This is a genomic window from Aestuariivirga sp. (assembly GCF_041738905.1).
Lineage (GTDB): Bacteria > Pseudomonadota > Alphaproteobacteria > Rhizobiales > Aestuariivirgaceae > Aestuariivirga.
Genome location: NZ_JBGSOZ010000157.1, coordinates 1 through 54,100 on the forward strand (window position 1 = coordinate 1; position 54,100 = coordinate 54,100).

The following is a 54,100-nucleotide window of genomic DNA, read 5'->3' on the forward strand; positions in this document are numbered from 1 at the left end:
GGCGCCGCCGATCAGCGTGTCCTCGCCGTTGCCGCCCTTGAGGGTGTCGGCCTGTGAGCCGCCGTCCAGAAAGTCATCGCCGATGCCGCCGTCCAGCAAATCGTTGCCGGTGCCGCCGATGAGCCGGTCGTTACCATCTTCCCCTTCCAGTGTGTCATTGCCACTGCCGCCGAAGAGGCGGTCGCTGTGGTCGCCGCCGCCATTTGCGCCCACGCCTTCCTCGCCCTGCAGCAGGTCGTCGCCGTCGTTGCCGAACAGTGTGTCCTGGCCATCGCCACCCTGAACGTTATCGTCGCCGCCCGCGCCCGACAGCCTGTCGCGGCCGCGGAGGCCATTGATCAGGTCAACGAAGTCGTCGCCAACGAAAACATCATTGCCATTGCCGCCGAAGCTGTCGCGGAAGCCCGAAAAGTGCTCGCCCAACAGCGCGTTCTGCGTGCCATCGAAATGGTATGCGGCGATCTGGCCTGTGCCGAAGAAGGTGACGAGCGGCTGGCCCTGAGGATTGTCAGATTGGGCAAAGCCGAGGTTCTGTGCCCCCTGGTTCGAGCCCAGAACGAGCAGCATCGGGTTGGTATCGATGCCGTCGTTGCTTGTCCAGGTGATAGCAATGTTGCCGTCGGGTCCAATGGCGATTTCGGGCGCGGTGTCGTCGGCGCCGTCATCGTCGCCAGTGCTGCCGAAGGTGCTGTTGGTGATCAACTGGTCGCCTGTCTGCACTCCGTTCAGGTCAAACGTCCGCATCCTTATGTCAAGTTCGAGGAAGCTGAACACGCGGGACTCATAGACGATGGAAAAACCGTCTGCGGTGGCCACGACGCGGGCGTGGCGGTTTTCGCCGGGGTCGCTGTTATCGGGGATATCGGTGGGAGCGACCACCTCGTTGCCAAATGCATCAAGGATCGAGAAGACAACCTTGGTGCCGCCCGTGACAAGGTCATGTTCCGTGCGGGTGAACACGACGTTGCCGTTTGCCAGAACGGCCACGTCCGGGTCGCGGCTGTCAATTCCTCCCGTGCTTTCGATTCCAGTAATTGCCGTTGTGACGCCCGCTTTATCGAGGAAGTGCAGCGTCACATCGCTGTCGGATCCGAAGTCATCCTGCGTGGCCATGACGAATGTTCCATTCGAGGCGGCGGCCAGGCTCACCGCGACATGGGTCGGCGGAATTTCACTGATCGAGGGTGCGGACACCGTCTGGAAGTTCTTTGAAACAACCTGTGTCACGATGTTGCCATCGCTGTCGATCGTTGCCACGCCGATGCCGCCGTTGGTCAACCCCGTGATGGCGGGTGCGGTGCCTTGGAACCCGATGCTGCGCACCTCCTCACCGTTCGCGTCGAAAATGCGCAGGACCGAAACGCCCAGCCCCGCCGCTTCGGCGATCACGGCATAGCCGCCGTCCTTCAGGCGGGTGATGTCGCCATTCTGGCCAAGGGGGATGTCGGACAGTTCGCCTTCGAAATCGATTATCATACCAGATGTGATGGCCATGGCAGGGTGCTTCCTTGATTGGGGCAGTCAATGATCGCAGAGATTGCGAAACCCTAGTCTTCTTGTTGCGGCAAAGTCCAATGGAGTCTTGGATTGGCGGTCCGCGCTCATTTCCGCAATCCTGTCCAAGCACGGCGGGGCACGTGTGATAGAGAAGGCCCATGCGACTGCTTGCCCCCGACGATACGCTTGACGAGATTTCCGCCGCCGATGCCACGTCGTTCTGGCGCTCGGACCGTCATCAATCGCTCGAGTGCCTCACCGCCACGTTCCGCACCCATGTGTTTCCGCCGCACACGCATGAGAGCTATGTCATCGGAACAGTGGTGGGAGGGCAGAACGTCTATCGCATCAGCGGCACGCTGGTGCGAGCGGGACCAGGCGACATGTGCTTCGTCAATCCGGGCGAGGTGCATGACGCGATCCCCGAGGAGAACGGCTACAGCTACCGCATGATCTATCCGAAGCCGTCGCTGCTACAATCGATCGTCGAGGGGCAGACCGGGCGGCGCGCGTCGGCTCCATTCTTCCGCACACCCGTGACGCCCGATCCCGATCTCGCCAACCGCTACATGCGGGCACATGAAGGGCTGGAGCGCGGGGCGGAAGCCCTGGGCGTGGACGAGGCGCTGACGTCCGTTCTCCTCAACATGATCGATCGCTATGCCGGCGGCCTTGGTGCCATGACCATTGCGGGGCATGAGCCTGCGGCGGTACGCCGGGCCAAGGCCTTTCTCATCGCCCATATGGAAGGTCAGGTCGAGCTTGAAACGCTGGCCCGCGCCTCGGGCCTCAGCCCCTTCCACCTGATCCGCGTGTTCCGCAAGGCAACGGGCCTCACGCCTCACAACTGGCTGATTGACCGCCGTGTGCACCGCGCCTGCGACCTGCTTCGCGGCGGATCGAGCGCCACGGAGGTGGCGGCATCCTGCGGCTTCTCCGACCAGAGTCACCTGACGCGGGTTTTCAAGCAGCGGCTTGGCGTCACACCGGGGCGGTTCAGGCTGGCTGACTCATAATGTCCCGCCGCCGTGCCTTTGCCTCGGGTGCCGCCGAGATTGCGCCCATCCTCGTCGCCGCATCGCCCATCGGGTTGCTGTGGGGCACACTCGCCACTGGCAAGGGACTGAGCTTGTTCGAAGCAGTGTTGATGAGCGCGCTGGTGTTTGCCGGTGCCGCGCAATTCGTGGCGATCGAGATGTGGCATGATCCGGTGCCGGTGCTTCTGGTCACGTTCACGGTCTTCATCGTCAACGCCCGGCATATCCTGATGTCGGCTTCACTGTCGCGTCACATCGAGGCGATCCCACGTGCACTGCACCCGCTTGTCGCCTTCCTGATGGTGGACGAGAGTTGGGCACTCTCGGAGAAACGCGCACTCAGCGAACCGGTGACGCTGCCCTACTACCTCGGCCTGTCGCTGCCGATGGTCGCGTGCTGGACGGTTTCGACCGGCGTCGGCGCAATGCTTGGCCGATCACTCGGCGACCCCGCGGCCATAGGCCTCGACTTTGCCTTCTCGGCGCTTTTTGTCTCGATCCTCATGGGGTTCTGGAAGGGTCGGAGCACGGCGCTGATCCTTACAGCGAGCGGTGCTGCTGCCGTGCTCGCCAAGTTCATGTTGCCGGGAGCGTGGTACATCGTAGCGGGCGGGCTCGCCGGCGCACTTTGCGCGGCGCTGCTGCACAGGGATGAGGCATGACAGACTCCGCCACTCTGCTCGCAATCCTCGGGATGGCCCTCGCGACCTATGCGACGCGTGTCTCGGGCTTCTACCTCCTCAACGGCCTGAACGTCACCGGTCGCCTGAAGGCAGGGCTCGACGCTCTGCCGCCCGCGATCCTGATGGCGGTCATCGCGCCGACAATTCTGGCCACCGGCCCCGCCGAGACGATGGCCGCCGGCATCACGGCGATTGCTGCCTATCTCAAGGTGCCGCTGGCGCTGACGATCATCATCGGAGTGGTGAGCGTGGTGGTGTTGCGGATGGTGATGACCTAAATCGGCGCGCAGGCCTTCTTCAGCCAATCCAGTTCGCCGCCCTCGAGAAAGTCGCCGATCTCCTTCAGCACGCGGGCGTGATAGTCGTTTAGCCACTTCACCTCGTCGGGCAGCATGAGGGACGTGTCGATCAGGCGGCGGTCGATGGGGCAGAGGGTGAGGGTTTCGAAGCCCAGCATCTTGCGTTCACCGCCGGGGATCTCTTTTGCTTCATGCACCATAAACAGGTTCTCGATGCGGATGCCGTATTCGCCCTGCTTGTAGAAGCCGGGCTCGTTCGAGAGGACCATGCCCGGTTCCAGGGGCGTGCGGTCAGCCTTGTTGATGCGGGCGGGGCCCTCGTGCACCGAGAGATAGGAGCCGACGCCGTGGCCGGTGCCATGGTCGAAATCGAGGCCAGCGTTCCACAGGGCGGCGCGGGCCAGCACATCGAGTTGCGAGCCGCAGGTGCCTTTCGGGAAACGGATGCGCGAGAGGTTGATCATGCCCTTCAGCACGCGGGTGAAGCGGTCGCGCATTTCAGACGTGGGTTCGCCCACGATCACCGTGCGGGTGATGTCGGTGGTGCCGTCGATATATTGCGCGCCTGAATCGACGAGGAATATCTGGTTCATCTTCAGGGGCGCGTTCGATTGCGCGTCGGCATGGTAATGCGGGCTTGCGGCATGGGCCCCAGCGGCGGGGATCGTCTCGAAGGACAGGTCCTTCAACTCCCCCGTTGCCTCTCGAAACTCTCTCAGCATCGCGGCGGCGTCGAGTTCGGTGAGGCTGCCTTTCGGGGCTTCCGCTTCAAGCCAGCGGATGAAGCGGGTGATCGCCACACCGTCGCGGCGCTGGGCGGTGCGGGCGCCTTCCTGTTCGACCGCGTTCTTGCGCGCCTTGGGGAAGGTGGCGGGATCGGTTCCCGTCGCCACCGTGGCCTTTGACTTCGCCAGGACCTCGCGGATGCGCTCGGGCGTCCATGCGCCGTCGATCAGCACCCTGGCCTTCGCCTTGCCAAGCGCCTTGAGCGAGGCTTCGATATCCGACGGCTTCCGCGTGAAGGCGATCTTCTTCAGGTGTGTCTTCACCTCTTCGGTGAGTTTTTCCGGAGAAACAAAAAGCTCGGCCTTGCCCTTGGCATGTAGGATCGCATAGGCGGGAACGACCGGAGTGAATGGCACGTCGAAGCCACGCAAGTTGAAGAGCCATGCGACAGAGTCCGGCTGCGTCAGCACGACAGCGTCATGACCGGCGATCGCCTTCTGCATGTCCTTGATCTTGTCTGCCGCCGTGCGCCCGGCGAATTGCGTGGGCTGGGTCGAGAGCGTTGCGGCGGGACGCGCCGGCTGGTCTTTCCAGATGACGTCTATCGGATTGGAATCGACAGGAACGAAGGCGGCGCCCACGCCCTCGCAAGCCTCGCGGAAGCGCTTGGCCTGGTCCGCCGTGACGAGCCATGGGTCGAAACCCAGATGATCGCCCTTCTTGAGGTTCTTGGCGATCCAGGCAGTAGGCGGCTCGTCGATCAGGTGTTGCGGCGTGATGAGCTTCGTGTCCACCTGGCCCCGCACCTGGATGGTGTAGCGGCCATCGACGAAGATTGCGGCTTTCTTCAACGTGACGATGGCGAGCCCCCAGCTGCCGCCGAAGCCCGTCAGCCATTTGAGGCGCTCGGCGTAAGCGGCGACGTATTCGCCCTGGAACTCGTCCTGGCGGGGCACGAGAAGGCCGGTGAGCTTGCGCGCTTTCAGTTCGGCACGGAGGAGGGCGAGGCGGGTGCGAGTCGATGATGATGTGTCGGTCATGAGTGAGATGTAGCGCGGCTGGCCATGCGTTGAAAAGGGCGCTGGTACGGCATCTTTCGCAAGGCGGTTCACTCACGCTCCATCACGAAGGATTGCCCGTGCCGCCTGCATCCCGGAGCAGGGAAAGGGGCGTTGACCATTCATCCCAACAGGGGATCACAGCAACAGGAGACTGTCACATGAACCTTCGCACAACACTTCTTTCCGCCGCCGCTGCCTTTGCAATCGGTGTTTCGGCCATGGCCGCCCCGGTTCTTGCCGAGGACACCGTCATGGTGGGTGGCGCTGAAATGTACCCGTCCAAGACCATCGTCGAGAACGCGGTGAACTCCAAGGACCACACCACGCTGGTGGCAGCCGTCAAGGCCGCCGGCCTCGTTGAGACTTTGTCGGGTGCTGGCCCCTTCACGGTCTTCGCGCCGACGAACGAGGCCTTCGCCAAGCTGCCCGCAGGCACGGTCGACAACCTGCTGAAGCCGGAGAACAAGGAGATGCTCACCAAGGTCCTCACCTATCACGTGGTGGCCGCCAATGCGATGAGCGATGCCATCAACAAGATGATCATGGATGATGGCGGCAAGCATCCGGTGAAGACGGTGAGCGGCAACATGCTGTCGCTGTCGGCCAAGGACGGCAAGATCATGATCATGGATGAAAGCGGCCAGACCGCAACAGTGACCATCGCCGACGTCAAGCAGTCGAACGGCGTCATCCACGTGATCGACACCGTGCTGCTGCCGAAGTAACCCTGACAACCAACGCAAGTCCGGATCGCTTGCTCCCTCCCTCGTGATCCGATCCGGACAACGGGCCTCGGCGTGATGTGCCACGCCGGGGCCCGATTTCAATCGAGGGCGAGGTCCTGCGGGCGGGGAAGGCCGGCGATTTCCAGCACCAGCTTGCGCTTCACGGCCGTGGAGAATTGCTGCATGTCGTCTGCCGTCACCACGAACGCATCCGGTCCGCCGATGATCGTTCGTTCGAAAGCGGCTTCGAGGTCGTAAGACACAGGCCTGCCGCTGCAGAAGCGGCAGAGGATGGGAAGCCCATTGATGGTGATGCCGGCGGCGACAACTATTTCGCGGGCCTCGGCCAAGGGGATGCCGTTCCAGCTGTTTGCGCTGTCGGCCGAGAGGTCGATCACCTTGCGATAGCCCTCGTAGGCATTTGACTCGATCATAGCCTTGCCGAACATCAGTGCCTGGCCGATGGCATTGCGCCCGCGCGCCAGACGGGGAGGGGACAGCAGGGCGGTGGCGAAGACTTGCGCCGAGGCTTCGTCATCGATCACGGTCCAGCCGACCACGATTTCCTGCGATGTGGATGCGCCCCACTCGACATAAGTAACGGCGATCTTCTGGTGCGCGCCACTGCGGATTGCGTCGAGCACGTCGGCACTCACCAGCGCCTCGGCATAGCCCTTGCGCTGGAACGCGATCTCGCTGTCATCGATCGATCCCGTGGCATCCGCCAGAAGCACGAGTTCGAGGTCGACATCCTCCGCATGCGCCGCCGCGCCGGCCCACAACAGGGCCGACACGGCGATCAGCATACGGAGGAACGTGCCCATTACATCTTCAGCTTGATGCGGCCCTCGACCTTGGGCGACACCGTCTTCTTCGCGGCGATGTAGGCCATCACGTCATTTGCCATTAGCTTGGCGTCACGCACGCCGAAAAGCGGCTTGGCATCCTTCAGCACCGTGTAGCCGTCGCCACCGGAATACATGTAGTCATTGGTGGAGAGCGTGTATGTCGCGGCCTTGTCGATGGGCTTGTCTCCCACCATGACGGCGGTCACGCGCTCGCCCTTGGGCTTGGTGAGATCGGCCTCGAAGGTGAGGCCCGAGACTTGCGGGAATCGGCCCGCCGAATTCTCGACATCGCTCACGCCATTTTCGAGAGCTGCCCAGATGGTCTCACCGGTGACTTCGAGTTTCACCGTGCGGTTGCCGAACGGAAGCTCGCTCAGAACGTCGCGGCGGGTGAGCTGCACGCCTGCCGCATATTCCTTGTTGCCACGTATGCCGCCGCCATTGGTGATGGCGACATCGGCGCCTACAGCCTCGCGCGTCGCATCCGCGATCAGATTGCCGATTGCGGTTTCAGCAGTGCGAACCGAAGCCTTGCGGCTGTCGAGCGGCTCGGTCGTCGTGCCAACCGCGACATCAAGCTCCTTCGAGAGCTCGGCGTTGTAGGCATCGATCTGGGCCTGGGTCTCGGGGTCGGGCGTCACGGTCGCGGTGTCGATCAGGCGGAAGTTCGGATACCACTTCACGTTGCGCTTGCCGTCCGTCTCGGTGACGTCGATTCTGACATCGACGGCGGTGACGAATTCGGCTTCCTCCTTCGACTCGACCATCACGGTGCGGCCATCGAAGAACAGCGCGAGGTCGTGGTCGTCGCCGGTGAGGATGATGTCGAAGGCGTGGCTGTCGAAGAGCTTGCGGTCGACCTCGCGGTTGGCATGGACGACGGCGACCACAAGATCAGCGCCTTGCTCCCGGAGTTCGGACGCCTTGGCGACCGTCGTGTCGAATGTCGGAAGGAACTGCAGCGAGCCGCCCGGGCTGGATTTCACCGGGCTGTCCTCGGCGGTGGCGCCGACGATGCCGATTTTCACGCCGCCCACGTCGCGGATTTCCATGTCCTTGAACCCATCGAGAGGCTTGCCCTCGGACGTGCGGAGGTTGGCCGCGAACAAGGGGAATTTCGCCTCCTTCATGCGCTTCAGGAAAACCTCGGCGCCGAAGTCGTATTCGTGGTTGCCGGGTGTGAAGATGTCGGGCGGTGCCATGTTGGTGAGTGCAATGGTGTGCTCACCCTGGTCGAAGCCCGACAGCAGGGACGGCGAGATCAGATCGCCCGCGTGGGCATAGATCACATTGCCGCCCTTGGCGCGCTCCGTCTTCACCACGGCGTTCAGCCGCGCGAAGCCGCCGCGTTCCGCGGTGTTGTCGATCTTGTAGATGTCGTTGGTGAGCAGAAACGTGAGATTGACCGTGTCGGCGAGGGCTGGCGAAATCCAGGTTGCACCTGAAAGCAGCGCCGCAATCAGTGTGTGGCGAATCATGTTCATGGAGGCCTCCATTCGGTTCATCAAGACCGCATAATGAAGGCCATTGTGGGGTTTCTTGCAACTGTTCGATGACGTTGCGTCGGCAATTCAGCTTGCAAAAACAATGCAACTGCGACATATAGTATCCATCGATACTTGGGCCGGACGATTGGCCGCTTCGCTACCCGTTGGGCCGCGCACGCAAGACTCCTCCAATTTTCGACCACGGTCTTGGCGTGTTTCGAAGGAAGTGCGGCAGGGCAGACGACCCAACCAAACCTAAGGAAATCCCATGAATACGGGTACTGTGAAGTGGTTCAACGAGCAGAAGGGCTACGGCTTCATTCAGCCAGACAATGGCCAGAAGGACATTTTCGTCCATATCTCGGCTGTTGAGCGCGCTGGTCTGCGCACGCTCAAGGAGGGCCAGAAGGTCCAGTTCGAGATCGTGACGGATAAGCGGACGGGCCGCAGCTCGGCTGGCAACCTGGCCGCCGCCTGATCGTTTCAGAGCCTATTTCGCGTTTTATGCCCGGCCGAGAGGCCGGGCATTTTGCTTTTTGAGCCGTCAGTCTGTTATTGTTGCAGTGCAAAATTCAAGCATTGCTAAACCATGCAAATTCAACATGCAGATTTGGCAAATCAGGGTATTGAGCCATTTTCCTAATTGGTTAACGAGTATTAATTTCTAAGGCTGAAATAAGGCTATTCAGGTTATAAAACTGTCGTAATCAGGCGATAATTCCTGTCCGTATGGAGACGGTTTCGGGGGTTTCCTGCACAACCACAAGACATGCGTTTTTCGAATGACTGAATCGCATGCATCCTGCTGGTTTCTGTTGCAAGTGCGTACTATGTAACGTTCTCAACAGTGCGGTGCACAAATATGACCCTTGAGAGATCGCCATGAGCCCTGAGCCGGGCCGGGATTTCGAGAGATGAACAGGAGAATGAACATGACCACGATCACCTACGGCCGCGAAGCCGTCCGCAACCAGGGTTTCAGCATGGGCGCAGGCCTTCTGGGCCGCGTGAAGACCTATCTGGCCCGCAGCCGCGCCGAGCGTCAGCTTGCACAGCTCGATGACCGCCTGCTTGCCGACATCGGCATGAAGCGGTCGGAAATCTCGAAGATGGTCTGGGGCAACTAAGCCTCGGCCCTCAAGCATCGACCTCCCAGCCGGCTCCGCGTGAGCCGGCCACGTGAAAGCGCCCGGGTGTCCTCCCTCCCGGGTGCTTTTTTGTTTGCGGCCTGGAGAACACCAGCGTTGCCCAGTTGCCGCGCGTGATGCGGCGCGAAAAGGTGAGGCCGCGCGCAAGGTATGTGGCCTCGATCCAGCGCATCTGGTCGCGGGTGAGCCCAGAAAGAATGAGATCGCCCCCCGCCGCCAGCACCCGCGACAAGCCGGTGGAAAGCGCGACCAGGGGACGGGCCAGGATATTGGCGAAGATCAGGTCGTAGGGGCCACCCGCGGCAATCCGGGGATGGTTGAGGCCTGCTGCCACGAAGCTTTCGATCTGCGGGCGAACGCCATTGAGCCTCGCATTGTCAATGGTGACACGCACGGCCTCCGGGTCGATGTCGCTGGCCAGTGCCTTGCGGCCCGCAGCCTTGGCCGCAGCGATGGCCAGAACGCCTGTGCCACAGCCCACATCAAAAATGCGGGCTGGCGTGCGGTGCTTCAGGATCGTGTCGAGCGCCAGAAGGCAGCCTTCCGTGGTGCCGTGATGGCCTGTGCCAAAAGCCAGGCCTGCATCGATTTCGAGCGAGATGCCACCCGGCCGCCTGCGATGCCGGTCATGCGAGCCATAGAGAAAGAAACGGCCGGCGGTGACGGGGGCGAGCCCTTCCAGCGACTGGCGCACCCAGTCGTGCTGCGGCATGGGGGCGATGCAGGGATCATTCAGACCAAGAATTTCCGCTGCTTCACGCGCCTCGTCTTCGTCGGAGAAATAGAGAGCTATTTCCCACAGGCCCTTGGCTTCGTCTGTCTCGTTGATGGTGACGGCCAGCGGGTCGAGGAGAAAGTTCTCCTCAAGGCCGGAAGCAAGCGCAGCGGCGTCATCGTGGGAGAGGGCGGGGATGGTCAGCGTGAAACGGGCTTCGGTCATGGGCGCCGTTTAGGACAGGTACCGCCCGTTTCACAATCCTTGTTCTCGAAGCGTCCGGCTATTCCGCCGCTTCGAGGTCGGCATCCTCCACCAGGAAGCCGCCGGACTGGCGCTGCCATAGCGAGGCATAAAGCCCGCCCTTGTTGAGCAGTTCGCGGTGGGTGCCTTCCTCGACGATGCGGCCCTTCTCCATGATGACGAGCCGATCCATCGCGGCGATGGTGGAGAGGCGATGCGCGACCGCGATGACGGTCTTGCCCTCCATCAACGCATAGAGGTTTTCCTGGATCGCCTGCTCGACTTCCGAGTCGAGCGCGCTAGTCGCTTCGTCCAGCACCAGGATCGGCGCGTTCTTCAGCAGCACGCGGGCGATGGCGATGCGCTGGCGCTGGCCGCCCGAAAGCTTCACGCCACGCTCGCCGACATGAGCCTCGTAGCCCTTGCGCCCCTTGGGGTCGACAAGACCTGCAATGAATTCGGCGGCATGGGCCTTCCGCGCCGCAGCCTCGACGTCGGCCATCGGCGCGTCGGGGTTGCCGTAGCGAATGTTGTCGATCACCGAGCGATGGAGCAGGGATGTGTCCTGCGTGACGACACCGATCGCCGCGCGGAGCGAGTCCTGCGTCATCGTGGAAATGTCCTGTCCGTCGATGAGGATGCGGCCGCCCTCGATATCGTAGAAGCGCAAGAGCAGGTTGGCGAGAGTGGACTTGCCCGCACCCGATCGCCCGACGAGGCCAACCTTCTCGCCTGGTGCGATTTTCAGCGTGAGATCGTCCAGCACGGCGCGGCCCGTGGCGGGCTTTGCCTTGCCGTAATTGAACGAGACGTTCTCGAAGGTGATGGCACCTGCCGATACAGCGAGTGGCTTGGCACCCTCGCGGTCCATGATGGCGCGCTCGCGTGCGATGGTCTCGATACCGTCCTGGATGACGCCGATGTTCTCGAACAGGCCTGCCACTTCCCAGATGATCCACTGCGACATGGCCTTGAGGCGAAGCGTGAGGCCGATGGCGAAGGCGATGGCGCCCGTGGTGATCGCATCGGTGTACCAGAGCCAGATCGACATGGCCGACATGGTGAAGATCAGCACGCCTGACAAGACCTGCAGGGCGGTCGTCATCAGCGTCGACATCCGCATCGACTTGTTCACCGTGTCGAGCATCCACTCCATGCCCTCGCGGGCGAACTGGTCCTCGCGGTCGGCATGGGCGAAGAGCTTCACGGTGGGGATGTTGGTGTAACTGTCCACCACGCGGCCCGTCACCAGAGAGCGCATGTCGGCCTGCGCCTTGGAGAGTTCGCCCAAGCGCGGCACGAAGTACCAGCACGCTGCCGCATAGCCCGCAAGCCAGATCAGCATGGGCACCATCAGCCACCAGTCGGCGGTGGCCACCAAAATCAAGGCGCCGAGGAAATAGACCGCCACATAGACGATCACCTCGGTGAGTTTCATCACCGCGTCGCGAATGGCGAGTGCGGTCTGCATCACCTTGGTGGCGACGCGGCCCGCGAAGTCGTTGGAGAAGAACTCCATGCTCTGGCGGAGCACATAGCGGTGCGCCTCCCAGCGGATGCGCATGGCGTAGTTGCCGCGCAGGCCCTGGTGCGAGATCGCCTCGGAGAGGAAGTTGAGAACCGGTAGAACCACCAGCACGGTGAGGCCCATGACGGTCAGGATCTGCCAGTGCGTGTCCAAGAACGTCGCGCGGTCTGCCTTGGTGAGAAGGTCAACCAGGTTGCCGAGGAAGGAGAAAAGATAGACCTCAAGAAATGCGATGACCGCCGCGAACAGCATCGAGGCCACGAGCAGCCCGCGGAAAGGCTTCGTGTAGTGCCACGAAAACGCAAAGAAGCCGGCAGGGGGCTTTCCGGGCCGCTCAGGCGGAAATGGGTCAACGCGGCCCTCAAGCCACGTAAAAAGACGGTCAATCACAAAAAGCACTCCAGCCGCTGGCTTTGCCCATTTGGGCTGCACACGCGGCGATTTCATCCTGTACGGTATCGAGGGCCTTATAGACCTGTAAAATCTGGCCGGAAAGGGGCTGCGCTCATGCCGCCTCGGCGGCTTCCGCGCGAGCCAATGCGGCTTGCAATGCGGCAAAGCAAGCAGGATCGATGGCTGTGCCGAGATCCTTCGTCATGATGGCGTAGGCCCGTGAAACGGGCATGGCTGCCCTGTAGGGACGGTCTGCTGTCAGCGCGTCAAAGATGTCGGCGGTGGTGACGATGCGGGTTTCGAGGTTGATCTGGTCGCCCTTCAGGCCGCGTGGGTAGCCCTTGCCGTCCAGCCTCTCGTGATGGCCACCCGCCACGGGTGCCAGGTCCGCGAAGACTGAGATCGAAGCGAGAATGTTCTCCGAATGAACCGGGTGACTCTTGATGACCGCGAACTCCTGATCGGTGAGCTTGCCGTTCTTGTCGAGGATGGAACTGCTGATCGCCAGCTTGCCGATGTCGTGGAGGAGGGCGCCACGGCCAAGCCAGCGGCGGCGCGCGGGGCTGAAGCCCATTTCCTCGGCGATCATGTCGGTGAAGATGGCAACACGTTCGGAGTGGCCGCGCGTGAAGCTGCTCTTCGCGTCAATCACCTGCGCGAAGGCGGTGGCGATCTCGTCGAGATAGTCCTCGTCCACCCAGCGCTTGGCCTTGGCGGGCTCAAGATGCAGCACCACGGCTGGAAGGTCTTCCTCCTGCAATATCTCCCAAAAGTCAGGCTCGGATTGAAGTTCGGAGAAAGCCTCCACGATGAGCGGGTCGAACCAGGTGCCCTCACGGTTGCGGATTTCGCGGACGGCCGCGGCGGGCCCGTTCGACACGTTGAAGACGTCGACCACCTGCGCGAGGAGGGCAATCTGGGAGAACAGCGGGATCGTCTTTCCGGCTAACCCCTCGGGTTTCCCGGACCCGTCCCAATGCTCGTCGAGGTTCTGGATGGCATCGCACACCGTCTTGGAGAAGCGCATGCGGGCGGCGATCTCGGCGCCCCGGTGGCAGCGGGCCTCGATCAGTTCGCGGGAAATCTGGCCGCCGTTCTTCAGGATGCCGATGATGGCGCGGAAGCGCTCGGCAAGGCCAGCCTCCAGCCCGGTGTGGCCCAGCACGAAGCGCAAGGCTTGCGGCAGGCTGCCGTCGATCAGCTTGAAGTCGCGCTTGAAGCCGATGTCGTCCGCCAGATAGAGCTGGCAGATGCGGGCGGCATTGCTGGAGCAGCCAAGGTCCTTCAGCAGCAGCGTGTAGTAAAGTTCGGACAGATCGTCAGGCCATAGCTTGAGTTTCAGCCCCACCTGAGTCCCGATCCAGCAGCAGCGGATGCAATGGCCGCGCGGCTGGCCCTCGGTGAGGTCCAGCGCGTGGCTCAAGGCGCCGAGGAGTTCGGCCAGTCTGATCTGCGGCAGTGGCTTGTGCATCGTGCGATTGAAGACGCAGGCGCTTAAGGTGAGGTGAACGCCCGCGCACTTTGGCCTGTCACATCTGCGTTATCTGCATGAAGCCGCCCGGATTGCCGTGCTAATCAGCGGCTTCCATGCCGTCTTCCAGCCGTCTCATTCCCCTCATCATCGCGTCGGCGCTGTTCATGGAAAACATGGACTCCACCGTGATCGCCACGTCCTTGCCGGCGATTGCGAAGGACCTCGGCACCGATGCCATCGTGTTGAAGCTGGCATTTACCACCTATCTTTTGAGCCTCACCGTATTCATCCCTATCAGCGGCTGGCTGGCGGACAGGCTGGGCGCGCGGCATGTGTTCCGCGCGGCCATCGCCATCTTCACGATAGGGTCAGTTGCCTGCGGCTTTGCGACCTCGCTGGGCGAACTCGTGGCGGCGCGCGGTCTTCAGGGTGTGGGCGGCGCCATGATGGTGCCTGTCGGGCGCATCATCCTGCTGCGCGCCATCCCCAAGTCCGAGCTTGTCGACGCACTCGCCTGGCTCACCATCCCGGCGCTCATTGGCCCTTTGGTGGGGCCTCCTGTCGGCGGTTTCATCACCGACACGTTTGGCTGGCGCTGGATCTTCTGGATGAACGTGCCCTTCGGTATAGCGGCCATCGGTCTTGCGACGGCACTGATGCCGGAGACCGGTGTGGACGAGGTGCCGCCGCTCGACTTCAAGGGGTTCCTGCTATCGGGCCTCGGCCTTTCGTCGCTGATCTTCGGGCTCACCGTGATGGGCCGCGACCTGCTGCCGGGTTGGAGTCCCACGGCGCTGGTCATCGCCGGGATTGCCCTTACAGCGCTCTACGTGCGGCACGCGCAGCGCACGCCCAACCCCATACTGGATCTGAAGCTTCTCTCCATCGAGACGTTCCGGGCGGGTGTGGTCGGCGGCAGCCTGTTCCGCATCGGGGTCGGGGCTGTGCCGTTCCTGCTGCCGCTGATGTTCCAGCTCGCCTATGGCATGAGCGCGTTCCAGTCGGGCCTCATCACCTTCATGGCGGCGGCGGGCGCCATCTCCATGAAGTTCGGCGCGGCCTGGACCATCCGCCGCTTCGGCTTCAAGCGGCTGCTTCTGGCGAATGGCCTGCTCGCCAGCCTTTCGATCTCGATCATGGGGTTGCTGACCGATACGACACCCTATGTCATCGCGCTCACCTTGCTGTTTGTTGGCGGCTTCCTGCGCTCGCTGCAATTCACGGCCTTGAACGCCATGTCGTATTCCGACATCGACAGCGCCCAGGCGAGCTATGCGACCAGCCTCTATACCGTGTCCCAGCAACTTTCCCTTTCCATGGGCGTGGTGCTGGCTGCCTTCGTGCTCGAAGCCGCGCAGTGGTTCCGGGTTGAACAGGCGCTGACGCCGATGGACTTCACCATCGCGTTCGCAGTCGTTGCCGCGTGTTCGGTCAGTGCCATGAGCCAGTTCATCTGGCTTTCGCCGGGAGCAGGCGCGAGTGTCTCGGGCAGGGGTGCCAGCCCCGGCCAACCATCCTGACCCGCATCACGGAATCCCTTTGCGCCTCTCACACAGAAGTGAGGGTCCTCGCAAGACTGCCGTGCCACTTTTGTCCCAATGTCCGCGTATCTCCGGAACAACACGGGAGATGACCATGAACCGCCGCCACGTTCTGAAGACCACCGCACTGTCCGCCCTTCTGCTGGGCTTCGGCCTGAGAGGGCTCCGCGCCGAGACCTTCGAGATCACGAAGTCGGAAGAAGAATGGAAGGCGTTGCTCACCCCCGAGCAGTTCGCCGTGCTGCGCCATGAAGATACCGAGCGGCCCTTCACCAGCGCCTTGCTGGAGGAGCACCGCAAGGGCACCTTCACCTGTGCCGGCTGCGACCTGCCGCTCTATGCATCCGACACCAAGTACGAGAGCGGCACCGGCTGGCCGAGCTTCTTCGACGTGCTGCCGGATGCGGTGGGGAAGAAGGAAGACAACACGCTCTTCACCACACGCACCGAAGTGCACTGCCGCCGCTGCGGCGGGCACCTGGGCCACGTCTTTGACGATGGCCCGAAGCCCACCGGACTGCGCTATTGCATGAATGGCGTGGCGATGAAATTCGTGCCTGCGGCCACTACTTAGATCAAGCCCGGCAGACGAAGCTGTCGATCACCCGCTTTTCGCCGGCCTTCTCGAAGTCGATCGTCAGCTTGTTGCCATCAACGCCGCGGACTTCGCCGTAGCCGAACTTCTCGTGAAAGACGCGTTCGCCTTTTGCATATTTCACGGTGTCGGATTCGCGCGCCACCATCTCGCCTTCGATGAAGTGCGGCGTGGAGCGGGCGGATTTTCCTTCCGACCATCTTTGCTGGGCGCGCTGCCAGCCGGGCGTCGCATAGGTGTTGCCGAAGGGCGCCGTCTGGTCGTCGAAGCGGCTCTTGCCGTAGCTGCCGAGGCCGAAGCCGCCGTAGCTCGTCGCCATGGGGGCGACTTCCACATGCATCTCGGGCAACTCGTCGATGAAGCGCGAGGGGAGCGCGTTCTGCCAGAGATTATGCACGCGGCGGTTCTGCGCGAATGAAATGAAGGCGCGGCGCTTGGCCCTCGTGATGCCGACGTAGGCGAGGCGGCGTTCCTCTTCCAGTCCCGCGCGGCCCTTCTCATCGAGCGAGCGCTGGCTGGGGAACAGGCCTTCTTCCCAGCCGGGCAGGAACACAGTTCCAAACTCCAGTCCCTTGGCGGAGTGCATGGTCATGATGTTGACCTTGTCCTCTTCGCCTGACTCGGCTGCGTCCATCACCAGCGAGATATGTTCGAGGAAGCCGGCCAGGTTCTCGAACTCACCCATGGAGCGCACGAGTTCCTTCAGGTTGTCGAGACGGCCCTGGGCTTCCGGGCTCTTGTCGTTCTGCCACATCTCGGTGTAGCCCGACTCATCGAGCACGATTTCGGCAAGCTCCGTGTGCGGAAGGCCAGCCACCATCTGGCGCCAGCGGCCGAAGCTCTCGATCAGCTTCCTGAGCGCGGTGCGGGTCTTGGCGGCAAGCTCGTCGGTCAACGAAATCGCTTCCGCCGCGCGATAGAGTGAAATTCCTTGCGCGCGGGCGATGCCATGCATCCGCTTCACCGAGGTATCGCCGATGCCGCGCTTCGGCGTGTTGATGATGCGCTCGAAGGCAAGGTCGTTGTCGGGCGAGGCGACGATCTTCAGGTAGGCCAGCGCATCGCGGATTTCGGCGCGCTCGTAGAAGCGCGGGCCGCCGACCACACGGTAGGGAATCCCCAGCGTGATGAAGCGGTCCTCAAAGGCACGCATCTGGAATGAGGCGCGCACCAGGATCGCCATGTCGTTGAGGCTCTCTTTCTTGCGCTGCAGGTTCTCGATGTCGTCACCGATGACGCGGGCTTCCTCGTCACCATCCCAATGCGAGCGCACCGTGACCGTCTCGCCGTCGTCCTTGTCGGTGCGGAGCGTCTTGCCAAGGCGGCTCTCGTTCTTGGCGATGAGGCCCGAGGCAGCGCCCAGAATTTGTGGCGTCGAGCGGTAGTTGCGTTCGAGCTTGATGATCTTCGCGCCCGGAAAATCTTTCTCGAAGCGGAGGATGTTGTCGACCTCGGCACCGCGCCAACCATAGATCGACTGATCGTCGTCACCGACGCAGCAGATGTTCTTGTGGCCCTGCGCCAGAAGCCTGAGCCACAGATACTGGGCGACGTTGGTATCCTGATACTCGTCCACCAGCATGTACTTGAATCGGCGCTGGTACTCCTTCAGCACGTCCGGGTGTTCCTGGAAGATGCGCAGGGGCTCCAGCAGCAGGTCGCCGAAGTCGCAGGCGTTCACCACCTTCAGGCGCTGCTGGTATTCCGCGTAAAGCTGGCCGCCGAGATTGTTGGCGAAGGACGCGGCCTCGCCCGCCGGAACGCGGTCGGGCAGCAGGCCGCGATTCTTCCAGCCGTCGATGAGGGACGCCAGCTGGCGCGCGGGCCAGCGCTTCTCGTCGATGTCGTGGGCTTCCAGCAACTGCTTCAACAGACGGATCTGGTCGTCCGTGTCGAGGATGGCGAAACCGGACCTGAGGCCTGCAAGCTCCACGTGGTTCCGCAGGATCTTCACGCCGATCGAATGGAAGGTGCCGAGCCACGTCATGCCCTCGACCATGCCGCCGATGAGCGAACCGATGCGGTCCCGCATTTCGCGTGCCGCCTTGTTGGTGAAGGTGACGGCCAAAAGCTGGCCAGGCCAGGCCTTGCCGGTGGCGAGGATGTGGGCGAGCCTGGTGGTCAGCACGCGCGTCTTGCCGGTGCCCGCACCCGCCAGCACGAGAAGGGGGCCATCGGTCGTCTCGACGGCGGCGCGTTGCTCGGGGTTCAGGCCCTTGAGGTAGGGGGGCTCACCCTGTGCCAAGGCGCGCGAGGCCAGTCCGCCCGGCTTGATCGCCGGGGCGGGCTCCTCGTCTCCGAAATCGTTCAGGTCGAAAGGCTTGCTGCTCATCAGGGTCCGAATCCTCGACCCCTATATAGCAACCATGAGAACGAAATGCGAAACATGGGAGGTGAGTTTTGAGAACTCACCTTCACCCTAGGGCCGGTCAGGCGGCCCGGCGGTTGGCGCAGACGGTGGATTTGCGGAGATCGGTAACCGCAATCTGAAGCTTACGCCACGTCTCGGCAGTTTCCATGTCGCCCATCTTTTCGCACAGGGCGGCATGCAGGCCCGCTTCCGATTCGGCGCGTGCTCCGTGAACGAAAACAAGCGCTTCCGCGAACAGGTTGTAACCGTGGTTCATGTTTCGCCTCCTTCGTTTCTGATTGTCGTCAGGGTATGGCGACGGAATGCGCCCAGAATGTTGCGCGAATATGACGATCTGGGTCACACAGGCGTTCCAAGAACAAACTTATAGTTTTTTGGGAGTCAATTGCGGCACTTTGATTCACGGATTGCGCAAAAGCTTCAGATTGAACGCATGCTTCTCGGCACACGGGCGAGCCATGGCCGTTGAATGACCCGCGGCCTGTCTTGAAAAGCTAGGCACCGCTTTGCGGAAGGCGGGTCAGCCCGACTAGCTCTTGCGGGGAATTCCGATCTTGTGGCCCACCTGCGGAGGCACGGGCAAATGCTTGTGGGCGGCGCGCATGGCTTCGATCTTTTCCATCACGTCCGCAGGGAAGGGGGCGGATTTCTTGAGGCCCATGTCAATATGCATGACGATCAGTTCGGTCACGCAGGAGAGCCAGCCCTCGGTGGCGTGGAACATCTGCTGGCAATAGTGCACGCGCTTGGCGTCGCAATCGAGCACCTGCGTCGCGATCCGCACCGAATCGCCGGCATGAAGCTCGCGCACATAGGTGTTGTGGCTTTCCAGCGTGAAAAACGAGGCGTTGCGCTCCTTCACGTAGTCCGGCCCCAACCCCACGGCGGCGAAAGCCTCGTCACCGGCGCGGTCGAACAGCACGTTATAATAGGCCATGTTGAAGTGGCCGTTGTAGTCGGTCCACTGGTCTTCGACCTGCTGGACGCGGCCCACGAAAGGGGCTGGATAAGCCATCGCAAATTCTCCGAATTCTGCTAATTTCGGGAGCATGGATACTCCCACAGGCAAGAACAGCACAACACAGGCGATTGCGGAAATCCGCGAGCGCCTTGGCGACCGTCTCTCGACCGCGCCCGCCGTCCGCGAACAGCACGGAAAAGATCAGACCTGGAACCCCGGTGCTTCGCCAGACGCTGTCGCCTTCGTGAAAGATACGGATGAAGTCCAGCAGATCGTGGCGATTTGCGGGAAATACGGGACGCCGATCATTCCTTATGGCACCGGCACATCGCTCGAAGGGCATTTCACAGCGCCCTTCGGCGGCATTTCCATCGATCTGTCGAACATGAACCGGATTCTGGAGGTGAACGCGGCAGACCTCGATTGCCGCGTGGAGGCGGGTGTGACGCGAAAGCAGCTCAACGCCCACCTTCGCGACCAGGGCCTGTTCTTCCCCGTCGATCCGGGCGCTGACGCCAGCCTCGGCGGCATGACGGCCACACGCGCATCCGGAACCAACGCGGTGCGCTACGGCACCATGCGCGAGAATGTGCTGAACGTGACGGCCGTCATGGCCAATGGCGAAATCATCCGCACCGGTTCGCGCGCCAAGAAATCGTCAGCAGGTTATGATCTCACGCGGCTGATGGTGGGGTCCGAGGGCACGCTCGGCGTCATAACCGAGGTGGCGCTCAAGCTCTATGGAATACCTGAGTCAATCGTTTCCGCCGTCTGCCCGTTCCCCAGTGTCGAGGCCTGCTGCAACGCCACCATCACGGCGATCCAGATGGGGCTTCCGGTGGCCCGTATCGAACTGGTCGACGCCGAGCATGTGAAGGCGTTCAATGTCTATTCGAAGCTCGATCTCAGGGTGACGCCCACATTGTTCCTCGAATTCCATGGCACGACCGCCTCGGCGCAGGAGCAGGCCGAGACCTTCGCGGCGATTGCGGAGGAGCTTGGCGGCGGGCCCTACAGCATGGCGACCAAGGAAGAGGACCGCCAGAGGCTGTGGCAGGCACGGCACGATGCGTTCTGGGCGACGAAATCGCTGATGCCGGGGAAAGATGCCTTCGCCACCGATGTCTGCGTGCCGATCTCGCGGCTTGCGGAATGCGTGACCGAGACCCAGGCGGACCTGGCGGCCAACAGGCTTTACGGCCCCATCGTCGGCCATGTGGGCGACGGCAATTTCCATGTCGTGCTGTTCTGCAACCGCGCCGACCCCGACGAAGTGAAGAAGGTGAAGGGTGTCTATGGCCGCATGATCGACCGCGCCATCGACATGGGCGGCACCTGCACCGGGGAACATGGCATCGGCTCGGGCAAGCGCGACTATCTCGAGAAGGAGCACGGACCGGCACTCGGCTTCATGCGGGAGATCAAGAAAGCGCTGGACCCGAAGAACATCATGAACCCCGGCAAGAATGCCGCCATCTGATTGACGCAATGCGATTCCAACAGGTCTGATTGATGAAGGTCTGGAAATCGCCCGTATTCTATTTCGGCATTCTGCTGGTGATCGCAGTCGCAGGACTGCTCGCCGCGCCCTTCGTCGTGGACTGGAACAGCTATCGCGCCGATCTCGAGGCCTATGGCAAGAAGCTCACGGGCCGCGCCGTTAAGATCGAAGGCCCGGTATCGGTGCGGTTGTTTCCATGGCCGAGCCTGACGGCTGAAAGAGTGACCATCGCCAACCCGGCCGGCCTCGAAACACCGGATTTCGCCAGCATCCGCCGTATCGTGGTGAGGATGACGATTGCGGGGCTGGCCCGGGGCGGCATCGATGTCGAGAGCGTAGACATTGAGGAACCCTCGATCCATCTGGAACGGTTGGCTACCGGCGAAGGCAACTGGCTGTTCACGCCTTCGGCAGACCTGATCAAGAGTGATGTTCTCTCGCGGGTCAGGCTCGACCAGATCCAGCTCAGGGACGGCTCCATCAGTTTCCGCGACTATCGCCGCAGCGAGACAGTGACGCTCGATGACTTCAATGCGCAGGTGGATTCGCCTGGCGTCGCGGGGCCGTGGCGCCTGCGGTCGCTCTCGCTCTACAATGACCGTGTCATCGATATTTCCGCCAACACGGGGCTTTACCACGAGGGTGAGCCTTTCCGCTTTGGCCTGCGGGTTGCCTCTGGCGATCACTCGGGCTTCGCCTACAGCTTCGACGGCGCGCACATGGGCGGCAATGTCGAAGGCCAGCTCAGGATAGAGCCTGTAGCCGCGGATGACGGCAAGACTGATGCCGAGGGCAGTTTCCGGCCCTTGGTATTCACCGCCAATGTGAAAGGCAATTTCGACCAGATCGATCTTGAGAAGATCGAGGTCGCGCCGCTTGACCTCCGTCATGGCGGCACGCTCACCTCGGGCGAAGCCAGGTTCAAACTCGGCCAGCACATCGATGCGCGCGTGAACCTCTCCGCCGCAATGCTCGACCTCGATGAACTTGCGGGTGCCAAGTCCCGCGACCTGTTGCGTGAGGCTGGAAGCCTTGCACTCGCCGACAGCCTGCTGGGGCTGTTACCGGGCAATATGAGCCTTGCCGGCAATTTTAATGTCACGGCGCTGAAGACCGGCGGCGAGACACTGGACAATGTTGCGATCGCAATCGAGGCCGAGAAGGGGGCGTTGCGCATCGGGCATTTCTCGACCGGGCTTCCAGGCCGCTCGGAGATGCTGTTCAAGGGCGTTTATTTTCCGGGCGAAACGGGGGCGGAACTATCGGGGACGCTGGCGCTGGAAGCCAACGACCTCCGTGCCCTGACGCTGTGGGCCTGGCCCGAAGGCAAGGGCCGTCTGGGCGGCTTGTGGACCGGAAGTCGCGGCCGCTTCAAGATGCAGACCGACGTGAGCCTGACGCCCGCGCGCCTGCGTCTTACGAAAACCGAATACGAACTCGATGGCGAGCGGGGCACGGCGGAGCTTGCGGTGACGTCCGCCGGACGCGGCGCTGTCGACATCCGCATCGACGGCAATCGCGTCGACATCGACAGCTTCGCACCCCAGGGCGTTCCCGCAGTATCTGCCGCCGCGGGGCAGGGCATCGGCGCACTCGCCGCGCTGGCGCTGCCGCATGACGATGCACCGGACTTGCGTCTCAATCTCAAGGCGGCGGAACTGCTGCTCAACGGTGTGACGGCTGCCAATGTCACGGTGGACCTCCAGTCCGGTGCCAACGGTCTTGACCTGCGCACGCTGTCCATCGGCTCCGTTGGCGGTGCGATGCTGGAGGCGACGGGCCTCATTCTCGACAGCGGCAAGGGGGCCGACGGTTCCATCGGGCTCGACGTCAAGGCGGATGACCCGACCGAATTGCTGCGATTGCTGGGTCTGAGTCAGGGCGATGCGCCGCCGGTGTGGACGCGCGATCTCGGTCCCATGGCGCTGCGCGGTGACCTGGGCGTGAAGCCCGCCGAAGGCGGCTCCCGCATCAGCTTCAGCCTTGACGGCAATGCCGGACAACTCGCACTCTCAGGCAACGGCACGGCCGAACCCGATGCGAGCCTCAGCGGCAGCGTGAAGATCAATGCGGCGAGTTCGGCGCGGCTGATGGCCATGCTCGGCCTTTTTCCAGCCGGCACCGACACTCATCCTGGCCAGATCGAAGTGCAGGCCGCGGGCACGATCAAGGATGGCTTCATGGCCAATGCCTCGGTGCAGGCCTATGGAGCGCGGTTCGACTACCAGGGTCCGGTCAATCCGGCAGCCCAGATGTTGGGGCTCGACGGCAGGCTGTCGCTTCGCAGCACCGATGCCTCGATGCTGCTTGCCGCTGCAGGCCTGCCCGTATCGCAATTGCCCGGCGGTGTGCTCGTGGCAGACGCGGCATTGAATTCCGAAAATGGCGGATTGAAACTTGCATCCATCTCCGGGCGGCTGGGTCAGGAAAAGTTCTCCGGGACGGCGGCCTTCGACCAGCAAGGCAAGCTTGACGCGCACATCGAGACGGGGCGTCTGCGGCTGATGGATGTGCTGGCCGCTGCCTTTCTCGACTGGACGGGAGCAGCGCCCGACATCGAGCGCAGTTTCGCTTCCGCACTTCCATTCAGCCTGACGGGAGAAATGTGGATCAAGCCTTCGGCGCTTGAAGTCCATCCGCATTTCATCGCGCGTGATGCCGAGATCGGCATCACTGCGGACAAGGACAAGATCAGCCTCGCCATATTCGGCAAGGACGAGAAGGGACAGGACGCCCAGGTCGAACTGAGTTCCGCCGGAATCGACGCCAGCCGCGAGCTTGATGGCCTCATCCGCATCCCCGTCGATCTCGCACGGCAGATGGCGCTTGCCGGTGGTGCTCCAGTGGCGGAAGGTCTGGGCCTCGTCGAGGTGAAATTCGGTTCAGCGGGCCGCAGCCCCGGCGGGGCTCTGGCCGCCTTGCGGGGCAGCGGTTCGTTCGATTTTGACAATTTCAAGCTCCTTGGCATCACGCCCTCGGCATTCTCCGCGGCTCTGGCCAATGCGAAGGATGCGCCTGGCGTCACCGCCGCATTCGACGCGCTTCGTGGCGGCGCCGGACTCGATTTTGGTGCCGTCTCCGGTACCATCACGATTGTCGAGGGCGAGGTCGGGTTTCTGCCATTCGGCCTCAGGTCGCCCGAGGCCGATGTGCAGGTGAAGACGGTCGCCGAACTTGCGCTGGGCGAGATGGATGCCGAAATCACGCTGTCGCTCAAGGCCCGCAAGGAGCTTCCCGCGATGAGCGTATCCTACGCCGGTCCGCCATCGGCACTGGCGCGCATGGAGGATAATTCGGAACTCGCCACCAAGCTTGGCGTGACCATCATGCAGCAGGGCATCGACGAACTCGAACGGTTGCAGGAAGAGCAGCGGCGGCTGGCGGCGGAAGAAGAAAAGCAGCGCATTCTGGATGAGGAGCGGCTTGCGGCCTACTATGCCCAGCGTGACGAACTGCTATTGCGCAAGCGCGAACTCAAAGTGCACGCCGAGATGCGCGTCGTGGAAGCCGAGCGCCTGCGCAAGCAGATCGAGTCCGAGCGCGCAGCTAATGCCGAGATCAACAAACGTGAAGTGAAGGAACGCGTTCGCGAGATCAGGGTCTATCGCCGCCTTGACCGGCAGGCGCAGGCCGCACCGCGCAAGCCTGCTACTGTCAAGCCCGCAGCGGTCAAGCCAGCGGCACAGAAGCCTGCTGCAAAGGCATCGACGGCCAGTCCGCCCCAACGGAAGCAGAAGAGCGTGGAACCCGTCATTCTCGCAAATCCGAAGGGCGCGCCGGTGATTATATCAGCCCCGCCCGATTTCTCGCCCTCACAGTAAACCTCAGTTTTGCAAGGTGCGGAGAATCCACACCCGCACGGCGCTTGACAGGTTTCGCTCTCCGCGTGTTGCGTCAATCTCTGAAACAAGGGCCGCGATCGACATGTTGCGGCTTGCGGCGGCGTGTTGGAGCGCTTCCCAGAATTCAGGTTCGAGCGACAGCGACGTGCGGTGCCCGGAAATGGTGAGCGAACGCTTGAGGTCGCCCGCCATCAGTCCTCGCGCTTGTGGCCGTCGAGGTCGCTGGCGGATTTCTCCTTTTCCGCCGCCGTCAGTTGCTTCTCGTGCTTCGTGCGGCCGAACCTGGCGCGGTTCTCCGCAGCCTGCTCGTCCTTCGCGGCGCGGTCCTTGCGCCTGCGATGCAGCTTGAGGCTGACGATTTCGCCCATCACTTCGGCCCGATCATGTCCTCGGGCCGCACGATGCGGTCGAAGTCTTCAGCGTCGATCCCATCCTTCACCGCTTCCTCGCGCAATGTGGTGCCGTTCTTGTGCGCGGTCTTGGCGATCTTTGCGGCGCGGTCATAGCCGTATTTCGGGGCAAGTGCCGTCACCAGCATCAGCGAGCGGTCGAGCGCCGACTTGATGTTGTCCTCGCGGGCCTCGATGCCGACCACGCAATTGTCGGTGAAGCTCACCACCGCATCGGCCAGCAGGCGTACCGACTGGATGAAGTTGTAGGCCATGACGGGGTTGTAGACGTTGAGTTCGAAATGCCCCTGGCTGTTGGCGAAGGTGATGGCGGAATTGTTTCCGAAGACCTGCACGCAGACCATGGTGAGGGCCTCGCACTGGGTCGGGTTCACCTTGCCCGGCATGATGGACGAGCCGGGCTCGTTCTCGGGCAGTGACAGTTCGCCGAGCCCGGAGCGGGGGCCTGACCCTAGCAAGCGAATGTCATTGGCGATCTTGAACAGCGAGGTCGCCACCGTGTTGATGGCGCCATGGCTCATCACCATCGCGTCATGCGCGGCGAGCGCCTCGAACTTGTTGGGAGCAGACGTGAAGTCCATTCCGGTGATGTCGGCGATCTTCTCGGCAACCAGTTCGGCAAAGCCCACGGGCGCGTTGAGGCCGGTGCCGACCGCCGTGCCGCCCTGCGCCAGCTCCATCAGCATGGGCATGGTCTGCTCGATGCGGGCGATGCCGTTCTCCACCTGCTTCGCATAGCCCGAGAATTCCTGGCCCAGCGTCAGCGGTGTTGCATCCTGCGTGTGGGTGCGGCCGATCTTGATGATGTGCGCCCAGAGCTTCGCCTTGGTATCGAGTGCAACATGGACGTGGCGGAGGGCGGGGATCAGCCGATGCCGGATTTCTTCAGCACAGGCCACATGCATGGCCGTCGGGTAGGTGTCGTTCGACGACTGGCTCATGTTGACGTGGTCATTCGGGTGCACCGGCTTCTTGGAGCCCATGGTGCCGCCCAGCATCTCGATCGCCCGGTTCGAGATCACCTCGTTGGCGTTCATGTTGGACTGGGTGCCGGAACCCGTCTGCCAGACGACAAGCGGGAAGTGCTCGTCGAGCTTGCCGTCGATCACCTCCTGCGCGGCCTTCACGATGACCTCGCCCAAGGACTTGTCGAGCCGGCCCAGCGCCATGTTGGCTTCCGCAGCGGCACGCTTGACGATGCCGAGCGCACGCACCACGGGAAGCGGCTGGCGCTCCATGCCGATCTTGAAGTTGCCGAGGCTGCGCTGCGCCTGAGCGCCCCAGTACTTGGTGGTGTCGACCTCGATGGGGCCAAAGGTATCGGTCTCGGTGCGCGTCTTGGTCATGGAAATCCTCGAAAGGGTGCCGTGTGGCGATATCGTTTCGGCGGGCTGATTATCACTTCCCCGGAGGCCCCGCCAGTCAGACGGAAGTTGGCTCTGTTCAACGCGGGTGTAGCCACGTCAGCCGCGCCATGCAGAGGCCTGAAGCGATAGCCGCCGCGCCCGCGATCATCAATGCGGCTTGCGGTGACGTTCCGCTGAGAAGCAGGGCGAAGGCGAGGGGAGCGGCGGCATTGACGATGAGATTGGGCGTCGAGATTAATCCCAGCACTTCGCCATAGCCGCGCCGCCCGAACAGAACGAGCGGCACCGCGCCCTTGGCGATGGTGACGAGCCCGTTCGATGCGCCATAGAGCACGGCGAAGACGAGCGCTGACACCCACGAAAATCCGCCTGCCCAGAAGATCGCCAGCGCCACCGGCAGCAGCCCGAAGGCGATGAGGCCCAGATGCACCGCCTTGAGCTTTCGCCCCAGCAGGATTTCTCCGATGCGGCTTGCCACCTGCGAGGGGCCAATGAGGGCAGCCATGGCAACGGCTTCGTCGCCCCGGAAGCCCAGCCCGTCGAAGAGCGGCACCACATGGGCGGAGATCGAGGAGAAGACGATGCCGTTCAGTGCCAGTGCCGCCGCGAACCATGCCATGGCCTTGCGGCGGTCGATGCCTTGCAGCGGGACGACGGTATCTTCCGCCTGCGTTTCGGCTGCCTTCTCGCCTTGAGCGTCTTTCAGTACGAGGGCATGGATGGGCAGGCAGACAATGATGTGGAGCGCTGCATAGGACAGCATGGCATTGGGCCAGCCGATGCTGACGGACAGCCAATGGCTGACCGGCCAGAAGACCGTGGAGGCGAGTCCGCCGAAGAGTGTCAGGTATGAAATGGCGCGGCGGGCGCCCGCGCCCGCGATCTGTGCGAGGCTGGCGAAGGCAGCGTCATAGGTTGCAAAGCGCATGGCGATGCCGAGCACCAGCCAGCCTGCGACATAGGCTGCTGGATGCTGGATGAGCCCGATCAGCCCGCAGCCCATGGCGGCCAGCACGGAACCCGCCATCATCATGTTTCGGCCGCCGTTGCGGTCGATGAAACGTCCGGCCCATGTCGAGATCAGTCCGCTCAGCAAGAGGGCCGCCGAGAAGGCGCCGAAGATCAGCGCCTTCGACCATCCGGTCGTCGCTTCGATGTCCTGCGAGAGGGCGCCGAGCGCGTAGTATGTCGTTCCCCAGCCGATGATCTGGGTGATGCCAAGCCCGGTGATGACGAGCCAGAGGGGCACTGTTCTAGCGAAGCTCGTCCCACCAGATGGGGTTGCTCCAAGCGCGCTTGCCTGCATTGTCGATCACCACCACGCGGAACCAGCCGCTCTGCTTTTTCAAGAGCCAGCCCTTTTCCAGCTTGGCAAGATCGAAGCTGGCGTCGGTGATGGCGCGGCCATTCCGCACCGCCGTCCGCGAGGTGCCGCAGAGCACCGTGATCGTATCGACGGGTGAACACGAGATCGAGATTTCCTTGCCGTTCATCTCGATTCCATGGATCTGCGGACCCATGCTCGAATAGTGGAGGCCCTTCTTCAGGCTGGCCAGAAGGGCTTCGGGGTCGAGGCTTTCGGCCTTCACATGAACCCATCCGCCGAAATGGTCGGGCGTCTTGAAATGCGCGTCATCGGTGGCGAAGGCCGTGAGGCGCTTTCCTTCCGTGAGCATCTGGTCGAGAAGATACCAGCCGTCGCCGCGGTCGTTCTCGATGGCGCAGCCGTGGTTGTAGATTTCGACTGCGTGCGCTGACGTGATGGCGCGGCCATCCTCGATGGTGAGATGCGACCATGCGGGGTGCGCGATGCCGATGAAGGCGCCGGCCTCCGCCGCGCGGGCCGAAACCTGCGCACCGTTTTCACCATCGAGATTGCGCGGGAAGTCCAGCGGCAGGCCCGCCGCCACGATGTGCCAGAGCTCGCCGACCGCCGTTTCGGGCGCGTGCAGTTCGGCGCCAATCAGCGTCGTGAAGCTGTTGGAGCGGAAAGCCCGCGTATCGGCGATGGGGAAATCGAAGTTGCCGATGAAATGCTCGGACAATTGCATGAAGTCGTAGCCTGCGTTCTTGTAGGCATCGACGACCGCCTTCGGCTCCAGCGCGCCGTCGGACAGGTTCGAATGGGTGTGCAAGTTCCCGCGCCAGAATCGGCCGGGGGCGGAGAAGGGAGCAAGCAGCATGTTCAGTTCCTGGGGTTAAACGCTCATCTGCATGCCAAGCTCGACAACGCGGTCGGGCGGGATGCGGAAGAACTCTATTGCGCGCGCCGACTGGTTTGCCAGCATGATGAAGATGCGCTGCTGCCAGAAGGGGAGTGCAGAGCGCGCCGACATGCGTAGAACTCTTCGGCCAAGGAAATATGACGCCTGCCGCGGGTCGATCTCGAGCCCGAACGGCGCGCAGGCGCGGAGCGCCTTGGGCACGTCCGGCTGCTCCATGTAGCCGAAGCGGGCCTCGACGAGCCAGGCTCCCATGGGAAGCTGCTTTACGATCACACGGTCTTCGTTCTCGAGGCGCGGTTCGCTCGTCGTCTCGGCGGTGATGAAGACGAGACGGTCATGTAGCACGCGATTGTGCTTCAGGTTATGCATGAGGGCGCTGGGCGCATAGAGGGGATCGGTCTGCAGGAAGATGGCGGCGCCGGCGACACGCGTGGGCTGGCGGCGCTCAAGGCTTTCGAGCAGCGGCACGAGTTCGACCGATTCTTTCCTGAGCTTTGCGGCCAGCGCCTGGCGCCCGCGCATCCAGGTCACCATCAGCATGATGATGGTGGCACCCAGCAGCACCGGCATGTAGCCGCCACTGGCAAGCTTCAGGCCGTTGGCCGCAAGGAACATCGCTTCAATGACAAAGATCAGCACGAGCAGGGGGATGACTATCCAGCGCGGCATCGTTCGCGCTTTCCAGAAGAAGATGAGGGCGAGGATGGAATCGACGATCATCGACGTGTTGACAGCAATGCCATAGGCCGAGGCAAGATTGCTGGACGACTTGAAGACCAGCACAAGGATTATGACGCCGGTGAGCACCATCCAGTTGATCTGCGGCACATAGATCTGGCCCTGTTCGGTCTCGCTCGTGTGGGTGATGCTCATGCGCGGGAACAGGCCGAGCGACATCGCCTGCTGCGCGATCGAGAACGCTCCAGTGATGACTGCCTGCGAGGCGATGACCGTGACGGCGGTGGCAAGGATCACCAGCGGGATGAGGCTCCAGCCCGGCGCCATGAGGAAGAACGGATTTTCAACCGCATGGGGGTGCGAGATGATGAAGGCGCCCTGGCCCAGATAGTTGAGGATGAGGCCGGGGAACACGACCGAGAGCCACGCAAGGCGGATGGGCTTGGCGCCGAAGTGACCCATGTCGGCGTAAAGCGCCTCACCGCCGGTGACGGCGAGGAACACGCCACCGAACACCAGCAATGCCAGGGCGGGCCGCTCGATCAGCATCGAGAGGCCGTAGGCCGGATTGAAGGCGTAGAAGATGTCGAGGTCGTCGAAGATATGCATGAAGCCCATGATCCCGAGTACCAGGAACCACAGGGCGGTGATCGGCGCGAAGAGGGCGGCGACGCCCGAGGTGCCCTTGTACTGGAACAGGAACAGCGTGATGAGAATCGTCAGGGTCAGCGGCACGACATAGGGCTCGAAGCCGGGATTGATGACCTTCAGTCCCTCGACGGCGGACAGCACCGACATGGCGGGCGTGATCATCGCGTCGCCAAAGAAGAAGGCTGCGCCGATGATGCCGAGGGCCAGCACGAAGCCGCCCTTCTTCTGCAGAAGCGTTTCAACCAGCACCACGAGCGAGAGGATGCCGCCTTCGCCACGGTTGTCGGCCTTCATCAGGAACACGACATATTTCAGTGTGACGATGAGGATGAGTGCCCAGATGAGCAGCGAGGCCACGCCCAGCACGGCGAGGCGCAAGTCACCGCCGGCGGTCGTAACCGGGTGGAGCGCTTCGCGCATCGCATAGAGCGGGCTTGTGCCGATGTCTCCGAAGACGACGCCGATCGAGGCGATGGCCAGCTTTATGGATGACTTCGATGGGCCGTGGGCCTGATCGTTCTGCTGTGACATGCACGCGCCGTTGAGGCGCCGCTCCCTGAAGATTTTCCGGCGGCTATTCGGCCGTCACGACGGCGCGGCATTCAGCAGGAAGGGCCGCGAGAGTCAAGGGCGGGGCAGGCTTGGGCGGCTTTGCGTTCGGGTCGGGTTTCGCCTTCTTCCAGGGAATGTCGCCCATCCAGTAGGCAAGCTCCTCGCCGCATCCAGTCCCGTCCTTTGGCCGCGCCGGTGCCTGGTTTTTGCAGGTGGTCGAACCCTTGGGGCAATTGATGCGGATGTGGAAGTGATAGTTGTGCCCGTAATAGGGACGGACCTTGGCAAGCCATGACTTGTCGCCCTTGGCCCATTTGCACAGCTCTGCCTTGATCGGCGGGTGAACGAAGATGCGCGCGACTTCATCATAGGAGGCGGCGCGCTTGATCAGCCGTGCATGAGCCTCGGTCCACACCGCTTTGTCCATGGTCTTGCGGTCCTTCACCACAAGTTTCGCTGAAATGTCCTCGCGCTCCCGCCTGGTAAGAGTGCGGTTGGGCATCGGGGTGAGCCAGACGTCGGCATCAAGCCCCACCTGATGGCTGGCATGGCCTGAGAGCATAGGGCCGCCACGCGGCTGGGCGAGATCGCCGACGAGGAGGCCGTTCCAACCGTCCTTTTCCTTGGCTTCCTTGGCGAGGTCTTCGACGAGGGCCACGAGATCCGGGTGACCCCAGTTGCGATTGCGCGACAGGCGCATCACCTGCCATGCAGGCCCATCAACGGGCAACGCCGCGCCTCCTGCCATGCAGCCCTTGGCATAGGAACCGATGGCGCGGGATTTAAGCGTCGAGGTCGGCACCTTCTGGCCGCCGAATACCTTCTTTGCCGGCAGTTTCATCAAGGCCTGGTCGCTCATGGCGGCGAGTGCCCGCGAATCGGTTGCGGTCTGGGCCTGCCCCGATGCGTGCGGCAGACCGATGAATAGCAGGGTGGCAAAGACGATTGGGCGCAGCATGACGGGCCTCACTTCTTGCGAAAATGGTCGAGTGACACGACCTTTGCCGCCTCATTTTGCGCCGCGCTTTCGGACACTTTTGGGGCGGGCGGCGGATCGGGCTGGTTCTCGATCTTGCCCGAGGCAGTCTTGGGAGCTTCCACCTCGCGGGGTTTGCGCTCTACGGGTGCTGCCTCGAACTGGAGTCCGAACTGAACAGCGGGGTCGAGGAAGCCCTTTACCGCGTCGAAGGGGATGACCAGCTTTTCCGGCACGTTGTCGAAGGAGAGTTCCACCTCGAAGCGGTCTTCCTGGACATGCAAGTTCCAGTACTGGTGCTGCAGCACGATGGTCATCTCGCGCGGGTATCGCTGCGCGATCTTTTCGGACAGCTCGACTCCCGGGTGTTTCGTGTTGAAGGCGATGTAGAAGTGATGCTCGCCGGGTAGCCCGGTCGTCGCCGCGATGCGGAGCGCGTCCCGCACCACGCCCTTGAGGGCGTTCTGGGCGAGGAGGTCATAGCGCATCAAGTCTTCTGGCATGCTGGATTCCGGGCGATGTGATCGAATATGCGTCGCCCGTATCATAGCCGCCCGGGGATGGCAAAGTCATCCGCAGAAAAATTGGGCCGCTTGAACTGTAATGAGGAGATGAAGTGCCGGCTTCTGTTGCCAGGTGCCGGCGAACCCCGCCTTGAACTGCTAAGCCCAAGGACTTGATTTCCCTAGCTCAGGCTGCTTACGCAGCCACCGCGACGGGAGCATAGTTGTCGTTGGCAACTATATGTTTAGCCCGATAACGTCGGAGCCATCACGAGCAAAAAGCAACCCTTTACGCCCTCGTCGATCCTATTTCGCCCCCATCGCAGGCTCCCCAGCGGAAGCCCGGAAGTCTGTGGTGGAGGCGCCGGGTACTGCCCCCGGGTCCGAAAGGTTTATTGCGATTACCGTTTATCACCATAGTCATGCCCGTTGCCGGACGTGACAGTCTGAATATAGGGCCATGGCCGCCCAATTGAAAGGGGCTGATAAACTTCGGCAGCCGGTTCGCATTCCTGCACGGAATCGTCTAAACCTCGGCCCCATGAAACAGTATCTCGAGCTGATGCGGCACGTGCGGGAGCATGGGCATCGCAAGGAAGACCGGACGGGTACGGGCACGCTGTCCGTGTTCGGCCATCAGATGCGCTTTGATCTCGCGCAAGGGTTTCCGCTGGTCACCACCAAGAAGCTGCATCTGCGCTCGATCATCCACGAACTCCTGTGGTTCATCCGGGGCGACACCAACGTCAGGTATCTGCATGAGAACAAGGTCACCATCTGGGACGAGTGGGCGGATGCCAATGGCGATCTGGGGCCCGTCTATGGCGCCCAGTGGCGCTCGTGGCCGGCGCGTGACGGTTCGGCAATCGACCAGCTGGCGGATGTCATCGCCCGTATCCGCCAGAACCCGGATTCGCGGCGCCTGATCGTCACCGCGTGGAACCCGGCAGACGTTGACAAGCAGGCGCTGCCGCCCTGCCATTGCCTGTTCCAATTCTACGTTGCGGGTGGCAAGCTGTCCTGCCAGCTCTACCAGCGCTCGGCCGATATCTTCCTCGGCGTTCCCTTCAACATCGCCTCCTATGCGCTGCTGACCCACATGGTCGCGCATGTGACGGGCCTCAAGCCCGGCGAATTCATCCACACGCTGGGCGATGCCCATCTCTATCTCAATCACCTGGAACAGGCCGACGCACAACTGCAGCGCGAACCGCTGCCGCTGCCGCGCCTCGTGATGAAGCTCGATGTGACGGAGATCGGCGACTTCCGCTTCGAGGATTTCGAGATCGCAGGCTACCAGTCGCATCCGCATATCGCGGCTCCCGTCGCGGTATAGGGGATGAGCGCTCTAGGCGAGGATTTCACCGGCGGCTGGTTCCGCAGGCTCTACTGGCCGGCCAGTGCTCCGGGTCTGTGGTACGGGCTGCTGGCGGCGCTTGGGCTGATCATCCTTCATCAGGGGTTGCAAATCTTTCTCTCGGCCATCGCGGTCGTCGCGCTGTTCGGCGGCAGTTTCGAGAATACCCGCGATCTGGTGAAGGCAAGTCTCGTGGTGCTGTTTCCAGCCTCGCTCATCGTCGCCTGGGCCGCGTGGTGGCTGGCGGGCCGCAAAGGCGGCAAGCCGGGGGAGATACTGGCCTTGCGCGTCCCGAAGTTCACAGGATTGGGCTGGATCGCGTTGCTCGGCGGGTTCATGGTGACGATGTATCTGGCGATCATTCTCATCGTCACCCTGTCGGGCATCGACCTTTCGCAATATACGCCTGGTCCTGACGGGCAATCGCCGGACAGCGGCTCGGCGGGGCTCGTCAAGGAGGCGATGTATGACATCGCCAACGAGCCATGGCTGTTCCTGCTGGTGTTTCCATCGATCGCCATCGGCGCGCCGCTTGCAGAGGAATTCATCTTCCGGGGCCAATTGTTTTCGGCCCTGTCGTCGACGCGGCTTGGCGTTTCGGGCACCACGTTCGTCACATCCGCACTCTGGGCGCTCATGCACATGTCGGAGCCTTGGCTGTCGGTGGGTCTTATCTTCGTCATGGGCCTAGTGTTTGGGTGGATGATGTACCGCTTCGGCAGCCTGTGGGTGACGATTGCCTGCCATGGGATGTGGAACGGCACCTACGCGCTCATCATCTTTGCCACGCTGGGGACGCAGCCATGAGTATCGAAATCCGGGAAGCCCGCGCCGGGGATGGCGCCGCACTCCATGCCATGGTACGGTCGCTGGCGGAGTCGCATGGCGAGTTGGCCCAATTCCGTGCCTCGCCTGCCGACTACGAAGTGGCGTTGTTCGGCGAACACCCTCTCGTGGGGGCATTGCTGGCGCTCGCCGATGGGGTTCCCGCGGGATGTGCCATCTGGCACCGCAGCTTCTCCACCTTCCGAGGCCGCGAGACGATGTATCTGGAAGACCTCTCCGTGCTGGAGGCATACCGGCGCCAAGGCATTGCGCGGATGCTGCTGAAGGCGGTGGCGCGGCTGGCGGTGGCGCGCGGCATGGCCTCGATCAGCTGGCACCTGATGGCGTGGAACGATGGCGCCCGTGCACTCTACGAGGAAGCCGGGGCCGACATCGAGGAGGGCGTCTGCATTTGCCGACTTCATGGCGCGGCACTGGAAAGGTGGTGTGAACGCGACTCGCTGTCAGGGCTCTAGTGCAATTTCAAGACTTGATTTTAAATATTTACGTGACATTAAAGGGCTAGAAGGAACTTTAGTGGGCATTTTTGCCTTTTGATGAAGCCGAACTAAAAACTGGCTCGTCAAAATCTCGGGGAGTTGAGCTAATGGATAACCGTCCATTGTTATCGCTTGTGGTGGCGAGATCTAGGAACGGTGTCATAGGCTGTGATAACCGACTTCCGTGGAACGTACCGTCTGATCTCAAACGATTTAAAGAAGTAACAATGGGTCATCCCATCGTGATGGGGAGAAACACTTTTGAATCGATTGGTAGACCCTTGCCTGGCCGAACCAACATCGTTGTCAGCCGTGATCCAATACATTTGAGATCGACAGTTAAGAACGGAATTGAAGTTTTTGACAACCTAGAGGACGCTCTTTTCCGAGCCGAGCACGTTTGTATGGCATCGGGTGTCAGTGAGGTTATGGTTGTGGGGGGTGGCGAAGTTTTTAATTCGCTCCTTCCGCGCGCAGATAAAATTTATCTTACGGAAATTGATGTTTTTATTGATGATCCAGCCGCGATATATTTTGATGTTGATCTGTCTGGTTGGGCTGAGACTTACAAGCTGTCCGGACGTGGGGCAAATGATGAGTATTCATCCTCATATTTGATTTTGGAGCGCACTTCGAAAACTCGCTTCGAGGGTGTCGGATTGATTGGTTCGATTGCGGCCGAGTAGAATCTTAGCAGTTTGTTTCCTCCCAGTTTGCCCCATTAAAATTCTGTTAGCTTCTGGCTGCGACGCCTGTAATTCTTCTGATGTCATGGACATTTGGGAAGCGTCTCCCTATATCCGTGCGATATCTCATCACGACATCACAAGAAGAAAAGGTGACATGAATGCCGTGGAATTCCGAAGGCGGTGGCGGCGGTAACCAGGGGCCCTGGGGCCAGGGACCGTGGGGACAGGGCGGCGGGCCGCGCAAGCCCAATCAGGGCGGCGGGCGCGGGCCAACTCCGCCCGATCTCGACGACCTCATCCGCAAGGGGCAGGACAAGCTGAAGCAGGTGCTTCCTTCGGGCGGCGGCGGTCGCTTCGGCTGGCTGCTGCCGGTGGCGCTTCTCGGGGCCTTCGTGATCTACAACAGCATCTATCAGGTCCAGCCCGACGAACGTGGCGTGGTGTTGCGATTCGGCACCTACAACCGCACGGCCGAGCCGGGCCTGCACTTCGCGTTGTGGCCGATCGAGACCATGGAGAAGCCGCGCGTCGGCGCCGTCCGCCAGATCAACATCGGCAACGATGGGTCCGAAGGCCAGATGCTGACGGCGGACAAGAACATCATCGGCGTGCCGTTCTCGGTGTTCTGGCGCATCAACGATCCGAAGAACTTCCTGTTCAACGTCGCGGACCAGGAGCGTACCATCCGCGCCGTCTCGCAGAGCGCCATGCGCGAGATCGTCGGCCAGACCCGCGCGCAGGCGATCCTCACCACCGGCAAAAACACGGTCGAGGCGCAGGTGATGGAAATCACCCAGAGTCTGCTCGACGAGTACAATGCCGGCGTCATGGTCACGTCGATCAACCTGGGCGACGTGCAGCCGCCGCGCGAAGTGGCAAACGCCTTTGCCGAAGTCGTGCGCGCCGGACAGAACCAGCAGCAGCTGATCAACGAGGCCGAGCAGTACCGCAACCAGCGCGTCCGCCTGGCGGAAGGCGAGGCTGCCAAGCTGGTCGAGGATGCCAATGGCTACAAGGCCCGCGTCGTTGCCGAGGCAGAGGGTGAAGCGGCCCGCTTCCTCTCCGTCTACGAGCAGTACAAGAATGCCAAGGACGTGACGCGCCAGCGCATCTTCCTCGAAACCATGGAGCAGATCCTCGGACAGACCAACAAGATCATCATCGAGGATGGCGCCAACGGGCAGGGGGTCGTTCCCTATCTGCCGTTGCCCGAGGTGCAGAAGCGCCAGGGCGGCAGCACGTCGAACTGACCGGGAGCAAGAAGAACATGACAAAGAGCATTCTGGGCATTGCAGCGGCCGTCATCGCCGTCCTACTCTACATGTCGTATTTCGTCGTCGACGAGAAACACAAGGCGCTTGTCCTGCGCTTCGGCGACATCAATCGCGTGGTCGAGAAACCGGGCCTCTACTTCAAGCTGCCCTTCGCCGATACGGTCACCATGATCGAGGACCGCATCATCATCTGGGAGAACAACGACCGGCCGGTGCAGGACGTGGCCTCGCAGGTCTATATTGTCGATGCCATCACGCTGGCGCGCATCTCCAATGCCCGCCTGTTCCGTGAAACGCTCGGCGCCGACCTGCTGCAGGCCGAAGCCCGCGTGGCGGCCCGCCTCGATGCGGCATTGCGCCAGACCTATGGCCGCCGCTCGTTCGATGCGGCTCTTTCGTCAGACCGCGCTGTGATGATGCGCGAAATCCGCGACCAGCTCCGCGAGGAGGCCGATACGCTCGGCATCGAGATCGTGGACGTTCGCGTGCGCCGGACCGACTTGTCCGAGAACGTGCTGGAACAGACCTACAAGCGCATGGAATCAGAGCGTAACGCACTGGCCCAGGACATCCGCTCGCAGGGTGAAGCGACCAAGACCCGCATGAATGCCGAAACCGACAGGACCTACACCGTGAAGCTCTCGGAGGCGCGCAAGCAGGCCGAGATCGTGCAGGGCCAGGGCGACGCCGAGCGTAACCGGGTGTTCGCCGAAGCCTTCCAGCAGGACCCGGAGTTCTTCTCTTTCTACCGCTCGATGCAGGCCTATGCGAAGAGCCTCGCCACCGACGGAACGACGATGGTGCTGAAGCCGGATTCCGACTTCTTCCGGTACTTCATGGGCAGGCCGCCAGGAACCGCCGCTCCGGCAGAGGTGCCCGCCCAGCCGGTTCAATGATCCCCAACCTCCTGTTGGCCCTCGGTCTCGTACTTGTGATCGAGGGCCTTCTTTATGCCTTGGTTCCGGGGCACCTGAAGGCCATGATGTTGTCCATGCAGAAACTGTCCAACGACCAGCTGCGTATAGGTGGTTTGATGGCGATGGGCGTGGGCGTGCTGGCCGTGTGGATCGTGCGAGCTGCGTTTTTCTGAAATTCGACTGGGAGAGCGGTGAAGATGAGCGGGAATGTGATCAAGGTGAAGGCCGTTGCGGCGGCGTTGGGACTGAGCCTGCTGGCCTTGTCCGCGGTTCAGGCCGAGGAAATTGCGCCGTCGCCGCAGATCAACCAGCAGCCGGCGCCCGGCGAGAATCTCACCCCCACGCAACCGCAGCTTCAGGAGCTTCCCTCCGTCGCCGATCTGGCGGACCGGCTCTTGCCGGCCGTGGTCGAGATCACCATCGAGTCCCGCGGTCCTGGCGGTTCGGCGACGCCAAGTATTCCGGGGATTCCGGGTGGAGAAGAGCAGGGACAGCCTTCTCCCGATGATCCCAGCAATCCCTTCAAGGATTTCTTCGACGAGTTCCTGAAGCGCCAGCCCGATGGGCAGAACCAGCCGCGCATGACGTCGATGGGGTCGGGATTCGTGATCGATTCCAGCGGACTGATCGTCACCAACAACCATGTGGTCGAGGGTGCCGAAACCATCGAAGTCCATATGCACGACGATACTGTTCTCAAGGCCGAGCTCGTGGGCCGCGATCCCAAGACCGATCTCGCGGTCATTCGCGTGAAGCCCGAGAAGCCGCTTGCCATCGTCTCCTTCGGTGACAGCGACAAGCTGAGGATCGGCGAGTGGGTGATGGCCATCGGCAACCCCTTTGGCCTCGGCGGCTCCGTCTCGCTGGGCATTGTCTCGGCGCGCAACCGCGACATCAATGCCGGCCCGTATGACGACTATATCCAGACCGACGCCGCTATCAACAAGGGCAATTCCGGCGGCCCTCTGTTCAACCTCAAGGGCGAGGTGATGGGCATCAACACGGCGATCTTCTCGCCTTCGGGCGGCTCCGTCGGCATCGGCTTCTCGGTGCCTTCCAATACCGCGAAAAACGTCATCAGCCAACTCGTGCAATATGGCGAGACTCGGCGCGGCTGGCTCGGCGTCAAGATCCAGTCGGTGACGCCCGACATTGCCGATTCGATCAACCTTGGTCGTCCGCGCGGCGCTCTGGTGGCCGACGTTACCCCGACAGGCCCCGCCGAACAGGCCGGCATCCAGTCCGGAGACGTCATCGTCGAATTCAACGGCCGCGCGGTCAACTCCATGCGTGACTTGCCCAAGATCGTGGCGGAAACGGAGATCGGCAAGAAGGTTCCGGTCAAGCTTCTCCGCAAGGGCGCGGAAGTGAGCGTCATGGCCGAAGTGGGCCGGCTTGAGGATGGAGAGAAGATGGCTGCGGCAACGCCCGGCCAGGGTGGCGCAGACAAGGCGGCGCCAGCCGTCGTCACGGTGCTCGGCATGACCGTCACCTCGATGACCGACGAACTGCGCACCAAGTATTCGATCGACAAGGACATCAAGGGTGCCGTCATCACCGAGGTGGCGGCAGATGGCCTGGCGTCCGAGAAGCGCCTAGAGCCGGGCGATGTCATTACGGAAGCCGGCGAGCAGGAAGTCCAGGGTGCCGCCGACATCTCGGCCCGCGTCGAGGAAGCCCAGAAGGCCAACAAGAACTCGATCCTTCTGCTGGTCGCCAAAGGCGGCAAGCAGGGCGAGATGCGCTTCATCGCGCTGAAGCTGAAGAAGTAGCGGGCTTACAAAGCAACGGCGGTTCGCATCGGATGCTGCAACCGCCGGTCACGCAGAGGGCTGGAACGCGCGCCTTTGGTTTACAAGTCCTTGTCTTGCGTGTTTATTCGGTTCATGCGCCTCCTCAGATCCATTCTTGCTGCTCTCGCGGTGTTTGTCTGCGTGGTGTCGCCCGGCCTTGCCGGGGGCAGAGTGGCGCTGGTCATCGGCAATGGCAGCTATGAAGGTACCACGGTGCTCGCCAATCCGGTGAACGATGCCGCCGATATCGCTGTCCGCTTGCGCGATTTGGGATTCACTGTGGTCGAAGGGGTCGATCTCGGCAAGCGGGAGATGGAACAGAAGATCGGCGAGTTCGCCGACCTCCTCGAAGGAGCAGAGGCAAGCCTCGTCTATTTCGCGGGCCATGGCGTGTCGGACAATGCGGGGCGGAATTTCCTGGTACCCGTCGATGGCCATCTCGACGCGCCGGGAAAGCTCAGGTTCGAGTCGATCGCGGTCGACGACATTGCGGAACTGATGAGCCAGCAGACCCAGGTGAGCATCCTCATTCTCGACGCGTGCCGCAACAATCCGTTCAGCCGCGCGCCCAACCAGGCGAAACGCGGCGCGGTCGATGGCTCGCCGGGGCTTGCGTCTGGAAGCTCCTATGCCGGTGTCTATACGATCTATTCGGCGCAGCCCGGCGCCGTGGCACTGGACGGCGAGGGGCGCAACTCGCCATTTGCCACCGCTTTTCTCAAGCACATCGGAACGCCGGGCGTCACCGTCGAGACGATGATGGGCGCAGTCAAGACCGATGTGATGGCGCTCACCCAGGACTTTCAGGAGCCCGATGCCAACGGCCTTCTCGGCCGGCCCTTCAGCTTCGTGTCTGAAACAGTGCTCGCCACGCGCTCGGTTGCGCCGTCCCTGGAGGACGCCCCGGCCTTCACGTCGCGCATCGCGGACCAGGCGGCCATCCGCAGTTTCATCGAGACCGAATATCTCGATCCCGATGTCGTCAATCTCGAGACGACGCTCAAGCGAATGTATCTCGATCAGGTCAATGCCTATGGTTCCTTCGTCAACTTCAGCGAACTGGTTCTGGTAAAGCGCGGCTTCTTTGAACGCTTCTCGAAGTGGAAGCTCTCGCTCTATCCCGGCACTCTATCGATCGAGTTTCCATCGCAGGATGAAGCGAAGGCGACCTTCGTCATGCACTATGTCTATTGGGAAAAGCAGAAGCCGCAAACGCCTGCCGAAGGCAATTACAAGGTGGCCCTCGAAATGGTGAGAAGTGCTGACGGGCTCTGGCGCATCCAGTCGGAAGCCGCGATTCAGTAGGCAGCAGCCGGCAATCGGTCCACAAATTCGGAGCGGCTGTATCCTTGCAGGAACAACAGCGCGGTGAGGTCGCCATGGTTGATGCGGACGGGTGCTGCTTCCTGCACCTTGGGCTTGGCGTGAAGTGCCACGCCGAGGCCCGCCTCAAGCAGCATTGGCACATCATTGGCGCCGTCACCCACAGCGATGGTGTCAGTCCTGTCTATGGAAAGGTCCGCGCAGATCCGGTGCAGCGCCTCGACCTTGGCCTGTTGGCCGAGGATGGGAAAGCCCACGGTTCCGGCGAGCTTCCCGTCTTCGATGATCAGCGTGTTGGCCTGGTGCTGGTCGAAGCCCAGATGCTGCGCCACATGCGAGGTGAAGGGCGTGAAGCCGCCGGAGACAAGAGCCGTGTGGGCGCCATTGGCCTTCATGGTGGCAATGAGCTGGTACCCGCCCGGCATGTAGGTGATCCGTTCACTGAGGATGCGGGCTATGATGGCCTCGTCCAGCCCCTGCAGCAGTCCCACGCGCTCCTTCAGGGCACCCTCGAAATCAAGCTCGCCCTGCATGGCGCGAATGGTGATGTCCTTGATGCGCTCGCCCACTCCCGCCATGAGTCCCAACTCGTCGATGCATTCCTGCTGGATCATGGTTGAATCCATGTCGGCGATGAGGAGTCGTTTTCTCCGGCCTTGCGCGAGAATGATGTTGGTATCGACCGGGTGTGAAGCGAGGGCCGCGATGAAGTCCGCTTGCCGTGCGAAGGGCGCCACTTCCGCCGCCTCGGCTTCGTCCAGCCATCGCGGTGCCGTGCCGCCGAAGTCGCGCAGAATCTCCACCACCGCCGTATCGATTGCGCGCGAGCCGGGGGCTGCTATGAGAACGAGAACCGAATCCATGTGGGCGACACCTTGAAGAAACGCGCGCTGCTTATTGCAGGCCCCACCGCCAGCGGCAAGTCTGCCCTGGCTCTCGACCTCGCACGCAAGTGGAACGGCGTCATCATCAACGCCGATGCGCTTCAGGTCTATCAACCGTTGCGCATCCTGACCGCGCGGCCCCTGCCCGAGGAAGAGGCGATGGTTCCGCACCGGCTTTACGGCCATGTGGGCGCGGAACAGTCCTGGTCTGTCGCCTCATGGTTGGCGGACGCTTCGCGCGAGATCGAGGCGGCATGGGAGCAGGGGCTTTACCCCATCGTGACGGGCGGCACGGGTCTCTATTTCAGGGCGCTGGAGCGCGGCCTGGCGCCGGTCCCTCAAATTCCTGATGAGGTTCGAGTCCGCTGGCGGAGTTTCGAAGGCGATCTCCACCAGGAACTCTGGCAGCGTGACCCTGCCATGGCGGGACGGCTCATCGCCACCGACAGGCAAAGGCTGGTGCGGGCACTCGAAGTCGTTGAAGCCACCGGCCGTTCGCTTCTCGATTGGCAAAGAGATGGCAAGGAAAGCGCGCCGCTGGAGGGCGTGGAGGTCGAGCGCATCTTCATGGAGGTGCCGCGTGACGAGCTTTACATGCGTGCCGAGCAGCGGTTCCGGCAGATGCTGAACGCCGGGGCGCTGGAGGAAGCGCGCACGGTGATGGATCTCGATCCTGTGCTTCCGATGATGAAGGCCATCGGGTTGCCTGAGTTGATCGCCCACCTGAAAGGCGAGACAACTCTTGAGGAAACCGCCACGCTGGCAACTATCGCGACCCGCAACTACATCAAGCGCCAGCTCACCTGGTGGCGCGGGCAAATGGGGCATTGGCGGGAGGGGTGACTGGCCTCCCTGCAACGCCATTTTTCCAAGCGAATTGCGCGTATGGGCGAAGATTGAAGGACGAGGACGTCTTGAGCCATATCCTATGGCGCATCAGGGTTGACGTTGCTGAATACTACGCTAAACTTTAGGTTTAGCAGTTCCACCGTTCAAGAGGAATGCCGCAATGGCAACCATCACGGGTACGGATAGCGACGACCTCATTCTGCTTGGCACCGGGGCAAATGACTACATCTATGGCCTCGGCGGAAACGACGGTATGGTCGGTGGCGGCGGCAACGACTTTCTCGAAGGTGGAACGGGAGCCGACATTCATGACGGCGGCGCTGGGATGGACACGGCAAGCTACGCCGACTCGACCGCTGCCGTTCTCGTGAACCTGGTCGCTGGCGGGCTCGGCGGCTCCGCCGAAGGCGACAGCTATTTCTCGATCGAGAATGTAACAGGATCAGTATACGGCGATCTAATCATTGGCGACGATTTCGCCAACAGGATTGAAGGCTATGCCGGGGACGACTTCCTGTATGGCGAGGGGGGCGATGACACCATTCTGGACGTTGGCGGCTCCACATACGCTTACGGAGGTGAAGGCAACGACTACATATGGGGCATGACGGGCACCAGTGCGCTTTTCGGCGGAGAAGGTAACGACGTCATTTACAGCGATGAGGGCAACGATACGCTGGATGGTGGTGCCGGCCAAGACGCTCTCGCTGGAAGAAACGGCAATGACTTTCTCAAGGGCGGTAGCGACGATGATGTGCTTTCCGGAAATCAGGGCGTTGACGTTCTCACGGGTGGCTCTGGCAATGACTCGCTGTGGGGTGGGCAAGACGCAGATCAACTCTTTGGTAACTCCGGCATAGACACTGCGGAGTATTTGGAGAGCGATGGCGGCGTCATTGTCAATCTCGGCACCAGGACGGGTTCAGGCGCATTTGCGGAAGGCGATACCCTGTCAAGCATCGAGAATCTGAAGGGCTCATCGTTCGGCGACAGACTCATTGGAAACAATGTTGCGAACCGGCTCGAGGGCGATGACGGCAACGACGTGCTGACAGGCGGAGGCGGTGCTGACCTGCTGTTTGGCAGCAATGGCGCAGACACCTATACGGGTGGAACGGGAGCCGACGAATTCGTGATGTGGGGCGATTTTACCGGCGTCGACCGGTTCACCGACTTCACTACGGGCAGTGACAAGATTCTGGTTGTGGCCTCGACGTTTGGCGGGGGCCTCTCAGCTGGTCAGCAGTTGCGCGGGCGGTTTCAATCGAATGCCACGGGCATAGCCGAGGACGCCAACGACCGCTTCATCTACAACACCAGCAACGGTGCGCTTTACTTCGACGTCGACGGAACGGGGGCGGCGCAAGGCCAGTTGCTCGCCCGTTTTCTGTCACTATCTACGTCTCTGGTCTCGACGGACCTGGAACTCGTCGGATGGTAGCGGGAGACCAGGCCCTTCATTGCTTCGCAGTGTGAGGGTCTGCTTGACAACCGGAATTGTCAGACAGCCCAATTCTTTCAGAGCGAGACCAAAGCGATGGCAACGATATTAGGTACGGATGACGACAACCTCATTCTGCTGGGAGCCTCGGGGGATGACGTTATCTACGGCCTTGGCGGGAATGACGGGATAGCCGGCCTCGATGGCAACGATGTCATTGAGGGCGGGCTTGGCGCCGACATTCTGGACGGCGGCAAAGGGACCGACACGGCCCGATATACGGATTCCGCCGTGGCCGTCATCGTCAGACTGGAATTTGGCGGGCAAGGCGGGACGGCCGAAGGCGACAGCTACTTTTCCATCGAGAACGTCATCGGCTCCGCACACGGCGACACCATCAATGGCGACAGCCAATACAATACACTCTCCGGCGGCGCGGGAGACGACTTCCTCAATGGCGGCGGCGGTACCGATATCCTTATAGGCGGGCTGGGTGCCGACGTGCTGAACGGTGGATCGGGCAGCGACTGGGCAAGCTACGAATTCGCCTCATCCGGCGTTCTCGTGAACCTCGTGTCTGGCGGGGTGAGCGGCGAAGCGGAAGACGATGTCTACGCGGGAATAGAGAACATCGTCGGGTCTGCCCACGAGGATCTGCTGATTGGATCGGACAGCGAGAATTTCATGTTCGGCGGCGGCGGCACCGATTACCTTTATGGAGAAGGCGGCGAGGACCACATCAATGGCCTCGATGGACACGACTGGGCATACGGCGGCGAAGGCATAGACGAAATCGACGGTGGTTCAGGAAGGGACAATGTGTACGGCGGAAACGGCGATGATGCTGTCTTCGGCGGCTTGGGAGCAGATACGGTGATGGGCGATGTCGGAAACGACTTCTGCTCTGGAGGGATGGGAAACGATCTTATCAACGGAGGCTCGGAAGCGGATGTCATCGATGGAGGTGAGGGGCAGGACATCATCGATGGCGGCACCGGCAGCGATATCATTCATGGTGGCGCAGGCGCGGATGTGATCTCCGGCGGTTCCGCCCGCGACTGGATCAATTTCGACTATGAGACTATTGGAGTGACAGTCAATCTTACGTCCGGCACTGGTCAAGGCGGAAACGCGACGGGCGACACTTATTCCAGCATCGAGAACGCAGCCGGCAGCTTCGGAGCAGACTTGCTCATTGGCAACAGGATCGCGAACGAGCTTTACGGCAACCACGGAAACGATACGCTCAGAGGTGGTGCCGGCAATGACCTGATCACGGGCGGTTCGGGCGAAGACACGTATACGGGTGGAACGGGAGCCGACAAGTTCCAACTGGAACTGGATGCCACCGATCACTTTACCGACTTTGTGTCGGCCGTGGACAAGTTCATCGTCAATGCCTCGTTATTCGGTGGCGGGCTTGCAAGCGGGGGAATTCTGGGAGGCAGATTTCAGTCGAACACCACAGGCCTTGCCGAGGATGCCAACGACCGCTTCATCTTCAATTCGGCGGCGAACAGGCTGTACTTCGACAGCGATGGCACCGGTTCTGCCGCTAGGCTGCTGATTGCCACATTCGATACGATGGCCGAGCCCATCCTCAGCAGCGATTTCCTGTTGGTGTGAACCGAACGACGGGTGCGCGTCAGAAGTACCTTCGCAAAAGCCCTTGACCTTCAGCCAGACCGCACGTAAATCGTCCACCATGAACACCATTCTTGTAGTAGGACCGCGCAACGCCGGGGAGGCTTAAGGCCTCCAGGAACTGGTGGTGTTGCGCGGAAATCAGGCTCCCTCGGGGGCCTTTTTTATTGCCTGAATGCAAAATGCGTGTTTGACGGAACGAGACATACTCAAGAGGTTTGAAATGGCCACGAACGAGATGACAGGCGCTGAAATCGTGCTGAAGGCACTGGCTGACCAAGGGGTCGAGCATATCTTCGGCTATCCGGGCGGCGCCGTGCTTCCGATCTATGACGAGATCTTCCAGCAGGAGAAGGTCAAGCACATCCTCGTCCGCCATGAGCAGGGTGCCACCCATGCGGCGGAAGGCTATGCGCGCTCCACCGGCAAGTGCGGCGTGGTGCTCGTCACCTCCGGCCCCGGCGCCACCAATGCGGTGACCGGCCTCACCGACGCCCTGATGGACTCGATCCCCATGGTCTGCCTCACCGGGCAGGTGCCCACCCACCTGATCGGCAACGATGCCTTCCAGGAATGCGATACAGTCGGCATCACGCGCCCCTGCACCAAGCACAATTATCTCGTGAAGGACGTGAATGACCTTGCGCGCATCCTGCATGAGGCCTTCTACGTGGCAACCCACGGGCGGCCCGGCCCGGTCGTGGTCGACATTCCGAAGGACGTGCAGTTCGCCACTGGCAAGTATGTCGGCCCCAAGAACATCGAGCACAAGACCTATCGCCCTAAGGTGAAGCCCGACCAGAACGCCATCCGCGCGGCGGTCGAACTCATCGCCTCGGCGAAGCGGCCGGTGCTCTATACGGGCGGCGGCGTCATCAACTCCGGCCCGACCGCATCCAAGCTGCTGCGCGACTTCGTCGAGATGACCAACATCCCGATCACCTCCACGCTGATGGGTCTCGGCGCCTATCCGGCTGCGGGCAAGAACTGGCTCGGCATGCTCGGCATGCACGGCATGTACGAAGCCAACATGGCGATGCACGACTGCGACGTGATGATCAACATCGGCGCGCGCTTCGATGACCGCATCACCGGGCGCCTCAATGCCTTTTCGCCGGGTTCGAAGAAGATCCATATCGACATCGATCCCTCGTCGATCAACAAGACGGTGCGTGTCGACATTCCGGTCGTCGGCGATGTCGCCCACGCGCTGGAGGACATGATCCGCGTGTGGAAGTCGAAGTCGCTTTCGCTCGACAAGAAAGCGATGGACGTCTGGTGGAAGCAGATCGACGGATGGCGCGCGCGCGATTGCTTGCGCTACAAGAAGAACGCCGACGTCATCATGCCGCAATATGCGATCGAGCGGCTTTATGAACTGACCAAGGACAAGGACACCTACATCACCACCGAAGTGGGCCAGCACCAGATGTGGGCCGCGCAGTTCTACCGCTTCGAGGAGCCGAACCGCTGGATGACCTCCGGGGGCCTCGGCACCATGGGCTACGGACTGCCCGCCGCCGTCGGCGTGCAGCAGGCGCATCCGAAGTCTCTAGTCATCGACATCGCGGGCGATGCCTCGGTGCTGATGACGATGCAGGAGATGTCGACGGCGATCCAGTACCGGCTGCCGATCAAGATCTTCATCCTCAACAACCAGTACATGGGCATGGTGCGCCAATGGCAGCAGTTGCTGCACGGCAACCGGCTGTCCGAGTCTTACACCGAAGCGCTTCCCGATTTCGTGAAACTGGCGGAGGCCTATGGCTGCGTCGGCATGCGTGCGACGAAGCCCGGCGAGCTCGATGACAAGATCAAGGAAATGATCAAGACGCCGCATCCGGTCATCTTCGATTGCCGCGTCGCCAACCTCACCAACTGCTTCCCGATGATTCCTTCGGGCAAGGCGCACAACGAGATGCTGATGGGCGAGGACGTTCCCGACGAGGAAGTCGGCACCGCCATCGACGCCAAGGGCAAGATGCTGGTCTGATCCCGCCAGGCGCGAACGCAGGAGAAATGCGAATGGCGAGTGATCTGCCTTTGCCGGACATGCCCGACGCGGAATATTTCTTCCGTGCCGGGCGCGGCCGTGCGCGGGAGGGCCTGCCGTGCTGAGGGAGGCCGACCAGAGGGATGACGGCGCGGCTGCTGATCCTTCCGCATTCGCCACATTCGCGCGGTTAATCAGGTCTGCGCCTGATCAGGACCGGCCATTCTTTGGCGATGGACATGAGTTCCGCGGCCTGCTTGGCGGCTCGCTCGTCATCCATGCCGATCCGCGCCTGGTTCAGGAGCAGTTTCCGCCAGCGGCCAAGATCAATGGCGAGACGTTGCGCTTTGACGATTGCGCCATCGGGCGGGGCAAGTGGCAACCGCATCTTCGGCCAGTCCAGGGTTCCGCGCTCTACAGGGAAGTCGGGGATGTTCTTGCGGGTGGCGGCATCCGGAACCGCCAGAGCTTTGCCGATCTCATGCGGAAGGCTGAGAACGGCAAGCCTGCCATCCGTTATCTCCTTGCACTCGACAGCGAGCACAAGATCGAGCGCTACTTCGATGAGGTTTTCAGCCTTGTCGAGAGCATCCGGACCAACGGCTATCGCACCCGCGCCCGGCGCGAGCCCGAAGAGGCCGGCCTTGCGGCGGCAGAACGTGCGACAGACGCCAGGTCCCAGCTTGTCGAGATGATGGAAACCGAAGTCGGCATGGCTGTGGATGCCGATGGCGCTCTGGTTCGCGTTGGCCCCGGCAATCACCGGTTTGCCATAGCCCACCAGCTGGGCCTTCCCCGCATCCCGGTGGAACTGCGGTTATTTCATGCGCGCTGGCTTCGCGAGGCATTCCGCAGTCATGGACAACACGCGCCGGCGGCCGTCATCGCGGCCGCCAGCCGGCTGAACATCGACCCAACACACCTTCAAACATCGGGCGCACCTGCATCAGCCCGCACACCGGAGTAAAGCATGGCTTTCTCGAACCCCGTATCAACCGCATCGAGTGGCAACACGCTGCTCAACGGCGTTCTGTGGGGATCGCAATGGAGCGACGGCTCACCTGCCACAACCAGCCTTGCCGTGTGCATCGCGGGCCTTGGCGGTTCTCAGCAGTTCGACTTCGGGGGGCGCGCGGTTACCGCGCGAACCACGGGAGAGGAAGCGGCGGCCTTCCGGCAGGCCATGGCGATGATCGAAAGCGTCTGCAACATCGATTTTGTCGAGGTCAGCGCCCTGTCGAATGCCGATCTCGTTTTCGGCATCACCGGGCCAGGTCCTCTCGACGGCGCGCTGGGCGAAGCCGTGCCGCCGGGCGAGGACGTGGGCGCCATTGCAAACCAGCAGGGCGCAGTCATCGTCAATCGCGCGGGCTATGCCTCGGACGGATACGGCAGCCTGCAAGTTGGTGGATATGATTTCATCACCTTCATCCACGAGATCGGCCATGCCATCGGCCTGAAGCATCCGCATGACCGGGGCAGTGGCGCGTTCCCCAAGTTTCCGGGCGTGTCCGGACCCTTCGGCGACTATGGCGACTTCAATCTCAACCAGGGCATCAACACGATGATGTCCTACAATGACGGCTTTCCCGAGGGGCCGCTCGGAAGGAAAAACCCGCTGCGCATACCGGACCATGGCTGGAACACCGTGATGGCCATCGACATTGCAGCACTCCAGTATCTCTATGGCGCCAATACCTCGCACAACACGGGTGACGACACTTATGTGCTTCCCGGCCGGAATCTGGCCGGCAATTACTACAGTTGCATCTGGGATGCGGGCGGGATTGACACCATCGCGGCCGGCAGGAATGTCGCGAGCACCATCAATCTCAACGCTGCGTCGCTTCGCGTGGCGGCTGATGGAGGCGGGCTGGTTTCCTCGCAGAATGGCGTGCTTGGCGGCTATACCATCGCCAGCGGCGTGCTGATCGAGAACGCCGCCGGAGCTGGCGGCAACGACACGCTCACCGGCAACCGCGCCACCAACGTGCTTTCCGGTCTCGGTGGCAGCGACGTGATCGCGGGCGGACGTGGCGGCGACACACTCTCCGGCGGAGGCGGCGGCGATACGTTCCGGTTCAACTCCGTCACCGACAGCCGCGGCAGGGCAAGCGATGTCATCACCGATTTCACCGGTATCGACGTGATCGATCTCTCGCGCATCGATGCCGACGGCACAGGCCTGCGCGACAGCTTCGACTTCATCGAAACGGACAGCTTTGGAAACCTGCGCGGTGAACTCCGCTACGAGTATGACAGCAAGACGGACGTTACAAAGCTGCTTGGCGACGTCGACGGCAATGGCATCGCGGACTTCACCGTGAGATTGGCGGGCAACATCGTGTTCGCGGCCGACGACTTCATTCTGTGAACACGCATCCTCAGACACTCAGACCCTTGAACAGGAGCAACCCATGAACGCAAATCTCCAGCCCTCGGGCTCCGCCTATTTCCTCGATGCCAGCAAGCCCGCCGTCGAGACCCATACGCTTGCCGTCATCGTCGACAATGAACCGGGTGTCCTGGCTCGCGTCATCGGCCTTTTCTCGGGCCGTGGCTACAACATCGACTCGCTGACCGTTTCCGAAACACAGCACGACAAGCACACCTCGCGCATCACCATTGTCACCAGCGGCACGCCGTCGGTGATCGTGCAGATCAAGAGCCAGCTTGAGCGCTTGGTGCCGGTGCACTCGGTCGCCGACCTCACCGTGCAGGGCGACTCGATCACCCGCGAACTCGCAATGGTGAAGGTGGCGGGGACGGGCGAGAAGCGCGTCGAGGCGCTTCGTCTGGCGGAGGCCTTCCGCGCCCGTGTCATCGATGCCGGGACCACGAGCTTCATCTTCGAGATCACGGGCAAGAGCGACAAGGTGGACCAGTTCATCTCGCTCATGGTGCCGCTGGGTCTTGTGGAAGTTGCCCGCACCGGCGTCGCCGGCATCACGCGCGGGCCCGAGGGCATGAAGTCGTAGTGACGCTGGCCGCCGCACCCAAGGATGTGGTGATCCGAAGCGAAACTGCTTCGGACCATGCTGCAATCGGTGAACTGACAAGCCTTGCTTTTTCCACTGCGTCCCATTCCTCTGGAACCGAAGCTGAGATCATCGAGCGGTTGCGGCAGCAGGGTGCCCTTGCGCTGTCGCTCGTGGCTACATGCGAAGGTGTGATTGTAGGGCATGTGGCATTCTCGCCAGCGCAAGGAGACGAGCAGGCGTCGCGCTGGCTGGCGCTGGGGCCAGTCTCCGTTGCTCCCCACTTGCAACGGTGCGGAATTGGCAAGGCGCTGATCTCAGCGGGACTCGACATGCTGAAAGAGCAGGGCGCCGAGGGCTGCATTCTCGTGGGTGACCCTGCATATTACGGACGTTTCGGATTTGTTGCCGCAGTACAACACTGCCCGCCGGGGATTCCGCCAGACTACTACATGATGCTGTCATTTGGTGGCGAACCGCCCTCAGGTGTCCTGGGATTTCATCCGGCATTCTTTGGCCCCGCCCAGGAATGACGCGACGGGCAGCCCCTTTCAACTGGTCTGGAAATATTCTTGCGAACTGGATCAATTGAGTGATCCACTCCTGCGATAGACAACACTCCTCATCCGGAGTGCCTTTCCTTGTCCTGCAAATTGTCCGTCAATGTGAACGCCATCGCATTCCTGCGGAACCGGCGCGACCTGCCTTGGCCGTCCGTCGAGGGACTAAGCCGCGTGGCACTCGATGCCGGTGCTGTTGGCATCACCGTTCATCCGCGTCCCGACGAGCGGCACATCCGCCGCTCTGATGTTACGGTGCTCTCCCGCATGCTGCGGGCCGACTATCCCGGCCGCGAGTTCAACATCGAGGGGTTTCCGGACGCGCGCTTTCTTGCTCTCGTCGAAGAGGTCAAGCCCGACCAGGTAACGCTTGTTCCCGACGATCCCAGCCAAGGAACCTCAGATCACGGCTGGGACATCGCAACCCATCGCGCCCTTCTCACGCAAGTCATCGTGCGGCTGCACAAGAGCAGGATGCGCGTGTCGCTTTTCATCGACCCCGATCCGGCTGCTCCGGCACTGGCGAAGGACGTCGGAGCCGACCGCGTCGAAATCTATACCGGACCCTATGGCGGCGCCTTCGAAGCAGCATCTCTCAACCGCGAGTTCGAGAAGGTTGTCGCAACGGGCAAGGCGGCGGAAGCAGCAGGTCTCGGCCTCAATGCCGGGCATGATCTCACGCGCGACAATCTTCCGGCACTTGTGAAGGCGCTGCCGAACCTGCAAGAGGTGTCCATCGGCCATGCCGTGATCGCGGATGCGCTCACGTTCGGAATGGCAGAAACCGTACTGAAGTTCAGGACTGCAATTGGCGACCTCTGATTTCCTGCCGCTCGTGTCGATCGGTCTTGTCCAGCTTCTCGCGGTCATGTCTCCCGGTCCATCCTTCCTCATCACGGCGCGCACCGCGGTGGCGCAGTCGCGCCTGGACGGTTTCAAGGTGGCGCTCGGACTGGGGGCGGGCACCGTCATCTGGTCGTCGGCCGCGCTGCTCGGGCTCAACGCCGTGTTTCATGCGCTGCCCATGCTGTTCATGGCCATGAAGATCATCGGCGCGCTGTTCCTGATCTACATCGCCTGGCAAATCTTCCGTCACGCCGCCGTGCCGCTCCAGCTTGACGGCGATGTGAAATCCACTGGCAGCCCCTTCATGAAGGGCTTCCTCACGCAAATCGCGAACCCCAAGGTCGCCGTGTTCTTCGGCTCGATCTTCATCGCCATGCTGCCCGCGAACGTGCCGCTGTGGATGACTGTGGCGCTCATCTTCATCGTCAGCTTCAACGAGGTGTGGTGGTACACGGCGGTGTCGCTGTTCTTCGGCTCCGGTCCGGTTCGCAGCTTCTATCTCCGGGCCAAGGTGTGGATCGACCGGCTGACTGGACTGTTTCTCGGCGCGCTGGGACTGAGGCTCTTGTGGGCTGCCCGTAGCGCTGTCTAGCCCGCTGGGTCAAAGTTGAGGCGCAGTCCTGCCCTTGGCCACGGCATGCTCACCACGCGGCCCGTGCTGGACAGCGTGATGAAGGCGGTCCTCATATCTGACCCGCCAAAGCAGATGTTGGTGCAATAGGGGTCTGGCATGGCGATGAAATCTACGACGGAACCATCGGGCGCGATGACATGGATGCCTCCGAGGACAAGGGCCGCCACGCAGATGTTGCCGTCCTGCTCGACGGCGAGTGAATCGAAGGACGTGTAGCCTGCCGGACCGAAGAGATGGCGCCCGCCGTTCTCATGAGGCGGCTGGCGCTGCAGCGCGCCCGGTTCCACGATGTCGAAACCCCAAAGATGCCCCGTGCGCGTCTCCGCAACGTAGACGGTCCTTTCATCGGGTGAGAGACCCACGCCGTTCGGCATGATCATCGGCTGCACCAGTTCGCGGATCAGGCTCCCATCGGTTTTCGCGAAATAGAGGCCACCAAGATCAACCTCGCGCGGGCGGCGCTTGCCGTGGTCGGTGAAATAAAAGCCGCCGCTGCGGTCGAACACGATGTCGTTCGGACCCTTCAACGGGTGGCCGCCGCAATGGGTGTAGATCACCTCGACCTTGCCGGTCTCAATGTTGACGCGCTCGATCCGCCCGCCACTGTAGTCGTCAGACTGTCCGGCGGGGCGCAGTCCACCGTCGACCGTCTTCCATGCGAAGCCGCCGTTGTTGCAGACGTAGAGATGGCCATCGGGCCCGAAGGCCGCGCCATTGGGGCCGCCGCCGGGCGTTGCGAGAACCGTCGTCTTCCCGCCCTTGCCGATGCGGGTGATGGTGCCGCGGGCGATCTCGACCACCAGCATCCCGCCATCGGGCAGCATGACGGGGCCTTCGGGAAACAGGAGACCAGACGCGACTTCGTCAAGAACAGCGTTCATCGTCAAACCTCATGGGCACTGGCAACCAAGGGCAGTTGCATGCGGTTCAGTTCGGCACGCAGGAAATGGTCTGGAAGTTGCCGCGATCATTCTGGATGGTGATGTCAAAGCCGACACGATTGCCACCTGCATTTCCAAGCACGCTACTGACCACCTTGCCGGCAGCGGAAATGCCGCCAAGCGGTCCGCCCCAGTTGATCGTTCCTTGCTCGGTGACCTCCAAGGGATAGGAACCTTCCCACTTGCCGTCGAAGGCAGTGCCGCGATAGGTGCCGCCACTGATCTCGATTTCGCCCAGAAACATGCTGGAAATGGTGCAGCCGTAAATCCCATCTGGCCACAAGGGTGCTGCCGATGCGGGCAGGGCAGACAAGAGCAGTAGCGATAGTGAAATGGCAAGGCGCTTCATTATGTGCTCTCCGGTTTTGACTTTAAGGGCGGCGATCGTCGGTTGCGCTTGGGAAACGAGGCTGTTCACCCTTGCGATGCGGCATCGAGTGCGGCGACATCTGCGTCCGTCAGTTGCAGCTTCATCGCGGCGGCGAGATCGTCAAGCTGGGCGATGCTGGTGGCGCTGGCAATCGCCCTCACGCCGGGCTTTGCCAGAAGCCAGGCGAGTGCGGCTTGCGCGCAATTGGCTGACCGCGCCGCGGCCACGCCATCGAGTGCAGCAAG

At 62.0% G+C, this 54,100-nt stretch carries 51 protein-coding genes and 1 other RNA gene; 29 read left to right on the forward strand and 23 right to left on the reverse strand.

Annotation, left to right across the window (positions count from 1 at the left end; genetic code table 11):
- Positions 1–1,494 (reverse strand): calcium-binding protein (locus ACEW8Q_RS14835; RefSeq protein ID WP_373504828.1); only part of this gene is annotated, 1,494 nt, incomplete at its 3' end.
- 161 nt (positions 1,495–1,655) lie between these two features.
- On the opposite strand from ACEW8Q_RS14835, the gene ACEW8Q_RS14840 reads away from it, so the two are divergent.
- The 3 genes from ACEW8Q_RS14840 to ACEW8Q_RS14850 are packed head-to-tail and all read left to right on the forward strand — an operon-like array spanning position 1,656 to position 3,495.
- Positions 1,656–2,513, forward strand: coding sequence for an AraC family transcriptional regulator (locus ACEW8Q_RS14840; RefSeq protein ID WP_373504829.1), 858 nt, complete (start codon positions 1,656–1,658; stop codon positions 2,511–2,513).
- Positions 2,513–3,196: an AzlC family ABC transporter permease gene (locus tag ACEW8Q_RS14845; protein ID WP_373504830.1), complete on the forward strand. Its 684-nt coding sequence runs from the start codon at positions 2,513–2,515 to the stop codon at positions 3,194–3,196. The genes ACEW8Q_RS14840 and ACEW8Q_RS14845 overlap by 1 nt, the downstream gene beginning before the upstream one ends.
- On the forward strand, positions 3,193–3,495 hold the full coding sequence (locus ACEW8Q_RS14850) for an AzlD family protein (RefSeq protein WP_373504831.1): 303 nt from the start codon (positions 3,193–3,195) through the stop codon (positions 3,493–3,495). Before ACEW8Q_RS14845 ends, ACEW8Q_RS14850 begins: the two co-directional genes overlap by 4 nt.
- Here the strand turns inward: ACEW8Q_RS14850 and ACEW8Q_RS14855 are convergent.
- Positions 3,492–5,282: an aminopeptidase P family protein gene (locus ACEW8Q_RS14855; protein ID WP_373504877.1), complete on the reverse strand. Its 1,791-nt coding sequence runs from the start codon at positions 5,280–5,282 to the stop codon at positions 3,492–3,494. The genes ACEW8Q_RS14850 and ACEW8Q_RS14855 overlap by 4 nt on opposite strands.
- A gap of 239 nt (positions 5,283–5,521) precedes the next feature.
- On the opposite strand from ACEW8Q_RS14855, the gene ACEW8Q_RS14860 reads away from it, so the two are divergent.
- Positions 5,522–6,028, forward strand: a complete 507-nt coding sequence (locus tag ACEW8Q_RS14860; RefSeq protein WP_373504878.1) for a fasciclin domain-containing protein — start codon at positions 5,522–5,524, stop codon at positions 6,026–6,028.
- A gap of 98 nt (positions 6,029–6,126) precedes the next feature.
- On the opposite strand, the gene ACEW8Q_RS14865 is transcribed toward ACEW8Q_RS14860, so the two are convergent.
- Complete coding sequence (locus tag ACEW8Q_RS14865; protein WP_373504832.1) at positions 6,127–6,852, reverse strand: DUF1194 domain-containing protein; 726 nt, start codon at positions 6,850–6,852, stop codon at positions 6,127–6,129.
- Complete coding sequence (locus ACEW8Q_RS14870; protein WP_373504833.1) at positions 6,852–8,360, reverse strand: bifunctional UDP-sugar hydrolase/5'-nucleotidase; 1,509 nt, start codon at positions 8,358–8,360, stop codon at positions 6,852–6,854. Before ACEW8Q_RS14870 ends, ACEW8Q_RS14865 begins: the two co-directional genes overlap by 1 nt.
- 271 nt (positions 8,361–8,631) lie before the next feature.
- On the opposite strand from ACEW8Q_RS14870, the gene ACEW8Q_RS14875 reads away from it, so the two are divergent.
- The gene (locus ACEW8Q_RS14875) at positions 8,632–8,841 is read left to right on the forward strand and encodes a cold-shock protein (protein WP_373504834.1); all 210 of its coding nucleotides are present in this window, start codon (positions 8,632–8,634) and stop codon (positions 8,839–8,841) included.
- A 454-nt stretch (positions 8,842–9,295) separates the two neighbouring features.
- Positions 9,296–9,490, forward strand: a complete 195-nt coding sequence (locus tag ACEW8Q_RS14880; RefSeq protein ID WP_373504835.1) for a DUF1127 domain-containing protein — start codon at positions 9,296–9,298, stop codon at positions 9,488–9,490.
- 10 nt (positions 9,491–9,500) lie between these two features.
- Here the strand turns inward: ACEW8Q_RS14880 and ACEW8Q_RS14885 are convergent, their stop codons facing one another.
- The 3 genes from ACEW8Q_RS14885 to ACEW8Q_RS14895 form a co-directional block, all read right to left on the reverse strand.
- Entirely contained in the window at positions 9,501–10,451 is a 951-nt protein-coding gene (locus ACEW8Q_RS14885) for a 50S ribosomal protein L11 methyltransferase (RefSeq protein ID WP_373504836.1), read from the reverse strand.
- A 58-nt stretch (positions 10,452–10,509) separates the two neighbouring features.
- On the reverse strand, positions 10,510–12,387 hold the full coding sequence (locus tag ACEW8Q_RS14890) for an ABC transporter ATP-binding protein (protein ID WP_373504837.1): 1,878 nt from the start codon (positions 12,385–12,387) through the stop codon (positions 10,510–10,512).
- 115 nt (positions 12,388–12,502) lie between these two features.
- A complete protein-coding gene (locus tag ACEW8Q_RS14895; RefSeq protein ID WP_373504838.1) occupies positions 12,503–13,861 on the reverse strand; it encodes an HD-GYP domain-containing protein in 1,359 nt (452 codons plus the stop codon).
- Positions 13,862–13,977: 116 nt separating this feature from the next.
- On the opposite strand from ACEW8Q_RS14895, the gene ACEW8Q_RS14900 reads away from it, so the two are divergent.
- Both ACEW8Q_RS14900 and msrB read left to right on the forward strand, forming a co-directional pair.
- Positions 13,978–15,384, forward strand: a complete 1,407-nt coding sequence (locus ACEW8Q_RS14900) for an MFS transporter (protein ID WP_373504839.1) — start codon at positions 13,978–13,980, stop codon at positions 15,382–15,384.
- 115 nt (positions 15,385–15,499) lie between these two features.
- Entirely contained in the window at positions 15,500–15,979 is a 480-nt protein-coding gene (msrB, locus tag ACEW8Q_RS14905; RefSeq protein WP_373504840.1) for a peptide-methionine (R)-S-oxide reductase MsrB, read from the forward strand.
- Position 15,980: 1 nt separating this feature from the next.
- Here msrB and ACEW8Q_RS14910 read toward each other — a convergent pair whose 3' ends face one another.
- From ACEW8Q_RS14910 to ACEW8Q_RS14920, 3 genes are all read right to left on the reverse strand, one after another.
- The gene (locus tag ACEW8Q_RS14910) at positions 15,981–18,332 is read right to left on the reverse strand and encodes an ATP-dependent helicase (RefSeq protein WP_373504841.1); all 2,352 of its coding nucleotides are present in this window, start codon (positions 18,330–18,332) and stop codon (positions 15,981–15,983) included.
- Between the two features lie 97 nt (positions 18,333–18,429).
- Positions 18,430–18,627: a hypothetical protein gene (locus ACEW8Q_RS14915; RefSeq protein WP_373504842.1), complete on the reverse strand. Its 198-nt coding sequence runs from the start codon at positions 18,625–18,627 to the stop codon at positions 18,430–18,432.
- Between the two features lie 273 nt (positions 18,628–18,900).
- Entirely contained in the window at positions 18,901–19,386 is a 486-nt protein-coding gene (locus tag ACEW8Q_RS14920; protein WP_373504843.1) for a thioesterase family protein, read from the reverse strand.
- A 34-nt stretch (positions 19,387–19,420) separates the two neighbouring features.
- Here ACEW8Q_RS14920 and ACEW8Q_RS14925 point away from each other — a divergent pair, with 34 nt between their 5' ends.
- Positions 19,421–20,812, forward strand: coding sequence for an FAD-binding oxidoreductase (locus tag ACEW8Q_RS14925; RefSeq protein ID WP_373504844.1), 1,392 nt, complete (start codon positions 19,421–19,423; stop codon positions 20,810–20,812).
- A 32-nt stretch (positions 20,813–20,844) separates the two neighbouring features.
- Entirely contained in the window at positions 20,845–24,654 is a 3,810-nt protein-coding gene (locus ACEW8Q_RS14930; RefSeq protein ID WP_373504845.1) for an AsmA family protein, read from the forward strand.
- A gap of 3 nt (positions 24,655–24,657) precedes the next feature.
- Here ACEW8Q_RS14930 and ACEW8Q_RS14935 read toward each other — a convergent pair whose 3' ends face one another.
- From ACEW8Q_RS14935 to ssrA, 9 genes are all read right to left on the reverse strand, one after another.
- A complete protein-coding gene (locus tag ACEW8Q_RS14935; protein ID WP_373504846.1) occupies positions 24,658–24,867 on the reverse strand; it encodes a ribbon-helix-helix domain-containing protein in 210 nt (69 codons plus the stop codon).
- On the reverse strand, positions 24,867–25,043 hold the full coding sequence (locus ACEW8Q_RS14940; protein WP_373504847.1) for a DUF4169 family protein: 177 nt from the start codon (positions 25,041–25,043) through the stop codon (positions 24,867–24,869). Before ACEW8Q_RS14940 ends, ACEW8Q_RS14935 begins: the two co-directional genes overlap by 1 nt.
- Positions 25,043–26,431 (reverse strand): class II fumarate hydratase, encoded by a 1,389-nt coding sequence (fumC, locus tag ACEW8Q_RS14945; protein WP_373504848.1) that lies wholly within the window; start codon positions 26,429–26,431, stop codon positions 25,043–25,045. The genes ACEW8Q_RS14940 and fumC overlap by 1 nt, the downstream gene beginning before the upstream one ends.
- 97 nt (positions 26,432–26,528) lie before the next feature.
- Positions 26,529–27,701 carry an MFS transporter gene (locus ACEW8Q_RS14950; protein ID WP_373504849.1) on the reverse strand — a complete coding sequence of 391 codons (1,173 nt, stop codon included), beginning with the start codon at positions 27,699–27,701 and terminating at the stop codon, positions 26,529–26,531.
- A gap of 4 nt (positions 27,702–27,705) precedes the next feature.
- The gene (locus ACEW8Q_RS14955) at positions 27,706–28,635 is read right to left on the reverse strand and encodes a CehA/McbA family metallohydrolase (protein ID WP_373504850.1); all 930 of its coding nucleotides are present in this window, start codon (positions 28,633–28,635) and stop codon (positions 27,706–27,708) included.
- A 15-nt stretch (positions 28,636–28,650) separates the two neighbouring features.
- On the reverse strand, positions 28,651–30,537 hold the full coding sequence (locus tag ACEW8Q_RS14960; RefSeq protein WP_373504851.1) for a potassium transporter Kup: 1,887 nt from the start codon (positions 30,535–30,537) through the stop codon (positions 28,651–28,653).
- A 43-nt stretch (positions 30,538–30,580) separates the two neighbouring features.
- The gene (mepA, locus tag ACEW8Q_RS14965; protein ID WP_373504852.1) at positions 30,581–31,516 is read right to left on the reverse strand and encodes a penicillin-insensitive murein endopeptidase; all 936 of its coding nucleotides are present in this window, start codon (positions 31,514–31,516) and stop codon (positions 30,581–30,583) included.
- 8 nt (positions 31,517–31,524) lie between these two features.
- Positions 31,525–32,037, reverse strand: coding sequence for an SspB family protein (locus ACEW8Q_RS14970; RefSeq protein WP_373504853.1), 513 nt, complete (start codon positions 32,035–32,037; stop codon positions 31,525–31,527).
- A gap of 112 nt (positions 32,038–32,149) precedes the next feature.
- Positions 32,150–32,519, reverse strand: a transfer-messenger RNA (tmRNA) gene (ssrA, locus tag ACEW8Q_RS14975).
- Between the two features lie 59 nt (positions 32,520–32,578).
- Between ssrA and ACEW8Q_RS14980 the strand changes: the two genes are divergently transcribed.
- From ACEW8Q_RS14980 to ACEW8Q_RS15020, 9 genes are all read left to right on the forward strand, one after another.
- Entirely contained in the window at positions 32,579–33,373 is a 795-nt protein-coding gene (locus tag ACEW8Q_RS14980; RefSeq protein ID WP_373504854.1) for a thymidylate synthase, read from the forward strand.
- A 3-nt stretch (positions 33,374–33,376) separates the two neighbouring features.
- Positions 33,377–34,201, forward strand: a complete 825-nt coding sequence (locus ACEW8Q_RS14985; RefSeq protein ID WP_373504855.1) for a lysostaphin resistance A-like protein — start codon at positions 33,377–33,379, stop codon at positions 34,199–34,201.
- Positions 34,198–34,695, forward strand: coding sequence for an N-acetyltransferase family protein (locus ACEW8Q_RS14990; RefSeq protein WP_373504856.1), 498 nt, complete (start codon positions 34,198–34,200; stop codon positions 34,693–34,695). Before ACEW8Q_RS14985 ends, ACEW8Q_RS14990 begins: the two co-directional genes overlap by 4 nt.
- 131 nt (positions 34,696–34,826) lie before the next feature.
- Positions 34,827–35,405, forward strand: a complete 579-nt coding sequence (locus tag ACEW8Q_RS14995; protein ID WP_373504857.1) for a dihydrofolate reductase — start codon at positions 34,827–34,829, stop codon at positions 35,403–35,405.
- Between the two features lie 161 nt (positions 35,406–35,566).
- Entirely contained in the window at positions 35,567–36,658 is a 1,092-nt protein-coding gene (gene hflK / locus ACEW8Q_RS15000; protein ID WP_373504858.1) for an FtsH protease activity modulator HflK, read from the forward strand.
- A gap of 17 nt (positions 36,659–36,675) precedes the next feature.
- Positions 36,676–37,578: a protease modulator HflC gene (gene hflC / locus ACEW8Q_RS15005; protein WP_373504859.1), complete on the forward strand. Its 903-nt coding sequence runs from the start codon at positions 36,676–36,678 to the stop codon at positions 37,576–37,578.
- Positions 37,575–37,772 (forward strand): DUF2065 domain-containing protein, encoded by a 198-nt coding sequence (locus ACEW8Q_RS15010; RefSeq protein WP_373504860.1) that lies wholly within the window; start codon positions 37,575–37,577, stop codon positions 37,770–37,772. The genes hflC and ACEW8Q_RS15010 overlap by 4 nt, the downstream gene beginning before the upstream one ends.
- Positions 37,773–37,796: 24 nt before the next feature.
- Positions 37,797–39,371, forward strand: a complete 1,575-nt coding sequence (locus ACEW8Q_RS15015) for a Do family serine endopeptidase (protein WP_373504861.1) — start codon at positions 37,797–37,799, stop codon at positions 39,369–39,371.
- A gap of 114 nt (positions 39,372–39,485) precedes the next feature.
- On the forward strand, positions 39,486–40,697 hold the full coding sequence (locus ACEW8Q_RS15020) for a caspase domain-containing protein (protein WP_373504862.1): 1,212 nt from the start codon (positions 39,486–39,488) through the stop codon (positions 40,695–40,697).
- Here ACEW8Q_RS15020 and serB read toward each other — a convergent pair.
- A complete protein-coding gene (serB, locus tag ACEW8Q_RS15025; RefSeq protein ID WP_373504863.1) occupies positions 40,691–41,578 on the reverse strand; it encodes a phosphoserine phosphatase SerB in 888 nt (295 codons plus the stop codon). The genes ACEW8Q_RS15020 and serB overlap by 7 nt on opposite strands.
- A gap of 12 nt (positions 41,579–41,590) precedes the next feature.
- Here serB and miaA point away from each other — a divergent pair, with 12 nt between their 5' ends.
- The 10 genes from miaA (at position 41,591) to ACEW8Q_RS15075 (ending at position 52,502) form a co-directional block, all read left to right on the forward strand.
- Positions 41,591–42,442, forward strand: coding sequence for a tRNA (adenosine(37)-N6)-dimethylallyltransferase MiaA (gene miaA, locus ACEW8Q_RS15030; protein WP_373504864.1), 852 nt, complete (start codon positions 41,591–41,593; stop codon positions 42,440–42,442).
- A gap of 166 nt (positions 42,443–42,608) precedes the next feature.
- Positions 42,609–43,889: a calcium-binding protein gene (locus ACEW8Q_RS15035; RefSeq protein ID WP_373504865.1), complete on the forward strand. Its 1,281-nt coding sequence runs from the start codon at positions 42,609–42,611 to the stop codon at positions 43,887–43,889.
- Between the two features lie 96 nt (positions 43,890–43,985).
- Positions 43,986–45,515 (forward strand): hypothetical protein, encoded by a 1,530-nt coding sequence (locus tag ACEW8Q_RS15040; protein ID WP_373504866.1) that lies wholly within the window; start codon positions 43,986–43,988, stop codon positions 45,513–45,515.
- Positions 45,516–45,756: 241 nt separating this feature from the next.
- Positions 45,757–47,526 (forward strand): acetolactate synthase 3 large subunit, encoded by a 1,770-nt coding sequence (locus ACEW8Q_RS15045; RefSeq protein WP_373504867.1) that lies wholly within the window; start codon positions 45,757–45,759, stop codon positions 47,524–47,526.
- A gap of 118 nt (positions 47,527–47,644) precedes the next feature.
- Entirely contained in the window at positions 47,645–48,493 is an 849-nt protein-coding gene (locus ACEW8Q_RS15050; RefSeq protein WP_373504868.1) for a hypothetical protein, read from the forward strand.
- Between the two features lie 3 nt (positions 48,494–48,496).
- The gene (locus ACEW8Q_RS15055; RefSeq protein ID WP_373504869.1) at positions 48,497–49,900 is read left to right on the forward strand and encodes a M10 family metallopeptidase; all 1,404 of its coding nucleotides are present in this window, start codon (positions 48,497–48,499) and stop codon (positions 49,898–49,900) included.
- Positions 49,901–49,943: 43 nt separating this feature from the next.
- A complete protein-coding gene (gene ilvN / locus ACEW8Q_RS15060; protein WP_373504870.1) occupies positions 49,944–50,504 on the forward strand; it encodes an acetolactate synthase small subunit in 561 nt (186 codons plus the stop codon).
- Complete coding sequence (locus ACEW8Q_RS15065; RefSeq protein ID WP_373504871.1) at positions 50,504–51,037, forward strand: GNAT family N-acetyltransferase; 534 nt, start codon at positions 50,504–50,506, stop codon at positions 51,035–51,037. Before ilvN ends, ACEW8Q_RS15065 begins: the two co-directional genes overlap by 1 nt.
- Before the next feature lie 108 nt (positions 51,038–51,145).
- Complete coding sequence (locus tag ACEW8Q_RS15070; protein WP_373504872.1) at positions 51,146–51,886, forward strand: pyridoxine 5'-phosphate synthase; 741 nt, start codon at positions 51,146–51,148, stop codon at positions 51,884–51,886.
- Positions 51,873–52,502, forward strand: coding sequence for a LysE family translocator (locus tag ACEW8Q_RS15075; RefSeq protein WP_373504873.1), 630 nt, complete (start codon positions 51,873–51,875; stop codon positions 52,500–52,502). Before ACEW8Q_RS15070 ends, ACEW8Q_RS15075 begins: the two co-directional genes overlap by 14 nt.
- Here the strand turns inward: ACEW8Q_RS15075 and ACEW8Q_RS15080 are convergent.
- From ACEW8Q_RS15080 to ACEW8Q_RS15090, 3 genes are all read right to left on the reverse strand, one after another.
- The gene (locus ACEW8Q_RS15080) at positions 52,499–53,425 is read right to left on the reverse strand and encodes an SMP-30/gluconolactonase/LRE family protein (protein ID WP_373504874.1); all 927 of its coding nucleotides are present in this window, start codon (positions 53,423–53,425) and stop codon (positions 52,499–52,501) included. The genes ACEW8Q_RS15075 and ACEW8Q_RS15080 overlap by 4 nt on opposite strands.
- A gap of 46 nt (positions 53,426–53,471) precedes the next feature.
- Entirely contained in the window at positions 53,472–53,834 is a 363-nt protein-coding gene (locus ACEW8Q_RS15085; protein ID WP_373504875.1) for a hypothetical protein, read from the reverse strand.
- Positions 53,835–53,899: 65 nt separating this feature from the next.
- Positions 53,900–54,100: aldo/keto reductase (locus ACEW8Q_RS15090; RefSeq protein ID WP_373504876.1), on the reverse strand; the 201-nt coding region annotated here is incomplete at its 5' end.

What these genes read in the sequence shown, in the direction of transcription:
- ACEW8Q_RS14840 (WP_373504829.1), top strand. Translation starts at nt 1,656, where the DNA reads ATGCGACTGCTTGCCCCCGACGATACGCTTGACGAGATTTCCGCCGCC.
- ACEW8Q_RS14845 (WP_373504830.1), top strand. Translation starts at nt 2,513, where the DNA reads ATGTCCCGCCGCCGTGCCTTTGCCTCGGGTGCCGCCGAGATTGCGCCC.
- ACEW8Q_RS14850 (WP_373504831.1), top strand. Translation starts at nt 3,193, where the DNA reads ATGACAGACTCCGCCACTCTGCTCGCAATCCTCGGGATGGCCCTCGCG.
- ACEW8Q_RS14855 (WP_373504877.1), bottom strand. Translation starts at nt 5,282, where the DNA reads ATGACCGACACATCATCATCGACTCGCACCCGCCTCGCCCTCCTCCGT.
- ACEW8Q_RS14860 (WP_373504878.1), top strand. Translation starts at nt 5,522, where the DNA reads ATGGCCGCCCCGGTTCTTGCCGAGGACACCGTCATGGTGGGTGGCGCT.
- ACEW8Q_RS14865 (WP_373504832.1), bottom strand. Translation starts at nt 6,852, where the DNA reads ATGGGCACGTTCCTCCGTATGCTGATCGCCGTGTCGGCCCTGTTGTGG.
- ACEW8Q_RS14870 (WP_373504833.1), bottom strand. Translation starts at nt 8,360, where the DNA reads ATGAACATGATTCGCCACACACTGATTGCGGCGCTGCTTTCAGGTGCA.
- ACEW8Q_RS14875 (WP_373504834.1), top strand. Translation starts at nt 8,632, where the DNA reads ATGAATACGGGTACTGTGAAGTGGTTCAACGAGCAGAAGGGCTACGGC.
- ACEW8Q_RS14880 (WP_373504835.1), top strand. Translation starts at nt 9,296, where the DNA reads ATGACCACGATCACCTACGGCCGCGAAGCCGTCCGCAACCAGGGTTTC.
- ACEW8Q_RS14885 (WP_373504836.1), bottom strand. Translation starts at nt 10,451, where the DNA reads ATGACCGAAGCCCGTTTCACGCTGACCATCCCCGCCCTCTCCCACGAT.
- ACEW8Q_RS14895 (WP_373504838.1), bottom strand. Translation starts at nt 13,861, where the DNA reads ATGCACAAGCCACTGCCGCAGATCAGACTGGCCGAACTCCTCGGCGCC.
- ACEW8Q_RS14900 (WP_373504839.1), top strand. Translation starts at nt 13,978, where the DNA reads ATGCCGTCTTCCAGCCGTCTCATTCCCCTCATCATCGCGTCGGCGCTG.
- msrB (WP_373504840.1), top strand. Translation starts at nt 15,500, where the DNA reads ATGAACCGCCGCCACGTTCTGAAGACCACCGCACTGTCCGCCCTTCTG.
- ACEW8Q_RS14910 (WP_373504841.1), bottom strand. Translation starts at nt 18,332, where the DNA reads ATGAGCAGCAAGCCTTTCGACCTGAACGATTTCGGAGACGAGGAGCCC.
- ACEW8Q_RS14915 (WP_373504842.1), bottom strand. Translation starts at nt 18,627, where the DNA reads ATGAACCACGGTTACAACCTGTTCGCGGAAGCGCTTGTTTTCGTTCAC.
- ACEW8Q_RS14920 (WP_373504843.1), bottom strand. Translation starts at nt 19,386, where the DNA reads ATGGCTTATCCAGCCCCTTTCGTGGGCCGCGTCCAGCAGGTCGAAGAC.
- ACEW8Q_RS14925 (WP_373504844.1), top strand. Translation starts at nt 19,421, where the DNA reads ATGGATACTCCCACAGGCAAGAACAGCACAACACAGGCGATTGCGGAA.
- ACEW8Q_RS14930 (WP_373504845.1), top strand. Translation starts at nt 20,845, where the DNA reads ATGAAGGTCTGGAAATCGCCCGTATTCTATTTCGGCATTCTGCTGGTG.
- ACEW8Q_RS14935 (WP_373504846.1), bottom strand. Translation starts at nt 24,867, where the DNA reads ATGGCGGGCGACCTCAAGCGTTCGCTCACCATTTCCGGGCACCGCACG.
- ACEW8Q_RS14940 (WP_373504847.1), bottom strand. Translation starts at nt 25,043, where the DNA reads ATGGGCGAAATCGTCAGCCTCAAGCTGCATCGCAGGCGCAAGGACCGC.
- fumC (WP_373504848.1), bottom strand. Translation starts at nt 26,431, where the DNA reads ATGACCAAGACGCGCACCGAGACCGATACCTTTGGCCCCATCGAGGTC.
- ACEW8Q_RS14955 (WP_373504850.1), bottom strand. Translation starts at nt 28,635, where the DNA reads ATGCTGCTTGCTCCCTTCTCCGCCCCCGGCCGATTCTGGCGCGGGAAC.
- ACEW8Q_RS14960 (WP_373504851.1), bottom strand. Translation starts at nt 30,537, where the DNA reads ATGTCACAGCAGAACGATCAGGCCCACGGCCCATCGAAGTCATCCATA.
- mepA (WP_373504852.1), bottom strand. Translation starts at nt 31,516, where the DNA reads ATGCTGCGCCCAATCGTCTTTGCCACCCTGCTATTCATCGGTCTGCCG.
- ACEW8Q_RS14970 (WP_373504853.1), bottom strand. Translation starts at nt 32,037, where the DNA reads ATGCCAGAAGACTTGATGCGCTATGACCTCCTCGCCCAGAACGCCCTC.
- ACEW8Q_RS14980 (WP_373504854.1), top strand. Translation starts at nt 32,579, where the DNA reads ATGAAACAGTATCTCGAGCTGATGCGGCACGTGCGGGAGCATGGGCAT.
- ACEW8Q_RS14985 (WP_373504855.1), top strand. Translation starts at nt 33,377, where the DNA reads ATGAGCGCTCTAGGCGAGGATTTCACCGGCGGCTGGTTCCGCAGGCTC.
- ACEW8Q_RS14990 (WP_373504856.1), top strand. Translation starts at nt 34,198, where the DNA reads ATGAGTATCGAAATCCGGGAAGCCCGCGCCGGGGATGGCGCCGCACTC.
- ACEW8Q_RS14995 (WP_373504857.1), top strand. Translation starts at nt 34,827, where the DNA reads ATGGATAACCGTCCATTGTTATCGCTTGTGGTGGCGAGATCTAGGAAC.
- hflK (WP_373504858.1), top strand. Translation starts at nt 35,567, where the DNA reads ATGCCGTGGAATTCCGAAGGCGGTGGCGGCGGTAACCAGGGGCCCTGG.
- hflC (WP_373504859.1), top strand. Translation starts at nt 36,676, where the DNA reads ATGACAAAGAGCATTCTGGGCATTGCAGCGGCCGTCATCGCCGTCCTA.
- ACEW8Q_RS15010 (WP_373504860.1), top strand. Translation starts at nt 37,575, where the DNA reads ATGATCCCCAACCTCCTGTTGGCCCTCGGTCTCGTACTTGTGATCGAG.
- ACEW8Q_RS15015 (WP_373504861.1), top strand. Translation starts at nt 37,797, where the DNA reads ATGAGCGGGAATGTGATCAAGGTGAAGGCCGTTGCGGCGGCGTTGGGA.
- ACEW8Q_RS15020 (WP_373504862.1), top strand. Translation starts at nt 39,486, where the DNA reads ATGCGCCTCCTCAGATCCATTCTTGCTGCTCTCGCGGTGTTTGTCTGC.
- serB (WP_373504863.1), bottom strand. Translation starts at nt 41,578, where the DNA reads ATGGATTCGGTTCTCGTTCTCATAGCAGCCCCCGGCTCGCGCGCAATC.
- ACEW8Q_RS15035 (WP_373504865.1), top strand. Translation starts at nt 42,609, where the DNA reads ATGGCAACCATCACGGGTACGGATAGCGACGACCTCATTCTGCTTGGC.
- ACEW8Q_RS15040 (WP_373504866.1), top strand. Translation starts at nt 43,986, where the DNA reads ATGGCAACGATATTAGGTACGGATGACGACAACCTCATTCTGCTGGGA.
- ACEW8Q_RS15045 (WP_373504867.1), top strand. Translation starts at nt 45,757, where the DNA reads ATGGCCACGAACGAGATGACAGGCGCTGAAATCGTGCTGAAGGCACTG.
- ACEW8Q_RS15055 (WP_373504869.1), top strand. Translation starts at nt 48,497, where the DNA reads ATGGCTTTCTCGAACCCCGTATCAACCGCATCGAGTGGCAACACGCTG.
- ilvN (WP_373504870.1), top strand. Translation starts at nt 49,944, where the DNA reads ATGAACGCAAATCTCCAGCCCTCGGGCTCCGCCTATTTCCTCGATGCC.
- ACEW8Q_RS15080 (WP_373504874.1), bottom strand. Translation starts at nt 53,425, where the DNA reads ATGAACGCTGTTCTTGACGAAGTCGCGTCTGGTCTCCTGTTTCCCGAA.
- ACEW8Q_RS15085 (WP_373504875.1), bottom strand. Translation starts at nt 53,834, where the DNA reads ATGAAGCGCCTTGCCATTTCACTATCGCTACTGCTCTTGTCTGCCCTG.